This window comes from Blastococcus sp. Marseille-P5729, assembly GCF_900292035.1.
Lineage (GTDB): Bacteria > Actinomycetota > Actinomycetes > Mycobacteriales > Antricoccaceae > Cumulibacter.
Map to the genome: position 1 here is coordinate 1 of NZ_OMPO01000004.1, position 56,943 is coordinate 56,943.

A 56,943-nucleotide genomic window follows, 5' to 3' on the forward strand; every position below is an offset into this window, starting at 1 on the left:
ACCCCCCCCCGAACCACGCCGCCGGGGGCAGCCCCGACGCGCTGAACCCTGGGCCGGCATCCTCCGGCATCGAGCAACGACTTGCCGCCATCGGCGTCCTCAGACGGGCCGGGCCATAGCCGCGGGGCCGGTTCGCGCGGCGGATAGGGTCGAGGGATGACTGACCGACCAATCGCGTTGATCACGGGCGGCTCCCGAGGGATCGGCCTCGCTATCGCGCAGCAGCTCAGCCCCACCCACCACCTACTTATCGGCGCGCGCAGCGAGCAGGCGGCTCGAGCGGCGTGCGAGGGGCTTGAGTCGGCGGAGCCGTTCGTCGCCGATCTCCTGGACGAGCAGCAGCTCGCGGACGCCGCCGCGCAGCTGCCCGATCTCGACGTGCTCGTCCACAATGCCGCCCTGATGGACAAGGGGCCAATCGTAGAGACCACCCGTGCCCAGTGGCGATCGATCTTCGAGGCCAACCTGTTCGCAGTAGCCGACCTGACAGCCCGGGCGCTGCCGGGGCTGCGGCGCAAGAAGGGCATGGTCGTGCTCATCAACTCTGGCTCGGGTTTCTTCACGAACCCCGAGAACGGCCTCTACTGCACGACCAAGTTCGCGCTCCGCGCCTTCGCCGACACCCTCCGGGAAGAGGAACGACCGCACGGCGTGCGCGTCAGCTCGGTGCACCCGGGCAAGGTCGACACCGACATGCAGCAACAGATCGTCGAGCACGACGGAGGTACCTACCGTCCCGAGCTGTATCTGGCTCCTGAATCGGTAGCCAAGGCGGTCCGCGCCGTCGTTGATGCCTCGGACGACGCGACGATCGAGGTTGTCTCGGTCCGCCCGGCTCGGAAGTAGCAGCCGATGACCGGGCACCTCTACGAACTGCAGGCCACCGACGACTCCCACGTTTGGCGGCTGCCGATCACCAAGGACCTCTGCGCCGGCCCGTCATCGATGGAGCCCTTCATGTACGGCGGGATGGGCCTGGCTGCGGGGATCGGCGCGATGGAGCGGGTAGTAGGGCGACCGGTGATCTGGTCGTCGGCGCAATACCCTGTCATTCGCAAACCTCGGACACACCCTCGAGCTGACCGTCGAGGTGCCGTCGTTAGGCCGCACAGTCGCGCATGCCCGGGTGACCGGGCGGGTCGATGACGAGGAGATCATCACGGCGGTGGGCTCGTTCGGTGCACGCGACAGCGCAGAAGGCTTCCAGTGGTCGCATCCGACGCGCATGCCACCTCCGCGCGAGTGCGAGGTCGTAGAGATGTGGCCCGCGCAAGGCCCCGACGCCCTGGTCATTCAGCACATGGAAGCGCGCATGCGGCCGGGGGAGTACGCCGCGCGCAGCAACGGCCAGGTCAGCGACTCCGGCCGGATCAGCCTCTGGTTGCGCACGAAGAACGACCTTCCGGTCGACGCCGGAGTGCTGGCGCTGTTCGCCGACTTTGTCCCTTCGGTGATCGCGCTGTCAATGGGACGGCGCGGCGGCGGTAGCAGCCTCGACAACACCTTGCGCGTCGTCCGGCTGGTGCCGACCCGATGGGTGCTGTGCGTGATCGACGCGCACGGCGTCGATCACGGGATGGGCCACGGCGACATCCACCTCTACGCGGAGACCGGTGAGCTGCTCGGCGTCGGCAGCCAGTCCTGTCTCATGCGGTTCTTCACCCCGCAGTAGGCAGCCAACCGCTCGGTCTCCGGTCAGAACCCGTCTCAGGCAGGGACGTCGGGCTCGACCCGCAGGATGTTGAGCACCTTGCCGAGCATCTCGTAGTGGCCGATGAGCATCAGCAGCTCGATCGCCTCGCCCTGGCTCAGGTGCTCGAGCAGTTGGTCCCACGCCGGGTCGTCGACCTCCCCGGTCTGCACCATCTGCCGCGCGGCAGTCAGCATTGCCCGCTCGCGCGGCGTCCATGTGACTGCGTGACGATCCGCCGCGATGGCGTCGAGATCGGCGTCAGTGACTCCGTAGCGCTTGGCCATCGACGCGTGCTGAACCCACTCGTACCGCACCCCCCCGTGATGTGCGGTCGCGAGGATCACGAGCTCGGTCTCACGCCGCGGCAACCGGCCGCCCGGCATCAACCGGCCGGCGAAGTGCAGCCAGCCGAGGAACAGCCTGCGGTGGCGCCCAAGGGTGAGGAAGATCCGAGGCGGGTTGGTGCCGGCGACCTTTCCGGCGGCCTTGGCGAACAGCCAGGCAGCTAACCCGATGTCGCGCCGGTCGCCAGGCTCGATTCGCGCCGTCATCGCGGCACTCGCGACGGCTGTGCGGTGGTGAACTCGGCCGTCTCGTGGCGCGCGGTCTCCAAGGCGCCGGGTAGGTCGGCGTACGACCGCAGGTCGACGACCCGCTGGGCGATGTCTCGCAGCGGCACGATGGGGCGGATCCAGCGCGGCGCGTAGATCCGGCGGGAACGCCGCGCGATACCTCGCTCCAGCGCGTCCACCCCCGAGCTCAGCGAGCTCACCCTGGTGATCGTCTTGCCGCCGGTCAACGAGCGCGCGGCCTCGGTGGCGAAGCCGCGCGTGGTCATGTCGGTGTCCAGCTCCGCGAAGTAGGCAACGCCCGCCTTCGCGCCGGTCGACTTCAGTTCCGCGCGAAGCGTGTTGCCGAGCGCCTCGACGGCTGCTTTCGAGGCGCTGTACGCCCCGAGCAGCGGAAGGTTCACCGCAGCCGCCAACGAGGACACGGCCAGTGCGTACCCACCGGGATGGCTAATGTGCGGGCCTGCGGCGCGCAGGGTGTAGAAGCAGCCCAGGAAGTTCACGCTCATCGTTTGCTCCATCACGCCGGGTTGCCCACCGATGATCGGCAGCTGCTTGGCGATGCCGGCGTTCGCGACGACCACGTCGAGCCCACCGAGCTCCGCGGCCAGCGCGTCCACCGAAGCGCTGATGGCGTCGGAGTCGCTGACGTCCGCCTCCCGCCATGGCGCATCCGCGCAACTCCTGGACGTGGCGGCCAGCAGCTCCGGCTCGAGCCCGGCCAGCGCCACGATCGCTCCACGTTCATGCAGCCGCCGCGCGAGAGCAGAGCCGATGCCGCGCGCCGCTCCGGTGATGAGCACTCGTCGATTCTGAAGGTCGGTCGCTGATGAGATCGCCATGGCCGAACCCTAGGCGCGGTTACCGACCAGTAGCAACCCATGAGCGGATAGGCGCCCTCCTTGGAGACGGTGTCGGACCGGCGACAGCACACCAAGCCCACGGCGCAGGCGAACCCGGTGTCGGCCCCGACCGGCACCGGGGGCTAGGGTAGAGCCCGCAGAGTTCCTTTAAGAGCCGTCCCGTGAGGCGGAGAAGGAGTACGACGATGGGCCACGCCCCAGAGTCGGCGCAGGATGGTGGTGCGCGCAGCGAGCGCGTCATCCTGTCCGCCGACGACATCTCGCGAGTCATCGACCGCATCTCTCATCAGATCCTCGAGAAGACCGACGGCGCCGTCGACACGGTCCTCGTGGGAATTCCGACCCGAGGCGAGCAGCTGGCCGGCCGCGTCCAGTCCCGTATCGCTGCCTTCAGCGACCATCGGCCGCCGGTCGGCGTCCTGGACATCACGCTGTACCGCGACGACCTGCGCACCCGCGGTGTCCGTCCGCTCGAGCGCACTCAGGAGCCCGAGGGCGGCATCGACGACAAGATCGTCGTCCTCGTCGACGACGTCCTCTACTCCGGGCGCACCATCCGCGCCGCGCTCGATGCGTTGCGTGACTGGGGCCGCCCGCGAGCCATCCAGCTCGCCGTGCTCGTCGATCGCGGCCACCGGGAGCTGCCGATCCGCGCCGACTACGTCGGCAAGAACATCCCCACGTCTCGCGACGAGCAGGTCTTCGTGGCGATCGAGCAGTACGACGGGGTCGACGGCGTGGTCATCTCGCACGATCGGCCCACGCGTGAGCAGGTCATCGCGCACCTGAAGGAGGTGCGTGGCAAGTGAAGCAGCATCTGCTGTCGGCGGCGGACCTGACCCGCGACGAAGCGGTGGCCGTCCTCGATACCGCTGAACAGATCGAGGGCTCATTGCAGGGCCGCGAGATCAAGAAGCTCCCGACGCTGCGCGGCCGCACCGTCGTCAACCTGTTCTTCGAGGACTCCACCCGTACCCGCATCTCGTTCGAGCTCGCCGCGAAGCGGCTGTCGGCGGACGTCATCAACTTCTCCGCCAAGGGCTCGAGCGTCTCCAAGGGCGAGAGTCTGAAGGACACCGCCCTGACCCTGCAGGCGATGGGCGCGGACGCCGTCGTGATCCGCCACAGCGCCAGCGGTGCGCCCTGGCAGCTGTCCTCCTGGGTCGACGGAAGCGTCGTCAACGCCGGGGACGGCACCCACGAGCATCCCACCCAGGCCCTGCTGGACGCCTTCACCATGCGCAAGCGCTCCGGGCGAAGCATGGGTGATGACCTCGAAGGGCTCGCAGTGACCGTCGTCGGCGACGTGCTGCACAGCCGCGTGGCCCGCTCCAACGTCCTGCTGCTGAAGACCCTCGGCGCCGACGTCACGCTCGTGGCCCCGCCGACCCTGCTGCCGGTCGGCATCGAGACCTGGCCGTGCGCGTACTCCTACAACCTCGATGAGAGCCTGCCGGACGCCGACGTGGTGATGATGCTGCGAGTTCAGCGCGAGCGCATGAACGCGTCGTACTTCCCCACGGAGCGGGAGTACTCCCGCCGCTACGGCCTGGACGCCGTGCGCGCCGGATCTCTGTCACCACAGGCAATCGTGATGCATCCCGGCCCGATGAACCGCGGTATGGAGATCGCCGCCGAGGTGGCCGACGGGCCCCGCTCGACGATCGTCGAGCAGGTCGCCAACGGCGTCTCGGTCCGCATGGCCGTCCTTTATCTACTTCTCGGAGGTGCCGCATGAGCACGAAGCTGATCAGGCAGGTCCGCCCCCTCGGTGCTGAGCCCGTCGACGTGCTCATCGAGGACGGCGTCATCACCGCCATCGACAAGACCATCGAGACCGACCAGGCAGAGACGATCGACGGCACCGGCCTGATCGGCCTGCCTGGACTGGTCGACCTGCACACGCACCTGCGTGAGCCGGGCCGCGAGGACGCCGAGACCATCGAGACCGGTTCGCGCGCCGCCGCCCTCGGCGGCTTCACCGCAGTGCATGCGATGGCCAACACCGACCCGGTCGCCGACACCGCCGGCGTCGTCGAGCAGGTCTACAACACCGGCCGGCAGGTCGGCCTGGTCGACGTCGTCCCGGTCGGCGCCGTCACGGTCGGGCTCAAGGGCGAGCGGCTCGCCGAGCTCGGCGCCATGGCCGAGTCCGCCGCACGGGTGCGGGTGTTCAGCGACGACGGCATGTGCGTGGGCGACCCGGGCCTCATGCGACGCGCTCTGGAGTACGTCAAGGCGTTCGACGGGGTCATCGCCCAGCACGCCGAGGACTCGCGGTTGACCTCGGGCGCACAGATGAACGAGTCCCAGCTCTCCGGCAAGCTGGGCCTCACCGGCTGGCCGGCGGTCGCCGAGGAGTCGATCATCGCTCGTGACTGCCTGCTGGCCGAGCACGTAGGCTCGCGCGTACACATCTGCCACCTGTCGACGGCCGGTTCGGTGGAGATCGTCCGCTGGGCCAAGTCGCGGGGGATCGACGTCACGGCCGAGGTGACCCCGCACCACCTCCTGCTCACCGAGGACCTCGTTTCGACCTACGACCCGATATACAAGGTCAATCCGCCGCTGCGGCGGGCCGAGGACGTCGACGCGTTGCGCGCCGCGCTGCGAGACGGCACCATCGACATCGTCGCGACCGACCATGCGCCCCACGCCGTGGAGGACAAGGAATGCGAGTGGGCCTACGCCCGGCCGGGCATGCTCGGCCTGGAGCAGGCGCTGTCGATCACGATCCTCACCCTGAGCGATGAGACCGGAGCGGTGGACTGGCCGAGGATCGCGCAGGTGCTCTCCAGCACCCCGGCGCAGATCGGCAGGCTGGAGGACCACGGTCGCGGGTTCGAGGTCGGCGCTCCGGCCAACTTGTGCCTGGTCGACCCGACCGCGTCCGTGGTCGTCGACGCCCACGCGCTGGCCAGCAAGAGCCACAACTCGCCCTACGAGGGACTCGAGCTGCCGGGACGTGTCGTTGCGACCCTGCTGCGCGGCAAGCTGACGGTGCAGGACGGCAAGGCGGTCGGATGAGCAAGCACAGCAAGGATGTCGAAGCCCTTGTCGTGCTGGAGGACGGACGGAGCTTCGAAGGCGAGTCCTTCGGCGCCCCGGGCATCGCCTACGGCGAGGCCGTCTTCAGCACCGGGATGACGGGCTACCAGGAGACGCTCACCGACCCGTCGTACCGGCGTCAGGTCGTCGTCATGACGGCACCGCACATCGGCAACACCGGATGGAACGAGGAGGACGACGAGTCCCGGCAGATCTGGGTCAGCGGGCTGGTGGTCCGCGACCTGTCGCGGGTCGAGTCCAGCTGGCGCGCAACCGGAACTCTCGACGAGGCGCTCAAGCGCCAGGGAATCGTGGCTGTGCAAGGGATCGACACTCGCGCGCTCACCCGGCACCTGCGCGATCGCGGCGCGATGCGGGTCGGCCTGTTCACCGGCGAGGAGGCCCTCCGACCAGTCGAGGAGCTCGTGCGACTCGTAACCCAGCAGCCACGGATGGCCGGAGCGGACCTCGCCGGCGAGGTCACCGTCGACGAGGCCTACGTCGTTCCGGCCGAGGGGGAGCGCCGGTACACCGTGGCTGCGATCGACCTCGGCATCAAAGGAATGACGCCGGAGCAGATGGCGCGCCGCGGAATGGAGGTTCACGTCCTTCCGGCGTCCGCCTCGATCGAAGACGTGCTCGCCGTACGGCCCGATGGCGTGTTCTTCTCGAACGGTCCCGGTGATCCGGCCGCAGCCGACGAGGCGGTCGCGCTGATGAAGGCTGCCCTGGACCGCCGGCTGCCGGTGTTCGGCATCTGCTTCGGGAACCAGATCCTCGGCCGCGCGCTCGGGTTCGGAACCTACAAGCTGAAGTTCGGCCACCGCGGTATCAACATCCCAGTGCGTGACAAGCAGACCGGCCGCATCGAGATCACCGCCCAGAACCACGGCTTCGCCGTGGACGCGCCGATTGAGGGGACCTCGTCGACGCCGTACGGCGAGGTAGAGGTGAGCCATGTCTGCGTCAACGATGACGTCGTCGAAGGTCTGCGCTGTCTGGACCGGCCGGCCTTCAGCGTCCAGTATCACCCCGAGGCGGCCGCCGGGCCGCATGACGCGAGCTACCTCTTCGACCGGTTCGCCAGGCTCATGAACGACGGCAAGGGGGCGCAGAATGCCTAGGCGACAGGACATCCAGCATGTACTGGTCATCGGCTCCGGTCCGATCGTGATCGGGCAGGCGTGCGAGTTCGACTACTCCGGAACGCAGGCGTGCCGCGTGCTGCGCAGCGAGGGCATCCGGGTGAGCCTGGTGAACTCCAACCCGGCCACGATCATGACCGACCCGCAGTTCGCGGATGCGACGTACGTCGAGCCCCTCACCCCGGACTACGTCGAGAAGGTCATCGCCAAGGAGCGCCCCGACGCGATCCTCGCCACCCTCGGCGGCCAGACGGCCCTGAACCTCGCCGTCTCGCTGCACGAGTCCGGCGTGCTGGCCAAGTACGGCGTCGAGCTGATCGGCGCCGACATCGACGCGATCCAGCGCGGCGAGGACCGTCAGAAGTTCAAGGACATCGTCCGCAAGGTCGGTGGGGACGTACCGCGCTCGGCCGTGTGCCACTCCATGGAGGAGGTCGAGCGGACCGTCGCCGAGCTCGGGTTTCCGGTAGTGATCCGGCCGTCGTTCACGATGGGCGGGTCCGGGTCGGGAATGGCGTACGACGACGCGGACCTGCAGCGGATCGCCCGGGCCGGCCTCACCGCGAGCCCGGTGAGTGAGGTCCTGATCGAGGAGAGCGTGATCGGCTGGAAGGAGTACGAGCTCGAGCTGATGCGCGACCGCAACGACAACGTCGTCGTGGTCTGCTCCATCGAGAACCTTGACGCGATGGGCGTGCACACCGGCGACTCCATCACGGTGGCCCCCGCGATGACCCTCACCGACCGAGAGTTCCAGCACATGCGCGATGTGGGCATCGCGGTGCTGCGCGAAGTCGGCGTCGACACCGGCGGCTGCAACATCCAGTTCGCGATCAACCCGCGGGACGGCCGGATGATCGTGATCGAGATGAACCCGCGGGTCTCTCGGTCCTCCGCGCTGGCCTCCAAGGCCACCGGTTTCCCGATCGCCAAGATCGCCGCTCGGCTCGCGATCGGCTACACCCTCGACGAGATCCCGAACGACATCACCGAGAAGACTCCGGCCTCGTTCGAGCCGACGCTCGACTACGTCGTGGTGAAGGTTCCGCGGTTCGCGTTCGAGAAGTTCCCCGGCGCCGACACGACCCTCACCACAACGATGAAGAGCGTGGGCGAGGCGATGGCGGTAGGGCGGTCCTTCCCCGAGGCGCTGCAGAAGGCGCTGCGCTCCATGGAGACCAAGGCCGCCGGGTTCGGGACCGTACCCGATCCGCAGGACGAGCCGGTCGAGGAGTGCCTGGAGAAGCTCCGCACCCCGCACGACGGCCGCATCTACGTGGCCGAGCGCGCCCTGCGTATGGGCGCCACAGTCGCCCAGGTCGCCGAGGCCTCCGGCTTCGACCCCTGGTTCGTGGACCAGATGGCGTGGCTGGTCGAGCTGCGCGAACAGATCGAGGCAGCTCCTGCGCTCACCGAACGGCTGCTGCGGAAGGCGAAGCGGGCCGGCTTCTCCGACCGTCAGATCGCCTCGCTGCGCCCAGAGCTGGCCGGGGAGGACGGCGTCCGCTCGCTGCGCTGGCGGATGGGCATCCGGCCGGTGTACAAGACCATCGACACCTGCGCGGCCGAGTTCGAGGCGCGTACGCCGTACCACTACTCGTCGTACGACGACGAGACCGAGGTCGCGCCGCGCAGTGCGCCCGCGGTCATCATCCTCGGCAGTGGCCCGAACCGGATCGGGCAAGGGATCGAGTTCGACTACTCGTGCGTGCACGCGGCGATGACCTTGCGCGATGCCGGCTTCGAGACAGTCATGGTCAACTGCAACCCCGAGACGGTCTCGACCGACTACGACACCTCCGATCGGCTGTATTTCGAGCCGCTGACCTTCGAGGACGTCCTTGAGGTCATCGAGGCCGAGCGGGCCTGCGGACCGGTGGAGGGCGTGCTGTGCCAGCTCGGCGGGCAGACCCCGCTGGGGCTTGCGCAGCGTCTCAAGGACGCCGGGGTGCCGGTGCTCGGCACCACGCCCGAGGCGATCCACCTGGCCGAGGAGCGCGGAGCGTTCGGACGGGTCCTGCACACTGCCGGCCTACCGGCGCCCAAGCACGGGCTCGCCACGTCGTACGACGAGGCCAAGGAGATCGCCGACGAGATCGGCTATCCGGTGCTGGTGCGACCCTCGTACGTGCTCGGCGGGCGCGGCATGGAGATCGTGTACGACGACGCGACCCTGAGCTCGTACATCGAACGGGCCACCGAGGTCAGCCCCGAGCACCCGGTACTCGTCGACCGATTCCTCGAGGACGCCGTCGAGATCGACGTCGACGCGCTGTACGACGGGACCGAGCTCTACCTGGGCGGCGTCATGGAGCACATCGAGGAGGCCGGGGTGCACTCCGGCGACTCCGCGTGCGCGCTGCCCCCGATCACCCTCGGCACCAGCGAGATCGAGCGGATCCGCGAGTCGACCCGCAAGATCGCGGAGGGCGTCGGCGTGCGCGGCCTGCTGAACGTCCAGTACGCGCTCAAGGACGACGTCCTGTACGTCCTGGAGGCCAACCCTCGCGCCTCGCGAACCGTGCCGTTCGTCTCGAAGGCGACTGCCGTGTCGATGGCGATGGCGGCGGCGCGGATCGCCGTCGGGCAGACGATCGCGCAGCTGCGCGCCGAAGGCCTGCTGCCGGCGTCCGGTGACGGCGGAACGCTGCCGCTGGACTCCCCGATCGCGGTCAAGGAGGCAGTCATGCAGTTCCACCGCTTCCACACGCCGGAGGGGACGATCGTCGATAACGTGCTCGGCCCGGAGATGAAGTCCACGGGTGAGGTGATGGGCATCGACCTGCTGTTCGGCACGGCGTACGCCAAGTCACAGAGTGCGTCGTACGGTCCGCTGCCGACCACCGGGAAGGTGTTCGTCAGCCTGGCCAACCGGGACAAGCGCTCGGCGGTGTTCCCGGTCAAACGGCTCGCCGACCTGGGCTTCGAGGTGCTCGCAACCAGCGGAACCGCCCAGGTGCTCCGGCGCAACGGCGTGCCTGCCCGGGCCGTGCGCAAGCTCAGCGAGGGCGAGGGCAACTGCGTCGAGATGATCCAGGCCGGGGAGATCGACATGGTGATCAACACCCCGGCCGGGTCCGCGGGCACTGTCGGATCGGCGGTACGCGCTGACGGTTACGACATCCGCGCAGCCTCGATAAACGCCGGGATCCCCTGCGTAACGACGATCCCGGGAGCGGCTGCGGCGGTCCAGGGGATCGAGGCGGCGCTCGCGGGAGAGACCACCGTGCGATCGCTGCAGGAGCTGCAGGAGGGCCTGCGCGAGGATGGGCAGAAAGATGGCTAAGCTCTCCGACCGGCTGTTCCGCGGCGTCCGCCCGGCGCTGTTCCGGGTCGGCGGGGGCGATGCCGAGACGGCGCACAAGTGGACTCTCTCGCGGTTGGAGACACTGGACCGGCTCGGCGTCCTGCGGGCGATGACGCGCCGGATCACCCGGCCGGTCGATGATCCGGTCACGCTCTTGGGCGTGCGGTTCGCCAATCGGGTCGGCCTCGCCGCCGGGATGGCCAAGAACGGAGAGGCGCTCCACGCCTGGCCCGCGGTCGGGTTCGGGTTCGCCGAGATCGGCACGGTCACCTGGCACGCCCAGCCCGGGAACGACACCCCTCGGCTGTTCCGGCTCCCGCGTTCCGAGGCGATCATCAACCGGATGGGCTTCAACAACCGGGGCGCGATCGCACTCGCGGCCCGGCTGCGCGAGTACGGGCCGGACGCCGCGGCGCTGCGCACCGGACTCGGGTACCCGCTGGGCATCAGCCTCGGGAAGTCGAAGGTGACGCCGATCGAGGACGCCGTCCAGGACTACGTGAGCTCGATGCGCGAGCTGCGCGGCTTCGCCTCGTACGTCGCGGTGAACGTCTCGAGCCCCAACACGCCCGGCCTGCGCACCCTGCAGGACAAGGGCTTCCTGCAGGAGCTCGTGACCGCCCTGCGGGCGGAGTCCGACGGAGTGCCGCTGCTGGTGAAGATCGCGCCGGATCTCACCCACGGAGCGATCGATGACGTTCTCGACGTGTGCCGTGATCGCGGCGTTTCGGGCATCATCGCCACCAACACCACCATCGAACGCGCCGGCATTTCGTCAGCCGAGCGGTCCCTCGCCGCCGAGGCCGGCGGGCTCTCCGGCGCGCCGCTGACCGTCATGTCCCGGCAGACCGTGCGCTACATCGCTGACCAGGTCGACGGCGAGCTGCCGATCATCGGCGTCGGCGGGATCGGCAGCGCTGCGGATGCGCTCGCGATGCGCGAGGCCGGCGCCGACCTCGTGCAGATCTACTCCGCGCTGATCTTCCGTGGCCCGGCCGTGGTGCACGAGGCCGCGCGAGCCCTGAAGGAGCATCGCGGATGACCGGGTTCGGTGACCGTCTCGCCGCGGCGATGGAGGCGCGTCTGGGCCTGTGCGTGGGCATCGACCCGCACGCCTCGCTGCTGCAGGCCTGGGGATGTGGCGACGACGTCAGCGGGTTGCGCGAGTTCTCGCTACGGGCCGCGGAGGCTCTTGCGCCGCACGTCGCCGCGATCAAGCCGCAGTCGGCGTTCTTCGAGCGGCACGGCTCCCGCGGTGTCCAGGTTCTCGAGGAGACCGTCGCCGCCTGTCGCGCGGCGGGCACGCTGGTCATCATGGACGCCAAGCGTGGCGACATCGGATCGACCGCCGCGGCGTACGCCGAGGCCTATCTCGAGCCGACCAGCCCGCTCTGCTCGGACGCCCTCACCGTCTCGCCGTACCTCGGCTTCGGCTCGATCGAGCCGTTCGTGACCGCGGCCTACGCGCACGGCAGCGGGCTGTTCGTGCTCGCCCGGACCTCCAACCCGGAAGGGGCCGAGGTGCAGTCGGCGACCATCACCGACGGGCGCACCATCTGCCAGGTGATGATCGACCACGTCGCCGAGCGCAACGCGGTCGAGATCGCCCGCGGCGCGCGGCTCGGCAGCCTTGGGGTCGTCGTGGGCGCGACGGTCGCCCCGGGGACGGTCGAGCTGGCGGAGCTGGGCGGTGCGGTACTGGCTCCCGGGCTCGGCGCGCAAGGCGCGACGGTCGCCGACATACGGCGCGTCCTCGGAGCCGCGCCGCTCGTGCTCGCCACCACCAGCAGGGACGTCCTGAGCGCCGGGCCGCAGCCCGCCGCGCTCATCGAGCGGGCTCGTGAGGTCGCCGCCGCGCTCTGCGGCTAGCTCCCCGAATTGCTGGGCCGCTTTCGGTAATCAGGGCCTCGTCGTCGTAACTCCCGCGCGAGGTTGCCAAAACGGCCCTCATGAGGCGTGGCTGGTCATTTATCATTCGCGCAACCGTGATTCGTTTCGGGGGACCAGAGCCCGCTCTTTCGAATCGGTTCGCGGACACCCACCCTTGCCGAGCCGGCCGCACCCCGTATTCGTAGCGGGGCGCGGTACGGCCAATCGACCATCTTCGGAAGGTAGCCTCGCAATGACCCTGCCCCACCTGACTGCCGAGCAACGTGCAGCAGCACTCGACAAGGCGGCCGACGCCCGCCGCCGTCGGGCCGAGCTCAAAGAGTGCCTCAAACGAGGTGAGCTGACGCTCGCCGACGTGCTGGAGCGGGGCAAGGATGACGAGGTCGTGGGCCGCACGCACATGCTGACCGTGCTGGAGAGCCTGCCCGGCATCGGCAAGGTCAAGGCATCCCGGATCATGGACCGCGTAGGCATCGCCCGCAGCCGTAGGGTCCGCGGGCTGGGCGCCAAGCAGCGGGTAGCGTTGGAGGAGGAGCTGGCAGGCCGCTAGCTCGCGACCGACGACCGCACGGAGGCCCATGAGCCAGTCTTCTCCCGGCCGTCTCGTCGTGCTCAGCGGACCCTCGGGGGTCGGCAAGGGCTCGGTAATGGCCCGGCTGCGCCAGCGCGAGATGCCGGTGTGGGTCTCGGTCTCGTGCACCACTCGGGCGCCGCGGCCGGGCGAGCGGGACGGCGAGCACTACTTCTTCATCGACGAGGCGGAGTTCGTGCGCCGCGTCGAGGCCGGCGAGATGCTCGAGCACGCCCAGTTCGCCGGACGCCGCTACGGGACCCCACGCGCTGCGGTACAGCAGCACCTGGACGCGGGAGAGTCGGTGCTCCTCGAGATCGAGCTCGACGGGGCCCGCCAAGTCAAGGCCAGCATGCCGGAGGCGTTCATGGTCTTCCTCGCGCCGCCGTCCCGCGACGAGCTGGTGCGCCGGCTGACCGGCCGGGGGACCGAGACGCCCGAGCAGATCGCGGCGCGGCTGGCGCAGGCCGAGGTAGAGCTGGCCGCCGAGCGCGAGTTCGACGAGGTCATCGTCACCGCCGACCTCGGCGGGGCCGTCGGCAGGTTGCTAGACTTGATCACGGGCCCACGGCCCGGGGCGGGCGAGCGCGCCCCCCGCGAGCCTGACCTGAACGGGGCCGCACCTGAAAACTCTCCCCAGCGATGAATGGACGAGTACGTGTCCGGAACCTCTCCCGCCCCTGAAGGCATCACCAACCCGCCGATCGATGAGCTGCTCACGCGCGCGTCATCGAAGTACGGGCTGGTGATCTACGCGGCCAAGCGTGCTCGCCAGATCAACGCCTACTACGGCCAGCTCGCCGAGGGCCTGCTCGAGCACGTCGGCCCGCTGGTCGAGACCGGCGTGCAGGAGAAGCCGCTGTCGATCGCGCTGCGGGAGATCAACGAAGGTCTGCTGACCGCCGAGTCCACCGACTCCTGAACCGGCTCGACCCGTGCCGCCGAGCCCTGCTCCCCGCGTCGTCCTCGGCGTCTCCGGGGGCATCGCCGCCTACAAGTCCTGCGAGCTGCTGCGTGCCCTGACCGAGTCCGGTCACCACGTCGATGTCATCCCGACCGAGGCCGCGCTGCGCTTCGTGGGGGCCGCCACCTTCGAGGCGCTCAGCGGGAATCCCGTCACGACCGGGGTGTTCAGCGACATCCCCTCGGTACGGCACGTCCGTCTCGGCCAGCAGGCCGACCTGATCGTGATCGCGCCGGCCACCGCCGACCTGATCGCCCGCATGGCAGCTGGCCGCGCCGACGACCTGCTCACGTCCACGCTGCTGGCCACCCTCGCGCCGGTCGCGATCGCGCCGGCGATGCACACCGAGATGTGGCAGCATCCCGCCACCCAGGCCAACATCGCCACGCTGCGCTCGCGCGGCGTCACCGTGATCGGGCCGGCGTCCGGGCGGCTGACCGGCAAGGACACCGGCCCGGGCCGGATGGCCGAGCCGGCTGAGATCGCCCAGCTGGCCCGGGTGCTGCTTGAACGCCGTGACGCGCTGCCGCACGACCTCGCCGGCACCCGAGTGCTGGTCACCGCCGGGGGCACCCGCGAACCGCTGGATCCCGTGCGCTTCCTCACCAACCGGTCCTCCGGCAAGCAGGGATACGCCCTCGTGCAGGTTGCGGCGGCCCGTGGCGCCGCGGTCACGCTGATCTCCGCGAACGCGGCCTTGCCCACCCCGGCGGGCGTCGACCTCGTGCGCGTCGAGACCGCTCTCGAGCTGCAGGAAGCCACCGTCGCCGCCGCTGCCGACCATGACGTCGTGGTGATGGCCGCCGCCGTCTCGGACTTCCGGCCCACCGAGCGCAGTAGCTCGAAGATCAAGAAGACCGCTGCTGAGCCTGAGCGCATCGCGCTGGCGAAGAACCCTGACATCCTCGCTGGACTGGTCGCCGAGCGAGAGGCCGGGCGGCTCCCGGCCGGGCTGCGGATCGTCGGGTTCGCGGCCGAGACCGGTGACGAGCGGTACACCGTGGAGGAGTACGGAAAGCAGAAGCTGGGCCGCAAGCGTTGCGACTACCTGGTCGTCAACGATGTCGGCGAGGGCGGCGCCTTCGAGTCCGACACCAATGCCGGGCTGATCATCGGTCGCGACGGGCGCACGACCGAGATCCCGCGGGGCAGCAAGCAGCTCGTCGCGGCGCAGATCTTGGACGTGGTCACCGCATCCGCCGGCTCGCCGTCCGCCTAGACTGTCGCTTGACCACCTACCGAGGAGTAGCCACACGATGTCCCGCCGCCTGTTCACCTCTGAGTCCGTCACCGAGGGACACCCCGACAAGATCGCCGACGCGATCAGTGACGCGATTCTCGACGAGCTGCTCACGCAGGACCCGGGCGCGCGGGTCGCGGTGGAGACCCTCATCATGACCGGCCAGGTACACATCGCCGGCGAGGTCCGCACCACCGCGTACGCCGACATCCCGGGCCTGGTGCGCAAGACGATTCTCGACATCGGCTACGACTCCTCCAGCAAGGGATTCGACGGCGCGTCGTGCGGCGTGTCGGTGTCGATCGGGGAGCAGTCCTCCGACATCGCCGCGGGCGTGGACGTCGCCCATGAGTCGCGCGTCGAGGGCAACGAGGACGCGATCTCGGCGCAGGGCGCCGGCGATCAGGGACTGATGTTCGGGTTCGCCTGTGACGAGACGCCGGAGCTGATGCCGCTGCCGATCTCGATGGCGCACCGGCTCTCACGCCGGCTCACCGAGGTGCGCAAGGACGGCACGCTGCCGTATCTGCGGCCCGACGGGAAGACGCAGGTCACCATCGAGTATGTCGACGGCCGGCCCGAGCGGGTGGATACCGTCGTGCTCTCCACGCAGCACGCGGAGGGGATCAGCCTAGAGGGCATGCTGGCCCCCGACATCCGCGAGCACGTCATCGACCACGTCCTGGCCTCGTACGACCTCGACTCGACCGACGTCCGGGTGCTGATCAACCCCACCGGCAACTTCGTGATCGGCGGTCCGATGGGCGATGCCGGGCTGACCGGCCGCAAGATCATCGTCGACACCTACGGCGGGTATGCCCGCCACGGCGGCGGCGCCTTCTCTGGCAAGGACCCGTCGAAGGTCGACCGCTCCGCGACCTATGCCACCCGGTGGGTCGCCAAGAACATCGTCGCGGCCGGGCTCGCCGCCAAGTGCGAGGTCCAGGTGGCATATGCGATCGGCCGCGCTGAGCCGGTGGGCATGTACATCGATACCTTCGGCACCGAGACCACCCCGGTCGAGCGGATCGAGAAGGCGGCGGCCGAGGTATTCGACCTGCGTCCGCTTGCCATCATCCGCGACCTCGACCTGCTGCGGCCGATCTATCGGGCGACCACTGCCTACGGCCACTTCGGCCGCGAGGACGGCGACTTCCCGTGGGAGCGCACCGACCGAGCCGCCGAGCTCGCGCGGATCGCGACCCAGTAGGAGCGCGTCACGCCCGGCCAGCAGACCCTGATGCCACCGGTGCGCCCGGACGACGGGCCGCTGGTGGCATCGGTGTATCCCGACGTGCCGCTGCCGCACCTGGATCGCCGCTTCGACTACGTCGTGCCGGACGAGCTCGCCGACCAGGTTGCCGTCGGGTCCCGCGTGCGGGTGCGTTTTGCCGGCAAGCTGGTCGACGCGTACGTCGTCGGCCTGAGCAGCGATACCGAGCGCGAGGGCCGGCTCTCGCGCGTGCAGCGCGTGGTCGGGCCGCTGCCCGTGCTGACCGACGAGACGTTGCCGCTCATGCGCGCCGTCGCCGACCGCTGGGCCGGCGGCTTCTGCGACGTGGTCCGGCTGGCCGTGCCCCCGCGCAACGCGCGCACCGAGAAGTCCGCCACCCAGCCGGTGCTCGACTACGCCGCGCCGTCCGACACCGGCTGGGGTGCGTACGGTGACGGGTTCCTGAGCGCGCTGCGCGAAGGGCGCCGGGCGCGGGCCGTGTGGACGGCGATGCCCGGCGAGGATTGGCCGCTGCGGCTGGCCGAGGCCGCCGCCACGACGGCGGCTGGGGGACGCGGGGCGGTGATTGTCGTCCCCGACGTGAAGGACGCCGCGCGCGTCGAGGACGCCTTGCGGATTCTGGTCGGAAAGGACGGCTTCGCCCCGCTGAACGCGGGGCTGGGGCCGTCGGCACGCTACCGTCGCTTCCTGCGCTGCCTGCGCGGCGAGGTGCGGATCGCGGTCGGAACCCGGTCTGCGGTCTACGCCCCCGTGCGCGACCTGGGGCTGGTCGCCATCTGGGACGACGGCGACGATCTGTACGACGAGCCGCGTGCGCCGTACGCGCACGCCCGCGACGTCGCGGTGCTGCGCGCCCACCTCAGTGGCGCCAGCGTGCTGATCGGCGGTTTCACGCAGTCGGTCGCCAGCGCCGCGCTGCTCGAACGGGGGTGGGCGGCCGCGCTGCGCCCCGACCGGGACAGCGCGCGGTCCCGGATGCCGCGCATCGTGGCCTCGGGAGACGACATCTTCCTTCGCTCGGACGCCGCCACGCACAGTGCCCGGATGCCGAAGGTCGCGATGGACGCGGCCCGGGCGGCGATCGACGCGGGGAACCCGGTGCTCGTACAGGTCCCGCGGCGCGGCTATCTGCCGGTGCTCGCGTGCGTGCGGTGCGGCACCCCGGCCCGCTGCGCGCAGTGCCGGGGGCCACTCGCGCTCCGCTCGGGCCGCGACCCGTTGGCCGCCTGCCGGTGGTGCGGCACGATCGCGGCCGGCTGGCGGTGCCCCGAGTGCGATGCCGACCGGTTCCGGGCCGCGGTGGTGGGCGCCGGGCGTACCGCGGAGGAGATCGGGCGGATGCTGCCCGGCACCGCGGTGGTGCAGTCCGCCGGAGACCATGTCATCTCCCGCATCGAGCCCGGCAAGCGGGTCGTGATCGCCACGCCCGGCGCCGAGCCGGTCGTCGACGGGGGGTATGGCGCCGTCCTGCTGCTGGATGGCTGGGCGCTGCTCACCCGCTCCGAGCTGCTCGCGGGCGAGGAGGCGCTGCGCCGATGGATGAACGCAGCAGCGCTGGCCCGGGCCGGCGCGGACGGCGGCCGGGTGGTCGGGATGGCGCCCGCCGCCGTGCCGGTCGTGCAGGCGCTGGTGCGCTGGGATGCGCCGTGGTACGCCGAGCGCGAGCTGGCCGACAGACATGAGCTGCGCTTCCCGCCGACGGTTCGGATGGCCGCCCTGGTGGGTGATCCGGCAGCGGTGGATGAGGCAACACGGTCGCCGGAGCTGCCACCGACCACCGACGTCCTGGGCCCGGTGACCGACTACGTCGACGAGACCGCTGAGCGGCTGCTGCTGCGCGTCCCGACCACGGACGGGGACGCTCTCGCGCAGGCCCTGCACGCCTTGCGCAGCCACCGCTCCCTGCACAAGGCGCGCGACCGGCTGCACATCAAGCTCGACCCGCAGCGGCTGCTCTAGCCGCAGCAGTGGCCGGCCACCGACCGGCGGCCGACCGGGGGATCGCCTAGAATGCCCTGGGGTCCGTAACCCCCATTCGCCTGTTCGGCGACCCCGTCCTGCGCACCCCGTGCGAGCCGGTGACCGACTTCGATCGCGAGCTGGCCAGGCTCGTCGACGACCTCACCGACACGATGCTCGCGGCCAACGGCGCCGGACTTGCCGCGCCGCAGATCGGCGTCGGGGCGCGGGTGTTCACCTATCACGTGGACGACCAGGTCGGGCACCTCGTGAACCCCGTCGTGGAGTATGTCTCCGACGAGGAGCAGACCGATGACGAGGGCTGCCTGTCGATCCCGGGCCTGGCCTTCCCGTGCACGCGGCCCCTCCGGGCGCGTGCGGCCGGCTTCGACATGCACGGTGAGCCGCTGGTCATCGAGGGCGAACGACTGCTCGCGAGGGCGGTGCTGCACGAGATCGACCACCTGGACGGCGTCCTGTTCGTCGACCGGCTCGACCCGGCGACGCGCAAGGCGGCGATGCGCGCGATTCGCGAGGCCGAGTGGGCCGGGACGCCACGCCCGGTGATCAAGGTCAGCCCGCACCCCTCGCCGTTCGGGATCTGACGATGCGCATCCTGTTCGCGGGCACGCCGCACGCCGCCGTCCCCTCACTGGAGGCACTGCACGCCTCCGAGCACGAGATTGTCGCGGTGCTGACGCGCCCGGACACGCGATCCGGTCGTGGCCGGAGCATGAGCCGCAGCGAGGTCGGCCAGCGGGCCGACGAGCTGGCCATCCCGCTGCTGCAGCCCCGGTCGCTGCGCGATGCCGAGGCGCGCGAGGCGATCGCCGCGCTCGATCCGGACCTTGCGGTGATCGTGGCCTACGGTGGTCTCGTTCCGGCGCCGGTGCTGCAGCTGCCGCGGCACGGTTGGGTGAACCTGCACTTCTCCCTGCTGCCGCGCTGGCGGGGGGCGGCGCCGGTGCAGCACGCGATCGCCGCCGGCGACGCGCAGATCGGCGCGTGCACCTTCCGGCTTGAAGAGGGCCTGGACACCGGTCCGGTCTATCGACGGATCTCGATGGGCATGCCCGAGCGGGCGACCGCCGGCGATCTGCTTGAGACCCTGGCCGTAGACGGCGCGCACCTGCTGGCGCAGACCGTCGAAGACATCGCTGCCGGCACCGCCCGGCCGGAGGCTCAGCCAGCGGACGGCATCACGCTCGCGCCGAAGATCAGCGTCGATGACGTTCACGTGCGCTTCAGCAGGCCGGCGCCCGTCGTCGACCGGCTGATCCGCTCGGCAACCCCCGCGCCCGGCGCCTGGTGCCTGATCGCCGGGCAGCGCGTCAAGCTCGGTCCCGTCCTGCCACTGCACGAGAGCCTGCCTGCAGGCGAGCTGGTAGTGACCAAGCGCGAGGTCGTCATCGGCTGCGAGCTCGGCGCCGTCCGGCTCGGTCAGGTCCAGCCCCAGGGCAAGAAGGCGATGCCCGCGGCAGACTTCGCCCGCGGTGCCCGGTTGACCAGCGGCATGCTCGTCGACGAGGCGTCGTTGTGAGCGGTGCGCCCCGCAGCGGCGCGCCCCGCAGCGGCGCGTCCCGCGGAGGCGGGCGCCGCGGAGGGCCGCGTGGCCGCAGGCTCGCCGTGGGCGCCGCCCCCCGCAGGGTGGCCTACGAGGTCGTGCGGGCGGTCTCCGGCCGCGACGCCTACGCCAACCTCGTGCTGCCCGACCGGATTCGGCAGGCCGGTCTCGACGCGCGCGACGCGGCGCTCGCGACCGAGCTGACCTACGGCACCCTGCGGGCGGCCGGACTGTTGGACGCCGTGATCGACGTCGTCTCCAGCCGGCCGGTGGACCAGCTGGACGACGACGTCCGCGACGCGGTCCGGCTGGGGGCCTACCAGCTGCTGCGGACCCGGATCGCACCGCACGCCGCCGTCTCGGCGACCGTCGGCGCCACCCATGGCGTGCTGTCGCAGGGCCAGGCCGGGTTCGTCAACGCGCTGCTGCGCAAGATTGGCTATCGCACCGAGGAGGAATGGGTCGGGCGGGTCGCGCCGGATGCCGACACCGATCCGATCGGCAACCTGGCTATGAAGCACGCCCACCCGCGATGGATCGCCGCCGCCTTCAACGATGCCCTCGGCGGGGACCGCGACGAGCTCGCTGCCGCGCTCGCCGCCGACGACGAGCGGCCCGCGGGGCACCTCGCCGCCCGGCCCGGCCGGGTCACCCGCGACGAGCTGGCCGCAGCGAGCGGCGGAACCCTGGGCCGCTACTCGCCGTACGCGGTGCACCTGGACTCCGGCGATCCGGCCGAGATCGCCTACGTGCGGTCCGGCTCGGCCGCGGTGCAGGACGAAGGCAGTCAGCTGGCCGCGCTCGCGCTCATCGAGACACCGATCGAGGGGGCCGACTCGCGCTGGGTCGACCTGTGTGCCGGGCCCGGCGGGAAGGCCGGGCTGCTGGCTGCGGTCGCGGCCGGACGGGGCGCCCGGCTGCTGGCGTGTGAGCCTGCCCCACATCGCGCCGCTCTCGTCGCGAGCACCCTGCGCGGTCTGCCCGCCCAGGCGGTGATCAGCGACGGCCGCCGGGCTCCGCTCGCCGACTCGTCGGTCGACCGAGTTCTCGTCGACGCGCCGTGCTCCGGGCTCGGTGCGCTGCGTCGCCGTCCGGAGTCGCGCTGGCGCCGCCAGCCCTCCGACATCCCGGCGCTCACCATGCTGCAGCGCGAGCTGCTGACCTCGGCGTTGCGCGTGGTCCGCGCCGGAGGCGTGGTCGCGTATGTCACCTGCAGCCCGCACGTCGCCGAGACCCGCGCGGTGGTGCGGGCCGTGGTCGACGAGCGGATGCACGAGCTGGTCGACGTCCGCCCGGTCCTGGGCGAGCTGCCTGACCTCGGCGAGGGCCCATGGGTGCAGTTGTGGCCCCATCGGCACGGCACCGACGCGATGTTCATCAGCCTGATTCGGAAGAGATAGAAGGTAATCGATGCAGTATGACGCGGCGTACACCGGCACCGGGCGGCCGATGATCGCGCCGAGCATCCTGTCGGCCGACTTCGCCCGCCTGGCCGACGAGGCAGCCCGGGTGGCGGGCAGTGACTGGCTGCATGTCGACGTGATGGACGCGCACTTCGTGCCCAACCTGACCCTCGGTCCGCCGGTCGTGAAGAGCCTGCGCGCGGTGACCGAGATCCCACTGGACTGCCACCTGATGATCGAGGACCCGGACCGGTGGGCGCCCGGGTATGCCGAGCTCGGAGCCCACAACGTCACCTTCCATGTCGAGGCCGCCGCCGACCCGGTGCAGACCGCGCGGGCGATCCGGTCGGCGGGCGCCAAGGCCGGTCTCGCGCTCAAGCCCGGCACCGCGCTCGAGGGCTACCTCGACGTGCTGCGTGAGTTCGACACGCTCCTGATCATGACCGTCGAGCCCGGGTTCGGCGGCCAGGCGTTCATCGAGCAGATGCTGCCGAAGATCGCAGCCGCACGGGCCGCCGTGGACTCCGGGCACCTGCGCCTGCTGCTCGAGGTGGACGGCGGGATCAACGCCGACACCATCGAACGGGCCGCCGCGGCCGGCGCCGACTGCTTCGTCGCCGGCAGCGCGGTGTACGGCGCGGACGACCCGGCCGAGGCCGTGCGACGGCTGCGCGAGCAGGCGGCCTCCGTCTCGTGAGCCGCCACGAGGAGGCGATGCGCGAGGCAGCTGCCCTCGCCGAGCTGGCCGCGGGGCTCTCGAGCCCCAACCCGCCGGTGGGCGCGGTCGTTGTCCGCGACGGACAGATCGTCGGGCGCGGGCACACCCAACCCGCCGGCCAGGCGCACGCCGAGGTCATGGCGCTGCGGGACGCCGGAGACCTCGCTCGTGGGTCGACCGTCGTGTGCACCCTGGAGCCGTGCGCGCACACCGGGCGCACCGGGCCGTGTGCAGACGCCCTGATCTCGGCCGGGGTCGCGGAGGTCGCGTACGCCGTCGCCGACCCGACCGACGAAGCCAGCGGCGGCCATCACCGTCTCGTGCAGGCCGGCGTCCGCGTCGACGGGGGAGTGCTGCGCGAGGAGGTCGCGACGGGGGTGCTGCGCGCCTGGTTGCACAGCCGCTCGACGGGGCGTCCGTACGTGATCTGGAAGGTCGGCCAGAGCCTCGACGGCCAGGTGGCCGCGGAGGATGGCAGCAGCCAGTGGATCACCGGCCCGGACTCGCGGGCCGCCGTGCACCGGCTGCGCGAGCAGGTCGATGCGATCGTGGTCGGCGCCGGCACCGTGCGCGCCGACGACCCGCGCCTGACCGCCCGTGACGCCGGCGGCCGGCAGCGCGAACGCCAGCCGCTACGAGTCGTGCTGTCGAGCACCGGCCGGCTGCCGGCCGAATCCCACGTCCTGGACGGTAGCCTCCCCACTCTCGTCGCGCTGGGCCCGGGCACCGACCTCGGGTCTGTCGAACGGATCACCGCAAAAGGCGCGCAGGCCTGGATCTCACCCGGCCACCCCCACGAGGGCATCGACCTCGACGTGCTGTTGCAGCAGCTCCACGAGCGGGGGCTGCTCAGCGTCCTCGTCGAAGGCGGCCCCACAGTGGCGGGGTCGTTCGCCGCTGCCGGGCTGATCGACGAGGTGCAGGCCTACCTCGCGCCCAAGCTCCTGGTGAGCGGGATGTGGCCTGCGTTACGGGGATACGGTGTAAGGAGCATCGGCGATGCGATAGACCTGGAGATCAGCGGCGTCCGGCGCATCGGCACCGACGTCCTCGTCACCGCCGTACGGCGCGCAGGAGGAAAGTAGGAGCGTGTTCACCGGAATCATTGAGGAGATCGGCACGGTCTCGGCGCTGCAGCAGGACGGCGACAACGCCGTCGTGCGAATCGAGGCACCCACCGTGGTCGCGGACGCCACGCACGGCGCCTCCATCGCGGTCGACGGCGTCTGCCTGACCGTCGTGGAGCACGACGCCGACGGCTTCACAGCCGACGTCATGGGCGAGACGCTGAGCCGCTCGACGCTCGGTGAGCTGGCTGCTGGGTCCAAGGTGAACCTTGAGCGCGCGATGCAGGCCGGCGGGCGGCTCGCCGGGCACATCGTGCAGGGCCATGTCGACGCGGTCGGCACACTGATCGAACGCACCGCACACGAGAAGTGGGACGTGCTGCGCTTCTCCATCCCGGTCGAGCTGGCCCGGTACGTCGTCGAGAAGGGATCGATCACGATCAGCGGGACGTCGCTGACCGTCAGCGCGGTTAGCGAACCTGAGGCCTCCGAGCCGTGGCTGGAGGTGTCGCTGATCCCCACGACCCTGCAGCTCACCACCCTCGGGGCGCTTCAGGTGCAGGACCGGGTGAACCTCGAGGTCGACGTCCTGGCAAAGTACGTCGAGCGAGCGCTCGCGGGCTATCAGCGGGCCGAGGACCAGTCTGGGCGTGAGAAGTGAGCGAGTTCGGCAGCATCGAGCAGGCCCTGGATGACCTTCGGCAGGGCAAGGCGATCGTCGTCGTCGACGACGAGGACCGCGAGAACGAGGGCGACCTCATCTTCGCTGCTGAGATGGCTACGCCCGAACTGGTCGGGTTCATGGTCCGCTACACCTCCGGCTACATCTGCGTGCCGCTGACCGATGAGGCGTGCGACCGCCTGGACCTGCCGCCGATGTTCCACACCAACCAGGACAAGCACTCCACGGCCTACACGGTCACCGTCGACGCGAACGAGGGCATCACCACCGGCATCAGCGCCCTCGACCGGGCGCACACGATCCGCGAGCTCGCCCGCCCCGATGCCACCCGGGCAGACTTCCGCCGTCCCGGCCACGTCGTCCCGCTGCGCGCTCGCGAGGGCGGCGTGCTGCGCCGTGCGGGGCACACCGAGGCCGCGGTCGACCTGTGCCGCCTGGCGGGCCTGCAGCCGGCCGGGGTGATCTGCGAGATCGTCTCGCAGAAGGAGGTCGGGGACATGGCCCGGCTCGATGAGCTCACCGTGTTCGCCGGCGAGCACGACCTCACCCTCATCTCGATCGCCGACCTGATCGCCTACCGGCGCCGCAGCGAAAAGCACGTGCGGCGGGTCGCCTCGGCGAAGATCCCCACGCCGTACGGCGAGTTCGACATGGTCGGCTACGACACCGAGTTCGACGAGATCGAGCATGTGGCGCTCGTGTACGGCGACATCGGCGACGGCGAGGACGTCCTCGTGCGGGTGCACTCCGAGTGCCTGACCGGGGACGTGTTCGGTTCGTTGCGCTGCGACTGCGGGCCGCAGCTGCACGCCGCCATGCAAGCGGTCGCCGAGGAGGGCCGCGGCGTCGTCCTATACATCCGGGGTCACGAGGGCCGCGGCATCGGTCTGCTGCACAAGCTGCAGGCCTACCAGCTGCAGGACCAGGGCGCCGACACGGTCGATGCCAACCTGGACCTCGGCCTGCCGGTGGATGGCCGCGACTACGGCACCGGCGCCCAGATCCTGGCCGACCTCGGCATCCGCAGCATGCGGCTGCTGACCAACAACCCGGCCAAGCGGGCCGGGCTCGAGGGCTACAACCTTCGGGTCACCGGCCGGGTGCCGCTGCCGCTGAGCGTCAACCCGCACAACGTGCGCTATCTCACGACCAAGCGCGATCGCATGGGTCATCTCATCGATGGGCTGCCCGAGGGTGCCGAGCCGGGAATCCTGCCGTGAGCGGCGAGGGGCGGCCGACGTCGGTTCGGCTGTCGGGGGCCGGGCTGCGCCTGGCGATCGTCGCCACACGCTGGAATGCCGACCTCGTGGCCACGATGCTTGAGCGAGCGATGGACTGCGCGCACGACAGCGGCATCGACCAGCCGACCATCGTGAGCGTCGCCGGTGCGGTCGAACTGCCCGTGATCGCGCAGCAGTTGGCCCGGACGCACGACGCGGTGGTGGCACTCGGCGCGGTGATCCGCGGCGGCACGCCGCACTTCGAGTATGTCTGCGACTCGGTCACTGCCGGGCTGACCCGCATCGCGCTCGACGAGGGCACTCCGATCGGGAACGGTGTGCTCACCTGCAACACGTTGGAGCAGGCGATCGAGCGCAGCGGAGGCCCGGGCTCGATCGAGGACAAGGGTTACGAGGCGGCGCACGCCGCGATCGACGCGGCGATCACGCTGGCCGCGCTGCGAGGAGAGAAGTGAAGTCATTCGACGAGCTGTATGCCGAGCTACAGCGCAAGGTCGCCGCCGGCGAAGCCGGCTCCGGCACGGTCCAGGCGGTGCGCGACGGCGTGCACTCGGCGGGCAAGAAGGTGGTCGAGGAGGCCGCCGAGTCGTGGATGGCGGCCGAGCACGAGGACGTCGACCGGGCGGCCGAGGAGATCTCCCAGCTGCTGTACCGCGTGCAGGTGCTCATGCTCGCCCGCGGCATCCCCATGGACGACGTCTACAAGTACCTCTAGGAAGAGCCCACATGCTGCGCATCGCCGTACCCAACAAGGGATCGCTGGCCGAGGCGGCCGCCACCATGCTCCGCGAGGCGGGCTATCGCCAGCGCTCCGAGAGCAAGGAACTGGCGATCCTCGACCCGGACAACGACGTCGAGTTCTTCTACCTGCGCCCGCGCGACATCGCGGTGTACGTCGGCGAGGGCACTCTCGATCTCGGCATCACCGGAAAGGACCTGCTGGTCGACTCAGGGACCCGGGCCGCCGAGGTGCTGCCGCTCGGCTTCGGAGCCTCGACGTTCCGTCTGGCCGCGCTACCCGGCACCATCGGGTCGCTGCGCGACCTGGAGGGCAAGCGGGTCGCCACGGCGTACACCGGCGTCATGGAGGGGATCCTGCAGCGGGAGGGGATCGACGCCAAGATCGTCCGGCTGGACGGCGCGGTCGAGACCGCGATCCGGCTCGGAGTCGCCGACGCCGTCGCCGACGTCGTGCAGACCGGAACCACGCTGCGCACGGCCGGGCTGGAGATCGTCGGCGAGGAGCCCCTGATGACCAGCGAGGCGGTGCTGATCGGCCGGGACGGCGTCCAGCAGCAGGGCGCCGTCGCCCAGCTCATCCGCCGCCTGCAGAACGTCCTGGTGGCGCGCCGCTATGTCATGATCGACTACGACATCCGCTCCGAGCAGCTCGAGGCCGCCGTCGCCGTCACCCCTGGGCTGGAGTCCCCGACGGTCTCCCCGCTGCACAACGAGGGCTGGCACGCGGTGCGCGCGATGGTCCCGCAGGGCGACACCAACCGAATCATGGACGAGCTGTGGTCGCTGGGAGCACGCGCGATCCTCGTCACCGACATCGTCGCCTGCCGCATTTGATCGCGCTTTCATGGCAGCATGGAACAGTTGGCCGAGAGCAGACCGGCACAGGAGCAGCTAGCGGAAGGAGGCACGAGGTGACGAACAATGCCTCGTCGCTGAGGATCGTCGGCGGCACCCCGCTGACCGGCGAGGTCTCCGTCCGCGGCGCGAAGAACCTGGTCCCGAAGGCGATGGTCGCGGCGCTGCTCGGCAGCACGCCGAGCACCCTGCGCAATGTGCCCAACGTCGTCGACGTCGACATCGTCTCGGGTCTGCTGAAGCTGCACGGGGTCACCGTGCAGCGCAGCGACGGCCGGCTCGTCATGGACCCCGGCGCGGTCGATCACGCCGAGCCGGCGGAGATCAACGTGCACGCGGGCGCCAGCCGCATCCCCATCCTCATGTGCGGGCCACTGATCCATCGTCTCGGGCGGGCATTCATCCCGGACCTCGGCGGGTGCCGGATCGGCGATCGCCCGATCGACTTCCACCTCGACGCGCTGCGGCAGATGGGTGCCAAGGTCCGCAAGGAGGCCGAAGGCCTCTACATCGATGCCCCCGAGGGCCTCATCGGCACCAAGATCGAGCTGAGCTTCCCGAGCGTGGGCGCGACCGAGCAGGTGCTGCTGAGCGCGGTGCTGGCCGAGGGCACCACCGAGCTGAGCAATGCCGCGACCGAGCCTGAGATCATGGACCTGATCTGCGTCCTGCAGAAGATGGGCGCCCAGATCACGGTCCACGCCGGGCGGGTGGTGCGCATCGAGGGAGTCGAGTCCCTGCAGGGTTATGACCACCTCGCCCTGCCGGACCGCCTGGAGGCGGCGTCCTGGGCGTGCGCCGCCCTCGCGACCGCTGGCGACATCACGGTGCTGGGCGCCGAGCAGGCCTCGATGCTGACCTTCCTGAACGTCTTTCGCCAGGTGGGCGGAAAGTTTCAGGTCGACGACGGCGGCAACGGCGAGCCGAAGTCCATCCGCTTCTGGCACCCTGGCGGCGGCCTCGACGCCATCGCGATCGAGACGGCCGTCGCGCCTGGCTTCCAGACCGACTGGCAACAGCCCCTCGTCGTGGCGCTCACCCAGGCCGAGGGCCTGTCGATCGTGCACGAGACGGTCTATGAGAACCGGCTCGGGTTCACCGAGGCGCTGAACCAGATGGGAGCGCGGATCCAGGTCTACCGCGAGTGCCTGGGCGGATCGACCTGCCGTTTCGGACAGCGCAACTTCCAGCACTCGGCAGTCATCTCCGGGCCCACCCAGCTGCGCGGCGCCGAGCTGGAGATCCCCGACCTACGGGGCGGGTTCTCTTACCTGATCGCAGCGCTGGCCGCGGAGGGGGAGTCGACCCTGCACGGGCTGGAGCTCATCTACCGCGGGTACGAGAACTTCCTTGGCAAACTCACCGCGCTGAACGCCAAGTACGACGAGCTGTAGGCGGTCGGCTCCAGCACCGCAAGTGTTGAAGCGATACCGCCGGATCGTTGGCAACCTCTGACGACGTGCCCCGGGTCACCCCCGCCTAGAGTCTTAGCGACGCACACGTAGCAGGAGAGGGCGGTACATGAGCGACAGCACGGGACGCGCCGGGCACATCCGGATCGGCGTCGACACCGGCGGAACCTTCACCGACATCGTCGCGGTGGACACCAAGGCGGGAACGATCGCCACCACGAAGACCCCGTCGACCCCGTCGAACCCGGCGGACGGATTCCTCACTGGCGTCCACAAGATCCTTGAGCAGATCGGCGCCCAGCCCAGCGAGATCGAGTCGATCTCGCACGGCACCACCGTGGCCACCAACCAGCTCCTCGAGGGCAAGATCGGCGAGCTCGGCTTCATCACCACCGAGGGCTACGAGTTCGTCCTCGAGATCGCCCGCCAGTCGGTGCCCGACGGCTACGGCAACTCCTACTTCTGGGTCAAGCCCGACCGCATCGTGCCCGCCGACAAGGTCAAGACCGTCGGCGGCCGGCTGAACTTCAAGGGCGAGGAGGTCCGCCCCTTCGACGAGGCCAGCGCCCGCGAGGCCGTGCGCTTCTTCAAGGACAAGGGCATCACCACCCTCGGTGTCTGCCTGCTGCACGCCTATGCCAACAGCTCCCATGAGCAGCGGATGCTCGAGATCATCCGCGAGGAGATGCCCGACGCCGTCGTCTCGCTCTCCAGCGAGGTGCTGCGCGAGTACCGCGAGTACGAGCGCACCATGACCACGCTCGTGGACGCCGCGGTCAAGCCGAAGGTCGGCGCGTACGTCGCCGGCATCGCCGAGCGGCTGGCCGAGCTCGACCCCGAGCGGGTCATCCCGTTCTCGATCATGCGTAGCAACGGCGGCGTGCTCTCCGCCGACGAGGTCACCGGCCAGCCGATCACGACGGTGCTCTCCGGCCCCGCCGCCGGTGCCCTGGGCGCGGCCGTCATCGCGCAGAAGGCCGGCTTCGACTCGGTCGTCACCAACGACGGCGGTGGCACCTCCAGCGACGTCACCGTCATCCAGAACGGCCAGCCCACCCTGACTACCGAGGGCTCGGTCGGCGAGTATCCCTCGAAGATCCCGATGATCGACGTCGTGACCGTCGGCGCCGGCGGCGGCTCGATCGCCTGGCTCGGCCCCGAGGGCACGCTCAAGGTCGGCCCCAAATCGGCCGGTGCCGACCCCGGCCCGATCTGCTATGAGAAGGGCGGCACCGAGCCGACCATCACCGACGCCCACCTGACCCTCGGCCGGATCCCGCCCCACCTGCTCGGCGGCGAGATCCCGCTGAACGTGCAGGCCGCGACGGACGGCGTCCAGCAGCTCGCCGACAAGCTCGGTCTCACCCTCGAGCAGTGCGCCACCGGCATCCTGGAGATCTCCGCCTGGAATCAGGCCAACGCGCTGCGCCAGGTCACCGTCAAGCGCGGCCTGGACGTCCGCGACTTCCCGATGGTCACCTTCGGCGGCTCGGGATCGCTGCTGGCCTGCCGGCTCATGGACATCCTGAACCTGCCGGCCGTCCTCGTCCCGCCGACACCCGGCAACGTCTCGGCGTACGGACTGCTCACCGTCGACGTCCGCAACGACTACGTGCAGACACAGGTCGCCAAGCACGAGTCGCTGGACCTTGACCGGCTGCGCGCGACCATCGATGAGCTGCGGGAGAAGGCCAAGGCTGCGCTGGAGCGCGAGGGCTTCCCGCCGGCCGCGCAGCGCTACGAGGTCACCGCGGACCTGCGCTACTTCGGCCAGGCGTTCGAGGTGCGCGTCGAGTGCCCCGAGGGGGAGATCACCCAGGAATGGGCTGACGAGGTCGCCGACCGCTTCCACGCCGCCCACCACGCCCTCTACAGCTACGACTTCAAGGGGAACGACGAGCAGAAGGTCGAGTGGGTCAACCTGCGCGTCACCGGCGTCGGCCCGATCGCCCGGCCCGAGATCAAGCAGATCGAGAGGGGGACCGGCGCCGAGGGTGCCTTGATCGAGACCCGACAGGTCAACTACGAGGACCAGTGGCACGAGACGAAGATCTACGATCGCGCCAAGCTCGGTGCGGGCGACGTGATCGAGGGCCCGGCGGTCGTGCAGGAGTTCGGCTCCACGGTGCCGATCCACCCCAGGTTCGTCGTCGACGTCGACGCCAACGGCAACCTCATCATCAAGCGAAAGGACGCGTGAGCCCGCGATGAGCACTGACACCAAGAAGGTCGACCCGGTCCTGGTCGAGATCGTCGCCGGCACCCTCGCATCCATCGAGGCGGAGGTCGAGACCGCCATCGGTCGCACCTCCCGCTCGCCGATGATCCGCGACGCGCACGACTACCGCGCCGGCATCTACGACGTGAAGATGCGCAAGCTCACCGGGCGCTCCTACTCCGCGCTGGTGCAGCCCGTCGTCCGCGACTACCCGATCGAGACGATGAAGCCCGGGGACGTCTTCTTCCACAACGACGTCTACCGCTCCGAGGGCGGCATCGGGCACCTGCCCGACCTCTGCGTCACCGTCCCGGTCTTCCAGGGTGAGGAGGTCGTCGGGTTCGTGCAGGCCTTCGGCCACCACGACGACATCGGCGGCGCCTGCCCCGGCTCGATGCCCTCGAACGCCCAGTCGGTGTACGAGGAGGGCCTGATGGTCCCGCCGATCAAGCTGTGGGACCAGGGGGTGCCCAACGAGTCGGCGCTGAAGATCATGACCCGCAACTCGCGTATGCCGGACTCGCTCGCTGCCGACCTGGACGCCGAGTGCTCCGCCTGCCTGATGGGCGCCAAGCGCGTCAGCGAGCTGTTCGAGCGGTACGGCCGCGACCAGGTGGAGGCCGCCTTCGATGCGATCCTGGATGCCAACACCGAAGTGTTCCGCAAGGAGATCCTCTCCAAGATCCCGGACGGCGAGTACGTGTGGGAGGACTACGCCGAGCAGGACGGCGTCGATGAGCCGCGGTTGTACGCGCAGCGGATCACGCTGACCAAGACCTCGGCCGGCGACGGCGTGACCGACGGGCACATCACCCTGGACTTCACCGGGACCAGCCCGCAGGCCAAGGGCCCGATCAACCACTGCGGCAACTACAGCGACGGCAACTTCCTGGCCAAGTGGCTAGCTCCGATCCTGCGCAATCTCGCCGACACCCCCGAGCGGATGGCCGAGCTCGACGTCAACGAGGGCATCATCCCGCTGATCACGATGAAGTTCCCCGAGCCCGGCACGCTGCTCACGCCGATCTTCCCGGCGCCGACGAACGCCCGCACGTTCGTCATCCTGCGCCTGCTGGGCGTCTTCGCGGGCGTGCTGGCGAAGGCGGTCGACGGGCGGATGCCGGCCGACCAGGAGACGATCCGGTACACCGGCGTGTACGGCGAGGACCTCGAGGGCAACAGCTACCTGATGCGCGAGGTGCTCGGGGGTGGCTCCGGCGGCCGCTACTACGCCGACGGCGAGGACACCATCCATGTCGTGCCGGACTCGCGCAACCTGCCGACCGAGTTCACCGAGTCGCGCTTCCCGTTCCTCGTCGAGCGGCTGGGCCTGGCGGTCGACTCCGGCGGCCCGGGCCGCTATCGCGGCGGCCTCGGCTACGAGAAGCACTTCCGGATGCTGAAGGACTGCAACTTCATGTCCATCGCCGACCGGTCCATCCTCTCCTGCTGGGGTGTCAAGGGCGGCAAGGCCGGACGTCCGTTCGAGATCGTCATCGACCCCGACGGCCCGAACGAGCGCGCCGTCGACGCCCTCTCGGACGCCGAGCCCGTGAAGGCGGGGGAGATCATCCGGATCCGCACCACCGGCGGCGGCGGCTGGGGCGACCCGCTCGACCGGCCGTACGACGAGGTCCTGCGCGACCTGCAGTGGGGCAAGGTCTCGGTCCAGGGCGCGCTCGATGACTACGGCGTCGTGGCCACCAAGGACGGCGACGACGTCTCGATCGACGAGCAGGCCTCGGACGCCGAGCGCGCCACGCGCCGCGAGTCTGCGGCCGACGACGCGCCATTCTTCGACCGCGGTCCCGGCTACGCGCGGCTGTCCGGCGGCAGGGAGTTCGCGGACGTCGATCACCTGTAACGACACAGACTCGCGAGGGGCGGGTGGGCTAGGGCCCGCCCGCCCCTCGCGCCATCACGCGGTCGGGGAGGATGGAAGGCATGAAGATCGCGATCACCGGAGCCGGCGGCAAGACCGGGCGAGCCGTAGCGCTTGCCGTACGCGACCTCGGGCACGAGGTGGTTCCCGTCGTCCGGCGTCCGCACGGGCTGCAGGACGAGCGCATCGCGACGCTGGACGATCCGGCGGCGATGAGTGACGCCCTCGCCGATGCGGACGCCGCCTATCTGATCGCGCCCAATGTGCACCCGGGCGAGCTCGGTCTGCTGCGCCCCACGATCGATCTCTGCGAGCAGTCCGGCATCCGGGTCGTCTACCACTCCGTGCTGCATCCCTTTGTGCCGTCCATGCCCCACCACCTGGCGAAGGCCGAGGTGGAGGACGTGCTGCGGCGCAGCACGCTGACGTGGACGATCCTGCAGCCGGCGTCCTACATGGACAACCTGCTGGGCCCTGTGGGCGCGTCCCGCGAAGGCGTGTGGCATCAGCCTTACGACGTCGGCACGCCGTTCACCCCGGTCGCCCTGGAGGACGTCGGCGCGGCCGCCGCGATCACCCTCACCGACCCCGTGCATGCCTTCGCAACCTACGAGCTCGCGGGCCCTGAACGGCTCAGCTCGCAGCAGATGGCGCAGGAGCTGCAGCGCGAGCTGGACCGCCCGATCGAGGTGCGTGCCGACCGCGATGCGTGGGAGCAGGGGGTCGGTGAGCATCTCGATCCGGAGGCGCGACGCCGACTGGGGTTGATGTTCGACTACTACGACGTCCACGGGTTCGCCGGCAACCCGCACGTGCTGTCCTGGCTGCTCGGCCGGCAGCCGGTCACCTTCACCGAGTGGATCCGCCGGCACCGCGAGACCCTCGCCGGGAGCTGAGCACGCCCTGGCCGGACAGCGAGCCGGAGCACGAGCGGCTAGTCGGACCAGCGGAAGACCTTGCGGGCCAGGCCCGCGAACAGTGCCGTCCAGACCGCGAGCACGCCCAGCGCCTGCCAGTCGAAGGCGCCGGTCTCGAAGGCGGCGCGGAATCCCTCGCCGAGCGCGCCGGACGGCGTGAACGAGACGATCGTCGACCACGGCTCGCCGAACGTCGACGACGGCAGGACGGTCCCGAGGCCCAGCATGATCACCCACACGAGGTTCGCCAGAGCCAGCACCGCCTCGGCACGTAGCGTCCCAGCGAACAGCATCGCGAACGATACGAAGCAGGCCGTCCCGACGATCCAGAAGACGAAGAACGGCAGGATGCCAAGCGCGTCCGGCCGCCAACCCATGCCCAGCGCGATCGCGGCCAGGACGACGAACTGAATCACCTCGACCACGAGCACCGCGAGGATCCGGCCGGCGAGCAGCCCACCCCGGCCCAGGGGAGTCGCTCCGAGCAGCCGGAGCACGCCGTACCGCCGGTCGAACGCGGTGGAGATCGCCTGCCCGGTGAACGCGGTGGACAGCACCGCCAGCGCGAGGATGCCGGGTGCGACGGCGTCGATGCGCCGGCCGTCGAGCTCGGGGAAGGGAACCAGCGTCGCGCCCACGAGCGCCATGGCCGGAAGGATGAGCGAGACCATCAGTTGCTCGCCGTTGCGCAGCAGGGTGCCGGCGTCGAAGCGGGCCTGCGCGATAACTCGGGTGGAGGTGGCGGCAGGAGCGCTCATCGGGCGCTCTCCCGTCGGGTCAGGCCGAAGTAAACGTCCTCCAGCGAACGGTCGCCGCACAGCTCGTGAAGCGCGCCCGCCGCAGCGACCCGGCCCTCGTTGATGATGACGATGCGGTCGGCGAGGCGCTCGGCCTCCTCGAACGAGTGCGTCGTGACGATGACGGCCACGCCGCGATCGCGCGTGTCACGGATCAGGTCCCACACATCGAGGCGCGCGTGCGGGTCGAGCCCTGCGGCGGGCTCGTCGAGGAAGAGCACCTCGGGGTTGCCGACCAGGGCGCAGGCGAGAGCCACCCGCTGCCGCTGCCCGCCAGACAGCTGGCGTACCGGGGTGCTGGCGAACCGGTCGATGCCGAGCTCGCGGACGAGCCGGTCGACCGGAATCGGGTCGGCATAGAAGGTGGCCAGGTGATGCAGCAGCCGCACCGGCTTGGCGGCGTTCGGCAGGCCGCCGTCCTGCAGCATGACACCGACCCGGGCCCGATGCTCCGGCCCGGCGGTCCACGGGTCGCTGCCGAGCACCTCGGCGCGTCCGCTGGTCGGCTGGATCAGCCCTTCCAGGCACTCCATCGTGGTGGTCTTGCCCGCGCCGTTGGGGCCTAGCACCGCGGTGATCTGCCCGGCGGGAGCCGACCAGCTCATCCGATCGACGGCGCGCACCGGCCCGTATTCCTTCGACAGGTCCTCGACCACAACCGCTGGGCTCATGATCGCCCAGTCTATTCGCGGCCCGAAGCGCCTCCGCCGCGAACCCGCCCTGTCGCTCAGATGCCGACGTTTGCCGGTCTTCGTCGTCAACCATTGCCATGAACCGGCAGTGACCTACTCCATAGACTCTCTCGCATGACCGCACCAGACGCGACTCACCGGCCCTCCAGAGTCCTCGTCGCACTCGGGGGCAACGCCATGAGCGCGCCGGACGGCAGCGCGACCGAGCAGGACCAGACCGAGGCGCTGGGCCAGGCCGCCGAGCACATCTCGGACCTGGTCGCCGAGGGCGTCGAGGTCGTCATCACCCACGGCAACGGACCGCAGGTGGGCAACCTGCTGGCCAAGAACGAGTACTCCGTCGCGATCGCCTCCCCGGTGTCGCTGGCGTGGTGCGGGGCGCAGACCCAGGCGACCATCGGCCTGACGCTGATGAACGCCCTCGATGGCGCTCTTCAGGCACGGCGCGTCGCACGCCCCGTGACAGCCCTGGTCACGCGGACGCTGGTGGATGCCGACGACCCCGCCTTCGGCGAGCCGGTCAAGCCGATCGGCAAGTACCGGCCCGGTGACGAGGCGCAGCAGTTCATCGACCTCGGCCAGCACTGGAAGGACTTCGGCGAGAAGGGGTGGCGCCGCGTCGTCGCCTCACCGCAGCCGCTGGAGGTGCTCGAAGCGCAGACCGCTCGCTTCCTGGTGGACTCGGGCAGCATCGTCGTCTGCTCCGGCGGTGGAGGGATCCCCGTCGTCCGGCAGGACGGGCGGCTGCGCGGAGTCGAGGCGGTCATCGACAAGGACCTCGCCGCCGCGGTCCTCGGACCGGCGCTCGGCGCCGACACCCTGATCATCGCCACCGACGTCGAGGCCGCGATCATCCGTTACGGGCAACCGGACGCCGAGCCGGTGGGCCACGTGAGCCTGCGGCGCATTCGCGAGCTCGAGAGCGAGGGGCACTTCGCGGCCGGGTCGATGGGACCGAAGGTGTCAGCCGCCCGCACGTTCGTCGAGAATGGCGGTGCCGCGGCGATCATCACGAAACTGGAGCTGCTCGCCGAGGCCGCCCGCCGCCCTGTGGGCGCGGTCGGAACGGTGATCACCGCGGACGGTCCGCAGGAGTAACAACGCACCCATCAGAAGAGAATGAGGAGAGAAATGCCAGACGCAATCGAGGTACGCAAGGTACCGCTGCACAACGTCTCTGACGCCTCCGAGCTCGCAAAGCTCATCGACGAGGGTGTGATGGAGGCCGACCGGGTCATCGCCGTCATCGGCAAGACCGAGGGCAACGGTGGCGTGAACGACTACACCCGCATCATCGCCGACCGGGCCTTCCGCGAGGTGATCCAGGCCAAGGGCACTCGCAGCGCCGAGGACGTGAAGCAGATCCCGATCGTGTGGTCCGGCGGCACCGACGGTGTCATCTCCCCGCACGCCACGATCTTCGCGACCGTGCCCGCCGACAAGGCGGTTCAGACCGACGAGCCGCGGCTGTCGGTCGGCTTCGCGATGAGCGAGAAGCTGCTGCCGGAGGAGATCGGCTACGTCTCGATGGTCAAGAAGGTCGCCGACGGCGTGAAGGTCGCCATGGAGCGCGCCGGGATCACCGACCCGAAGGACGTGCATTACGTCCAGACCAAGACGCCGCTGCTGACCATCCATACCATTCGCGACGCCAAGTCACGCGGCAAGAAGGTGTGGACCGAGAACACCCACGAGTCGATGGACCTCTCGAACGGTGTCACCGCGCTCGGCATCGCCGTCGCTCTGGGCGAGATCGAGATGCCCAAGGACGAGGACGTCATGCACAACCGCGAGCTGTACAGCTCGGTCGCATCGTGCTCCTCGGGTGTGGAGCTCGACCAGGCGCAGATCGTGGTCGTCGGCAACGCCAAGGGCGTGGGCGGTCGCTACCGGATCGGTCACTCGGTCATGAAGGACGCCCTCGACCAGGACGGCATCTGGGAGGCGATCAAGGACGCCGGTCTCGAGCTCCCCGAACGCCCGCACTGGAGCGACCTCAACGGTCGCCTGGTCAACGTCTTCCTCAAGTGCGAGGCATCGCAGAGCGGCGAGGTGCACGGACGGCGCAACGCCATGCTCGACGACTCCGACGTGCACTGGCACCGCCAGATCAAGTCCTGCGTCGGCGGCGTGACGGCGGCGGTCACCGGTGATCCGGCCGTGTTCGTCTCCGTGTCCGCCGCCCATCAGGGCCCGGAGGGCGGTGGGCCGGTCGCGGCGATCATCGACCGCGGCGACGACCCGACCGGGTACCAGGTCCCGTAACCGCCTTGCGGTGGGTGGCGACCCTCGGGGACGCCACCCACCGCAGCCGTTTCCGGGGCGTAACACCAGAACACCGTCGTGTGCCAATCGTGTTGCCGTTGGGCGCGCCTTACGACAGAAAGCGGAATTCCTTGTGACATTTGGCTAATCAGTGACGCGGGGTCGAGGTCATAGTGTTACGGCCCACACACTTACGTGGGGCGCGCTATCGACGCGCACCGAGCTATGGAGGAAAGACATGGCGCTAGGAATCGGGTGGACCCAGAAGGGGGATGGTAAGAACATCCCCCTCGGTGAGGTCGTCAAGCCCCACGAGCGGCTCTCCTGGGGCCGCACCGTGGGCATGGGCATGCAGCACGTCTTCGCCATGTTCGGGGCGACGTTCGTCTTCCCGCTGCTGATGGGCATCAACCCACAGTTCGGCCTGATGATGTCCGGTGTCGCGACGATCATCTTCCTGCTGGTCGTCCAGGGCCGGATCCCGTCCTACCTGGGTACGTCGGCGGCGTTTATGGGCGCCGCGGCCGCGATCGGGGCCCAGAACCAGTCTGCCGGCGGCAGCCCTGCCGACTACATCGGCAAGATGACCGGTGCGATCCTGATCGCCGGCCTGCTGCTGGCGGCCGTGGGCGTCATCGTGCACTTCGTCGGCGGAGCCGTCGTCTCGCGGGTGCTGCCGCCCGCTGTCACCGGCGCGGTCGTCATGCTGATCGGCTTCAACCTCGCGCCGGTGGTCTCGGGCGTCTACTGGCCACAGGACCAGTGGATCGCCATCCTCACGATGGTGATCACGACCGTGCTGGCCATCGCCTCGCGCGGGTTCATCTCGCGCATCGCGATCCTGCTCGGACTGATCGCAGGCACGGTGCTGTCCTGGCTGTTCGACCTCATGAGCGTGAGCTATGACCGGGTCGACGGCGCCGGTGCGCCGGTCGAGGAAGGCACCGACCGGTTGAGCTTCGCCGCGGTGAAGGCCGCCGACTGGATCGGTCTTCCGGGCGACATCACCCAGGGCGACGGCTCGGTGCTGCACGGCCCGCACCTGCCGATGTTCTCGATGGCCGCGATCCTCGTCGTCATCCCGGGCGTCATCGCGCTCATCGCCGAGAACGCCGGCCACGTCAAGGCGGTCGCCGAGATGACCGGCGAGGATCTGGACAGGTCCATGGGCAAGGCCTTCCTCGGAGACGGCCTCGGCACGGCGGTGTCCGGCTTCGCCGGTGGCCCGCCGACCACCACCTACGCCGAGAACATCGGCGTGATGGCGGCCACTCGCGTCTACTCGACCGCCGCCTACTGGGTGGCCGCGATCTTCGCGATCCTGCTCGGGTTCTCCCCAAAGATCGGCGCGCTGATCGCGGCGATCCCCGGTGGCGTGCTCGGCGGCATCACCGTCGTCCTGTACGGCATGATCGGCCTGCTCGGCGCGAAGATCTGGGTCGAGAACCGGGTCGATTTCAGCAACCCGATCAACCTGGTGCCAATGGCCGCCGGACTGATCATCGCGATCGGCGACGTCCAGCTGAAGTTCACCGACGACTTCATCATCACCGGCATCGCGCTCGGCACGATCGTCGTGATCGTGCTGTACCACCTGGCCCGGGCGATCGCGCCGCGGGAGCTCAAGGAGGATCTGGCGAGCGGTAACCAGACCGTCACGGCCGACACGACCGGCATCGCGATCGGCAACGTCGAGCGGCCGGACGGCACCCAGTACGACCCGTGGGAGAGCCGTTCGCAGGGTCCCGGCGCCTTCCGCCAGCCCGACCTGCCGGGTGACGGCCGCTAGCTCCTGAGTGAACGAGGGGCCGGCACCGCCGAGAACGGTGCCGGCCCCACGCTCGTTGACAATGGAAGAACCTCGTAATTAGGGAGTAGGGATGAAACCCGCACCGTTCGTCTGGAACGGACCGACGTCGAAGGCCGAGGCCATCGCTGCGCTCGCCGAGCACGGCACGGAGGCCAAGGTGCTCGCCGGGGGACAGTCGCTCATCCCGATGCTCGCCATGCGACTCGCCGAGCCCAGGGTGCTGGTGGACATCAACGCCGCCGCCGAGCTGTCGTACATCTCGGTAGGTGACGACGGCATTCGCGTCGGCGCGTTGACCCGGCACGCGGAGCTGGAGCGTCACGCGGAAACGGCGCGGATCGCTCCGATCATCGGCCAGGGGCTGCGCAACGTCGCGCACGCCACCATCCGCAATCGTGGCACCACCGTCGGGTCGATCGCGCACGCCGACCCGTCCGGCGAGATGACCTCCGTCCTGGCGCTCACCGACGGTCACGTCGTCGCGGCCTCCGCCGGTGGCGAGCGGACGATCCCCTGGAACGAGTTCTTCGCCGGCGCCCTAGAATCCTGTCTCGAACCCGACGAGCTCGCCGTCGAGGCCTACTTCTCGGCAATGAAAGAGAACGAGGGTTCGGCGTACCTGGAGATGTCGCGCCGGCACGGTGACTACGCGATGTGCGGAGTCGGAGCGATCGTCGCGCTCGAGGACGGCAGGATCGCCGCTGCACGGCTGTCGTTCATCTCGGTCACCGAGACTCCGATCGTCGTCGACGTGACCGAGGCCGCGGGCTCCGGGGCGGACGCCGTCGCCGAGGCCGCGCGCGAGGCGATCGACCCGGTCGGCGACATCCACGCCAGCGCGGAGTTCCGCACCCACCTCGCGGGCGTGCTCGCGCAACGGGCGGTCGAGCAGGCGGTAGAGCACGCGAAGCAGCGACGCACCGACGGCGAAGGAGAGACGACGTGACCACCAGCGCCGAGCACACCAACCAGGCGGGTGAGACGCTGTATCCCGTCACCATGACCATCAACGGCCAGCACGCCACGGACACCGTGACCGCACGACGGACCTTGTCGGACTTCCTGCGCCACGACCGCGGGCTCACCGGCACTCACGTGGGATGCGAGCACGGCGTCTGCGGCGCCTGCACCGTACTGCTGGACGGCACACCTGTCCGGGCCTGCCTGGTTTTCGCCGTCTCGTGCAACGGCCACGAGGTCACCACAGTCGAGGGACTCGGGCAGCTAGACGAGACCGGTGACCCCGACTCGCTCTCCCCGGTGCAGCGCGCCTTCCGCGACACACACGCCCTCCAATGCGGTTTCTGCACCCCGGGTTTCCTGACCACGATCACCGCGGGCCTGCGAGAGAATCCCGACCCGACACCGGACGAGGCGATCGAGATGATCAGCGGCAACCTGTGCCGGTGCACCGGCTACCAGAACATCGTGAAGGCTGTGCTGCGCGCCGCCGAGATCGCGCGCGAGCAGTCCAGCACTCCCGTTGCACGGGAAGGGGAGAAGTAATGGCTCAGCGCTACTTCGGCTCCGCCGTCAAGCGCAGCGAGGACCTGCGGCTGACCACCGGCAACGGCCGCTACACCGACGACATCGGCGCCCGTGAGGCGGTCAAGCCGTACGAGGCAGCGTACGTGCGCTCGCCTCACGCGCACGCGCGGATCACCGACATCGACATCGACGACGCACTGGACGTCGAGGGCGTCGTGGCGATCTACACCTGGGAGGACCTCGAAGGCCCGGCTGGCGAACCGCTGCCGGTGCTGATCCCACACCCGTCGCTGCACGCGCCGCGCACCGGCTACGCGCTGGCCAAGGACGAGGTGAACTTCGTAGGCGAAGCCATCGTCATGGTCGTCGCACTCGACCGCTACATCGCCGAGGACGCGGCAAACCGGATCCGCGTCGACTACGAGTTCCTGCCCCCGGTCGTCGGCGTGACCCGCTCCCGCGAGGCCGCAGCGACCGTCCACGAGGACATCGATGACAACGTGGCCGCCCACCTCGTGCAGGAGAACGGCGACGTCGACGCCGGCTTCGCGAAGGCCAAGCACACCCTCGAGCTGGACCTGACGATCGAGCGATCGGCGTCCATCCCGATGGAGGGCAAGGCGGTCCACGCCAAGTGGGACGACGACGACAAGAGCCTGCGCGTCTACTCGTCCACGCAGACCTCGACGTCCGTGCGCGCCGCCATCGCCGCCAAGCTGCAGCTGCCGCTGACGAAGGTAGAGGTCATCGCACCCGACGTCGGTGGCGGGTTCGGCGTCAAGATCGTGCATCCGTGGCCCGAGGAGATCACGGTGCCGATGGCGGCGATGAAGCTTAGCCACCCGGTGAAGTGGACCGAGGATCGCCGCGAGCACTTCATCGCCTCGTCGCACGAGCGCGAGCAGCAGCACAAGATCAAGGTCGGGTTCGACGACGACGGCCGGATCAACGCGCTGGACGTCGTGTTCTGGCACGACAATGGCGCCTACACGCCGTACGGTGTCATCTGCCCGATCGTCACCTCGACCCAGCTGCTCGGCCCGTACAAGCCGGAGAACTACCGCGTCGAGTTCTACTCGGTCTACACCAACACCTGCATCGTCACGCCGTACCGCGGCGCCGGGCGTCCGCAGGGCGTGTTCGCGATGGAGCGGACGATGGACCGGATCGCCGACTACCTCGGCAAGGACCGCACCGAGGTACGCCAGGCCAACTTCATCCAGCCGGACGAGTTCCCGTTCGATCAGGGCCTGATGTTCCAGGACGGGCGGCCACTGATCTACGACTCGGGCGAGTATCCGAAGCAGCTCGAGTCGTTGAAGAAGCAGATCGGCTGGGACGGCATCGACGCACTCCGTGAGGACGCGCGCTCTCGCGGCAGGCTGCTCGGCGCCGGGATCGCCTGCTACGTCGAGGGAACCGGCCCCGGCCCGTACGAAGGCGCGCACGTCAACGTCCTCAACGACGGCACCGTCGAGGTCGCGATCGGCCTCACCACGCAGGGCCAGGGCCACGAGACCGCATTCGCTCAGATCGCGGCCGACACGCTCGGCGTCCCGTTCGAGAAGGTGCGCGTCACCGCCGGCGATACGCGCCGCTTCGGTTATGCAGTAGGGACTTTCGCATCACGTGCTGCGGTCATGAGTGGGTCGGCGGTGCACCTGGCGGCCGTCCAGGCGCGCGACAAGGCGCTGCGCGTCGTGTCCGACCTGCTCGAGGTCTCGGCCGAGGACCTGGAGATCGTCGACGGCAACGTGCAGGTGAAGGGCGATCCGTCGTCCGGCATCACCCTCGCGCACGCCGCCGTCCTGTCGAACCCGCTGCGGTACGCATTCGACGAGGCAGCGAAGGAGGCGACCCAGTTCGCCAAGCCTGGTGATCCCGACAAGCCGCCGATCGCCGACGACAGCGAGCCCGGCATCGAGGGGACCGACTACTACTCTCCGCCGCGCTCGACCTTCGCCAGCGGTATGCACGCCGCGTTGGTCGAGATCGACCCGCTCACGTGCGACATCCAGATCGTGAAGTACGCCGTGAACCATGACTGTGGCGAGCTGATCAACCCGATGATCGTCGAGGGGCAGGTGCAGGGTGGCCTCGCCCAGGGCATCGGCGGCGCGCTCTACGAGATCATGGAGTACGACGAGTCCGGGCAGCTGCTGAACGCCTCGTTCATGGACTTCCTGCTCCCGTACGTCACCGAGATCCCGATGGAGTCGCGCGGCGAGCTGACGCTCGAGCACCAGGTGACGCCGTCGCCGCTCAACCCGCTCGGCATCAAGGGCGCCGGCGAGGCCGGAGTGATCCCGGTGGCCGCGCTCATCGCCTCCGCAGTCGAGGATGCCGTCGGCTTCCGGATCACCGAGATGCCGCTCAACCCATCGAAGCTGTTCGATCTCATGCGCGCCCACGACGCGGGCGAGATCGAGGACACCAAGGCCGGTGCCCAGCGCCTGGCCGCGACGAAAGGTCAGTTATGAAGGTCTCCGGTTCTGCCGTCCTGAACGCCACCCCCGACAAGGTCTGGGAAGCGATCAACGACCCGAAGGTGCTCGCCGAGGTGATCCCGGGCTGCGAGAAGCTTGAGGAGGTCGGCCCGGCGCACTACCGCGGCGTGGTCTCGATGGGCATCGCCTCGATCAAGGGCACCTATCAGGGGGAGATCAAGCTCGAGGACCTGCGCGAGCCCTCGTCGCTGACCCTGAAGGCCGAGGGTGCCGGCGCCGCCGGGACGATCGGCACGACGGTCGACGTGCAGCTCGCGGACAAGGGCGACGGCACCACCGAGATCAGCTACGACGCCGACGCGATCGTCGGCGGGATGGTCGGGGGCGTCGGCCAGCGGGTGCTCACCTCCGTGGCGAAGAAGACCGCGGGCGCCTTCTTCAAGCAGATCGATGCCGTGCTGACGGGCGAGAAGAAGGTTGGCGCGAAGGAGGCCGCACCCGAGGTAGCCGCCGTGCCGGCCGGCACGGCCGTGGCCGGTGCTCGGTCCGCAGGTGGATCGGACGCTGCCACCGCGCCGACTCCCGCTGCCGGTGGGCCGCTCGCCGTGCTCGCACCGGCGTCCGGTGGCGGCTCGTTCGTGCTCGGCGCCGTCTTCGGCGCCCTGTCGATGCTGATCGGCGTCCTCGTGGGCGCCCGCATTGCCAAGCGGTAACCGGTCTAGGACGAGTCGCGAAACTCGCTCGCGGACGAACACTCTCATCGACGAGCGGATGAATCGACCGGTGCGCCACGCTGGGCCGCTTTCGTAACAGAACCTAGTCGAACGGGTTGAGCCAACGCACCCCTCGGAACCGGGCGAAGTCGCTGTCGGCTGACACGACCTGCGCGCCGTGCTGGAGAGCCAGGGAAGCGAGCTGCGCATCGGGGACGAGGTTGCCGCTGATGTCGGCGTCGACGACCAGCGCGCGCATGATCGACCAGGTCGCCTTGGTGACGTCGGGCAGCCACGCGGCCGGCGCTGCGAGCCAGTCATCGACGCAGGCGACAGCGAACGCGGGAGCCAGCGGCGTGGTCATGATCCGGGGGTGAGTGGAGATCCGGAGGAACGCTGAGATGCTCTGCCAGGGTAGGCCGACCCGGGCGGCCCCGTTGAGGTGTTGCTCGAGGAATCCGCTGGCGCGGTCGTGGTGCCGGCTCGTCTCGTCGACGGCGTAGAGCAGTACGTTGGCGTCGAGAATCATGTGTTCTCGAGTAGGTCGAGCACCTCGCCGATGTTCGTGAGGTCGACCTTCGCGTTCAGCCGCGCGGTGCGCTGGGTGAAGGGCCGCGGTTCTGAAACCCGCGTGAGTCCGCGACGAGCGAGTGCCACGATTGCCTCACTCGTGCCCATGCCTTCCTCGCGGCGAAGTCGCGCTACCTCGGCTTCAAGATCCGGGGGAAGGTTCACTGTCGTGCGCATACGCCAAGGATAATGCATCAGTGATGCGCAGGCGGAGCATCGCTGATGCGTCAGAGAGTCGCGCCGAGGAGGAGACCGGCCCACGCGAGAGCGACCGCGCCGAGCAGGGTCCCGAAGGCGTTCAGTGCGGCGTGAGCCCGCGGCCCGCCACGCGCGAGGCGCACGGTCTCGACCGCATGCGTACTGAAGGTGGTGAACCCGCCGAGGAATCCCACTCCGAGGACGGCGTACGCCGTGGCCAGGTCGCGGTCGATTGCCGCCCCCGCCAGCATCCCGAGCAGCAGCGAACCCGTCAGGTTGATCGCCGCCGTAGCGACCGGGAAGTGCGTGCGCCACCGCGCACGGATGAGCGCGTCCACGATGAACCGCCCGGCTGCTCCCGCTCCGCCGGCCACGCTGAGCAGCGTCAACGTCAGTGGGCTCATCCCGGCCCCCGGATCCTTTGCGCGGTGGCGATCCCGGCCCAGGCGAGAATTGTCCCGGCGGTGAGGGTAAGTGCGACATAGCAAAGAGCAGTGCCGGCCGCGCCCGCCCTCAGCAGGTCGACCGACTCGACCGCGAGGCTGCTGTACGTCGTGAACCCCCCAAGCAGCCCGGTGCCCACGGTCAGCCGCAGCCTGCGCCGTGCGCCGGAGTCGTCGCCGGCCAACAGCAGCAGCTCGAGCAGCAGGCCGAGGGCGAACGCGCCGATCAGGTTGACCGCGAGCGTGCCCCACGGCAGGCCCGAGCCGGCCGGCAGCGCCAGTTCGACAAGCGCCCGCAGCCCGCACCCGCCGGCCCCGCCGGCCCACACCCCGCCGACCTGCCGCGCCGTCGGCAGCGCGCCCCGGATCGCCGACGGCGCATCCGGGTCGGAGGTTGTCCAAGTAGAGACACCGCCGATCCTCCCACCGCAGCACGCGGGGGCGGGCGAGGCGGATGTGCCCGGGATCGGTGTGCCGGGCCGGTATCGTTGAGGGCTGCCGACGTACACACCCGCGGGAGCTGATCTGTGCACCTGAAGAGCCTGACCATCAAGGGCTTCAAGTCCTTCGCGTCGGCGACCACGCTGCGGCTCGAACCGGGTGTCACCTGCGTCGTCGGGCCGAACGGGTCGGGCAAGTCGAATGTCGTCGACGCGATCGCGTGGGTGCTCGGCGAGCAGGGCGCGAAGGCGCTGCGCGGTGGCAAGATGGAGGACGTCATCTTCGCCGGCACCGCCGGCCGCGCGCCTCTCGGCCGAGCCGAGGTGACGCTCACAATCGACAACTCCGACAACGCCCTGCCGATCGATTACACCGAGGTGTCGGTCACCCGCCGGATGTACCGCAGCGGCGAGAGCGAGTACGAGATCAACGGCGACCGGTGCCGGCTGATCGACATCCACGAGCTGATGAGCGACTCGGGCATCGGCCGCGAGATGCACGTGATAGTCGGCCAGGGCCAGCTCGACAGCGTCCTGCAGGCTCGCCCGGAGGACCGCCGTGGCTTCATCGAGGAGGCGGCCGGCGTCCTGAAACACCGCAAGCGCAAGGAGAAGGCGCTGCGCAAGCTCGACGCGATGATGGCTAACCTCACCCGGGTCAGCGACCTCACCGACGAGCTGCGCCGCCAGCTCAAGCCGCTCGGCCGCCAGGCGGACGTCGCCCGCCGCGCGCAGGCGATCCAGGCGGACGTGCGCGACTCACGGCTGAGGTTGCTCGCCGACGACATCGCCACGCTCAGCTCCACCCTGGAGCGCGAGGTAGCCGACGAGACCGCGCTGCGCCGGCGCCGCGCCGAGGTCGAGGCCGAGCTCGCCGAGCGCAGTGCCCGGGAGACCGAGCTCGACGAGGCGCTCGCCACCGACGCACCACTGCTAGCGGCGGCCCAGGACGCCCACTTCCAGCTCTCCGGCATCGCCGAGCGGCTGCGCGGAACCATCCAGCTCGCGGCCGAACGCCATCGCGGGCTCTCTACACCGCTGGAGGATCCGGCCAGCGCCCGGGACCCCGACGAGCTGGAGCGGCAGGCAGCGACCTTCGCCGACGAGCTTGAGAGAATGAAGCAGGCACTCGACGGCGACCGCCAGGTGCTCGAGGACATCGGTGAGCAGAAGCGCACCGCCGAGGCCGAGCTGAAGGCCGCGGAGGACCAGCACGTGGCCGCCGTCCGGGCGATCGCGGACCGCCGAGAGGGCTTGGCCCGGCTCGTCGGTCAGGTCAACACGCTGCGCGCCCGGGCCGGCGGCGCGGACGACGAGATCCAGCGGTTAGGCGCGGCGTTGCGCGATGCCACTGCCCGCGCCGCGGACGCCGAGGAGAAGCTCACCACGGTGCAGGAGTCGATCGGCGATCTCGACGAGGGCGAGCATGGCCTCGACGAGCGGCACGAGGCCGCCGAGAGCGCGCACGCAGCGGCAGGAGCGCGGCTGCGAGAGCTGCGCGACGCGTTGCGAGAGGCCGAGCAGGAGGCCAAGAGCTGGGAGGTCCGGCGCGACGCCCTGGCGGTCGGGCTGGGGCGCAAGGACGCCACCGCGAGCCTGGTGGACGCCGGCGACCGGCTGCCCGGGCTGCTCGGGTCGTTGTCCACGATGCTCACGGTGAAGCCCGGGTCGGAGGCGCCCGTCGCGGCCGCTCTGGGGGCGCTCGCCGAAGCGGCCGTCGTACGGCGCGCGCAGGACGCCGCCGATGCGCTGCGGATGCTCAAAGACGATGACGCCGGCCAGGCCGCGATGCTGATCAGCGGCCAGGGTGGCGACGACGATCGCGCTTCGTGGCCAGCGCTGCCCGACGACGCCCGTTGGGCGGTGGACGACGTCGAGGTGGGCTCGGAGCTGGCCGGCGTCGTCCGCGAGGTGCTGCGCAAGGTCGCCATCGTCGGCTCGCTCGACGCGGCGGCGGAGCTGGCCGAACGGCACCCCGACGTGCAGGCGGTGACCATCGACGGCGACGTCGTGGGTCGTGGTGTGGCCCGCGGAGGTTCGGCGTCCGCCCCGTCCACGATCGAGGTCAAGGCCGCGGTCGACGAGGCGGAATCCCGACGCCGGGAGGCCGCCGCGGAGGCCGACCGGTTGCGTGCGCAGGTCGAGCAGGCAGCGGCGAGCGAGCAGCAGGCCGCGCAGCAGGTCGCCGAGGCGCTGGCCGCGTTGCACGAGTCCGACGCGCAGATGAACGCCGTCGCCGAGGAGCTCGCCCAGCTCGGCTCCGCGGCGCGCAACGCTTCGGCCGAGGCCGACCGGCTCACCCGGCAGCAGCAGGAGGCCGAGGAGAAGGCGAAGCAGGCCCGGGCCTCGCTGGCCGAGATGGAGGAGCGGCTGCGGCTCGCCGAGGAGGCGCCCGCGGAGGAGGAGCCCTCGACCGACGAGCGAGACCGGCTGATCGTCGTCGTCGGGAACTTGCGGCAGCAGGAGATCGACGTCCGGCTCGGCGTGCGGACCGCCGAGGAACGAGTACAGGCGCTGACCGGCAGAGTGGCCTCACTGCGCCGGAATGCCGAGAACGAGCGCGCCGCCCGGCAACGGCTGGCGCGTCAGCGCGAGCAGCGGGCGCGCGGCGCCCAGGTCGCCAAAGACGTCGAGACGACCGCCGCCAAGGTGCTCGACCACCTCGCCGTCTCCGTGACGCGCGCCGAGCGCGAACGCGACCAGATCGCCGCCGGACGGGTCGAGCGCGAGGGCGAGCTGAGAGCCGTGCGGGTGCGGCTCAAGGAGCTCGCCGCGGACCTCGACCGGCTCACGGACAAGGTGCACCGGGACGAGGTGGCGCGCGCCGAGCAGCGGCTGCGCATCGACCAGCTCACCGAGCGTGCCTCCGAGGAGTTCGGGGTCAGCGTCGAGGCGCTGCTGGCCGAGTACGGGCCCGACCAGAAGGTGCCGCCGACCGCCGCGATGGTCGCCGAGGCCGAGCAGAAGGGCGAGCCCGCACCCGAGCCGACGGCCTACGACCGCGACGTCCAGGAGAAGCGCGCCCGGAAGGCGGAGAAGGACCTCGCGCTGCTGGGGAAGGTCAACCCGCTGGCGCTGGAGGAGTTCGCGGCGCTGGAGGAGCGGCATCAGTTCCTCTCCGACCAGCTCGAGGATCTCAAGGCCACCCGGCGCGATCTGCTGACCGTCGTCGCGGACGTCGACGCCCGCATCCTCGAGGTGTTCTCGTCGGCCTACGAGGACGTCGCGCGCGAGTTCGCGATCGTCTTCAGCACACTGTTCCCGGGCGGTGAGGGACGACTGGTGCTCACCCACCCCGATGACATGCTCACCACCGGCATCGAGGTCGAGGCGCGCCCGCCCGGCAAGAAGATCAGGCGGCTGTCGCTGCTGTCCGGCGGCGAGCGATCACTGACTGCCGTCGCGCTTCTGGTGGCGATCTTCCGCGCGCGACCGAGCCCGTTCTATGTCATGGACGAGGTCGAAGCCGCCCTGGACGACGTCAACCTCGGACGGCTGATCACCCTGTTCGAGCAGCTGCGTGACACCAGCCAGCTGATCATCATCACCCACCAGAAGCGCACCATGGAGATTGCCGATGCGCTGTACGGCGTAACGATGCGCGGTGATGGCATCACTCAGGTGATCAGCCAGCGAATCCGCGAGCAGGCTTCCTAGCCGACCCGTCCGGGTAAGAACCCTCACGGCCGGTCCCGTACCGGCCCGCGTTTTCTCTGGGAGGATGAACGCTATGGAATGGCTCTGGATCGCGCTGTCTCTGCTCGTCATCATCGTCATCTCGTCGTACGCCTTCATCGTCAGCAAGGGCAAGAAGGTGATGCGGCTGGAGGACAAGCCGAAGTCGGCTCCGCGCATCGACCGCCCCGATCGCTCCGCCACGGGCGGCGCGACCGCGACGCTGGACCGGCCGGCCACCAAGGCCCCGCCCGCTACGCCGACCGAGCCGACCGAGCCGATCGAGCCCGCCGACGCGGCGCCCCCGGGTGCCCCGGGCTCGCTGACGCCGACGGACGCCGAGGCCGAGGCCGAGCTGCCGGAGGGCGTCGTCGTCCCGGACAGCCCCGCGGGCCTGGACACCGCCCCGCCGGTCGAGGCGCCGCCGGTCGAGCCCGAGCCGGAGCCTGCTCCGGTGCTCGATGCCCCGCCATCGACCAAGAGCCGGATGGGCCGGTTGCGCGACCGGCTCGCGCGCTCCAACAGCGCCTTCGGCCGCGGCCTGCTCGCCGTCATCTCCAAGGACGAGATGGAGGAGGAGGACTGGGAGGATCTGGAGGACTCGCTCCTGCAGGCGGACGTCGGCGTCGCTGCCTCCACGCACATCGTTGAGCAGCTGCGCACCAAGTCGATGGCGGTCGGCGCTGGCGACTCCGACTCGGTGAAGCGGCTGCTGGCCGACGAGCTCGTCGACGCCCTCGGCGAGGACATGGACCGCACCCTCGCGGCGACCCGTGCGGACGGCAGCCCGGCGGTCGTGATGGTCGTCGGCGTCAACGGCACCGGCAAGACGACGACCTGCGGCAAGCTGGCGCGCGTGCTGGTCGGCGACGGGCACACCGTGCTGATGGGCGCGGCCGACACCTTCCGTGCCGCAGCTGCCGACCAGCTCGCGACCTGGGGTGAGCGCGTCGGCGTCGACGTCGTCCGGGGCCCCGAGAAGGCCGACCCCGCGTCGGTGGCCTTCGACGCGGTCAAGGAGGGCAAGGCGCGGCGGATCGACACGGTGCTCATCGACACCGCGGGGCGGCTGCACACCAAGCAGGGCCTCATGGACGAGCTCGGCAAGGTCAAGCGCGTGGTCGAGAAGCACGGCCCGGTCGATGAGACCCTCCTTGTGCTGGATGCCACCACCGGCCAGAACGGCCTCGTGCAGGCGCGCGTGTTCACCGACGTCGTCGACGTCACCGGGGTCGTGCTGACCAAGCTCGACGGCTCGGCCAAGGGCGGCATCGTGATCGCCGTGCAGAAGGAGCTGGGGGTTCCGGTGAAGTACGTCGGGATAGGCGAGGGCAAGGACGACCTCATCCCGTTCGTGCCGCGCGAGTTCGTTGACGGCCTGCTGCAGACCGCCGGCTAGTTCGGCACGCTGAACCCATACGGCAGCTCCAGGCGGTGCCGGCTCAGCAGCCGATCGTCGCCGAGGATCATCGTCGTCGCTCCGTCGGCGACGATCACGCCGCCGTCGAGGATCACCGACCGCTCGCACAGCTGCAGCGCATACGGCAGGTCGTGGGTGACCATCAGAATCGTCACCGGCAGAGACTGCAGGATCTCGGCGAGCTCGCGGCGTCCGGCCGGGTCGAGGTTGCTGGACGGCTCGTCCAGCACCAGGATCTCCGGGTCCATCGCGAGCACGGTGGCGACCGCCACCCGGCGTCGCTGCCCGAACGACAGGTGATGCGGTGGCCGGTCGGCGAACTCGCTCATCCCGACCGCGGCCAGCGCACGGTCGACCGCAGCGTCCAGATCGGCCCCGCGCAGCCCCAGGTTGGCCGGGCCGAACGCGACGTCCTGACGCACGGTCGGCATGAACAGCTGGTCGTCGGGGTCCTGGAAGACGATGCCGACGCGCCGACGGACCTCCTGCAGGTGCGCCTGGTCCACCGCCAGCCCCCCGACGCTCACCCGCCCCGCGCCACCGGCCAAGATCCCGTTCAGATGCAGCACGAGTGTGGTCTTGCCGGCGCCGTTCGGCCCCAGGAGCGCAACTCGCTCGCCGCGCTCGACGCGCAGGTCGACGCCGTAGAGCGCCTGGTGACCGTCGGGATAGGCGAAGGCCAGCCGCTCCACCAGCAGGGACGGCGCACTCATCGGATCATCCATGCGGCGGTGGTGGCCGCGACGACCACGGCGACGCCGGCGACGAGGGCCAGCGGGGCAGCGGTCAGGGCCCGGCTGCCGAGCGCCGGCATCTCGCCGGTGTACCCCCGTGACAGCATCGCGAGGTGCACCCGCTCCCCGCGCTCGTAGGAGCGCACGAACAGCGCCCCGGCGGAGCTCGCGACCGCCCGCGCGTGACCCAGCCCACCGCCGGCGTAGCAGCGTGACTCGCGAGCGATCCGCATCCTGCGCAGGTCGTCGGTGATCACGCTGAGATAGCGCAGCATGAAGGAGGCGATCTGGACCAGCAGCGACGGGAGGCGGAGCCGGCGCAGCCCGGCGATCATCTCGGCGGGCTCGGTCGTCGAGGCCAGCACGATGCCCGCGAGCACGCCGAGGGTCGCCTTGCAAAGCATCGCCCCGGCCGCGATCAGGCCCGGCTCGCTGACCGCGATCCCGAGCACCTCGATGCGCGGGCCCCGCGCGAAGAACGGCAACGCGAGCGCGAACAGCACGAACGGGATCTCGATGAGCATCCGGCGAGCCACCGACAGCGCACGAAGCCGCGCGGTGGCGGCGGCGGCGAGAAGGATCCCGAGCGCCACGGCGTACGGCCACCACACGCCCGCCGGGACGGCGACGACCGAGATCACGAGGATCAGCGAGGCGAGCACCTTGTGGTGCGCGTGGGCCTGATGCAGCCAGGAGCCGCCGGGTACGTAGCCGGCGTGGGCGTGTCCGGCGCTCACCTCAGCGGCTTGCGCTCGAGACGTCGCGCTCCGGCGATGCCTCGGGCTGGCTGCCGCTTCGCGGCCGCAGCAGCAGGAACAGCCCCGTGGAGACGCCGGCGACCACGAGCACGCCGATGACGCCGGAGAGCCCCGTCGAAAGCCATTCGTCCTCGACCCCGGTGGTCTGGTAGTCCGCCAGTGGGCCGTCCTGCAGGTCATGCTCGGACGCGCTCTGCGCGATCCCCTTGTCCTCGGCGACCCGTTCCAGTCCATCGGGGGAGGAGGAGGCGAAAAAACTCAGCAGCCCTGCCACGACGAGCGCGGCTACGAGCAGGCCGATGACGACGGCGCGCGCGGACGGGCGCCTCACGAGCGAGCTCCCGTCGGGCTGGCCGGGGCCACCGAGTCACGCAGCTCCAGCGGGCGACGCTGGTCCCGGGTGAGGAACACCAGGTCCGGCCGGGCCGCGAGCACCGCCCCCACGACGAGCGTCGTGATGAGCGCCTCGCCAAGGCCGACCAGCAGATGGACGCCGAGCATCGCGCCGGTGAACCCACCGAGCGGGACGGCTACGGTGCCCCCGACCGCGAACAGCCCGACGAACACCAGTGCGGCGGCCGGCACCGATATCAGCGCACCGGCGAACACTGCCGCGAGTGTGCCGCCGCGGCCTCGCGGAAGGACGCGCAGCAGGCCACGCATGACGACGTACGACACCGCGACCGTGCAGACGGAGATCAGGACAACATTGGTGCCCAGTGCCGTGAGCCCGCCGTCGGCGAAGACCAGCGCCTGAACGATGAGGACGACCGCGACGCACAATGTGCCGGTCCACGGGCCGACGAGGGCGGCTGCCAGCGCGCCGCCCATCAGATGGCCGCTGGTGCCACCGGCAACCGGGAAGTTGATCATCTGTGCGGCGAACACGAAGGCGGCGACGATGCCGGCCAGCGGCGCTGTACGGTCGTCGAGCTCGCGGCGGGCGCCGCGGAGGCAGAGTGCGACCGCGCCCGCGGCGACCACCCCGGTTGCGATCGAGGTCGGTGCGTTAAGAAATCCGTCAGGCACATGCACGGCGCGGCCTCCTGGTCACGGGATGGAACCCCACCAGCCTATTGCATATCGCTTGCAACAAGTACTCGACTGCCGCGCGCCGACCCGGTCACAGGGCGACCCCGCAGCGTGAGGGCCGTGGAAGAATACAGGTCGTGATGCACGCAGAGTCCGCCACCGGCAGTGGAGGGTGGCCGTCGGCTCGGACCGCGATCTCGACGGTGGCCCGGCTGGCCATGGCCGCGGTCTTCGTCGTGGCCGGGCTGAGCAAGATCACCGACATCGAGCTGGCGAAGCTGTCGGTCGAGTCCTACCAGATCTTCCCGCGCGAGATCGCGCACGTCATCGGCATCACGCTGCCGGTCCTGGAGATCGCGCTGGGCGCCCTGCTGCTGCTGGGACTGGGTACCCGCATCGTCGCGCTGCTCATGTCGCTGCTGCTCATCGCGTTCATCGCCGGGATCGCCTCGCTGTGGATCAGAGACATCAACGTGGCGTGCGGCTGCTTCGGTGGATCGATCCTCGCGACCGAGCGGCCCAACTTCGCCTTCGAGATCGGTCGCGACCTGCTCATGCTCGCGGCTACCGCGTGGCTGACCGTCTGGCCACGCACCCACCTGGCACTCGACGACGTCCTCGGGTCTCGCACCTCGGCCGCGGACGGGGAGCGTGAGCAGCCAGAGCATGACGAGACCGGCCGCGAATACGATGAACAGCTGTCCGGAAGCTCACCGCGTTAACCCGTACGAACGAAAGAGGCAGATGTCCAACTCGCAGAAGAAGCGCAACGTCAACGCCGGCGGCTCCACAAGCAAGTCGCCGGGGCGCTCCAACAGCACTGGTCCCAAGGTGAGCGGCAAGAAGCCGGCGAATGCCAAGAGCCGTGACAAGGCGATCGCCGACGCCCGGAAGGCCACCTCCGGCGGCAACAGCCAGATGACGATCTGGATCGTGGCCGGCGTACTCGTCGTGGCGCTCATCGTGGCCGGCATCATCGCCGTCACCTCCAGCAACGACGAGAAGGAGAAGGCCCGCGCGGCCGTCGACCCGGGTGCCGGAACGGTGAGCGAGGGTGCGATCACCTGGGGCGAGGAGTCCGCGCCGGTCACTGTCGAGTACTACGTCGACCTGCTGTGCCCGGCGTGCCGCGTGTACGAGACGCGTGCCGCCGAGACGATCGAGAAGTACATCAACGACGGCACCGCCAAGCTCGTCGTGCACCCGGTCGCGATCCTGAACCAGCAGTCGCAGCCCGCAGGCTACTCGACCCGCGCGGCCGCCGCGCTGCTGTGCGCCGGCGACAAGGAGGGCGGCTACCTCTACATGAAGCAGCTCTACGAGAACCAGCCGCCCGAGGGCGGCCCCGGGCTAAGTGACCAGGAGCTGATCTCCCTGGCCGAGGACGAGGGCCTGGGCGAGGACTGGAAGCAGTGCTTCGAGGGCGGGGAGCACGCCGACACGCCGACCGCCAACACCAAGGCCTTCGAGGAGAAGGGTTACGCGGGCACGCCGACCGTCCTGGTCGACGGCAAGGAGCTTTCGCTCGGCGGCGTCGAAGAGCTCAAGCAGGAGATTGAGGCGGCCAAGTAGCCCGAGCGAACACCCGGAACCGGCGGTTGACGTCGTCGCTCCGGATATCGAGGTCCGGGCCTACCAGCGCCGGCGGCATCGCGGGGGAGTCCGACGCCACGGGCGAGGGGGCTGATGTCGTCTACTCTAGAGAGTCGGCGTACCGCCCGCGTTCTAGGTGCGCGTGAACCCACCCCAGGAGCTTTCGTGTTCGACACACTGTCCGACCGCCTTGAGAAGGTCTTCACCGGCCTGCGCAGCAAGGGCCGACTCACCGAGGCCGACATCAACGCCACCTCTCGCGAGATCCGCATCGCGCTGCTGGAGGCCGATGTCGCGCTCCCGGTCGTCAAGGCGTTCGTCTCGGCGATCAAGGAGCGCGCGCTCGGTGCCGAGGTCTCCAAGGCGCTCAACCCGGCGCAGCAGTTCATCAAGATCGTCAACGACGAGCTCATCGGGGTGCTGGGCGGGGAGACCCGGCGACTGCAGTTCGCCAAGAACCCGCCGACGGTCATCATGCTCGCCGGCCTGCAGGGCGCGGGCAAGACCACGCTGGCGGGCAAGCTGTCGAGGTGGCTGAAGGGTCAGGGCCACTCGCCGATGCTGGTCGCGGCCGACCTGCAGCGTCCGAACGCAGTCACCCAGCTGCAGGTGGTGGGCCGTCAGGCCGGGGTCGACGTGTACGCGCCCGAACCCGGCAACGGCGTCGGCGACCCGGTGCAGGTCGCCCGCGAGTCGATCGAGCAGGCCAAGCGCCAGATGCACGACATCGTCATCGTCGACACGGCCGGCCGTCTGGGCGTGGACGCCGAGATGATGCAGCAGGCGATCGACATCCGCGACGCCGTCCGGCCCGACGAGGTGCTGTTCGTCATCGATGCGATGATCGGCCAGGACGCGATCACCACCGCCGAGGCCTTCCGCGACGGCGTGGGGTTCACCGGTGTCGTCCTGTCGAAGCTCGATGGCGACGCCCGTGGCGGCGCCGCGCTCTCGGTGCGCTTCGTGACCGGCCAGCCGATCATGTTCGCCTCGACCGGTGAGAAGCTCGAGGACTTCGACGTCTTCCACCCCGAGCGGATGGCAAGCCGCATCCTCGGCATGGGCGACATGCTCACTCTGATCGAGCAGGCGCAGCAGACCTTCGACGAAGAAGAAGCCGAGCGGATGGCCGAGAAGGTCGCCTCCGGCAACAAGTTCACCCTCGACGACTTCCTCGAGCAGATGGTCGCGATCCGCCGGATGGGGCCGCTGCAGAACCTGCTGGGGATGCTTCCCGGCGCCGGCCAGATCAAGGACCAGCTGAACAACCTCGACGAGAAGGACCTGGACCGCACCGCTGCGATCATCCGCGGCATGACGCCCGCCGAGCGCCAGGACCCCAAGATCATCAACGGCTCGCGTCGGCTGCGCATCGCCAACGGCTCCGGCGTGACCGTCTCGGAGGTCAACAACCTGGTCACCCGGTTCTTCGAGGCGCGCAAGATGATGACCCAGATGTCCGGCGCGATGGGGCTGGGTGGCGGCAGTGGCATCAGCCGCAAGTCACGCAACGCCAAGAACAAGAAGAGCGGCAAGAAGGGCAAGAAGGGCGGCTCGCGGCCCAACCGGCCCATGGGGATGCCGCCCGGTCTGGGCGGGATGCCGGGAATGCCCGGGGGCATGCCGGGGCTCCCGCCCGGCGTCGGGGGACCCGGCGGGCCGAAGATTCCCGGTCTGCCCGATCTCTCGAAGCTGAACCTGCCGAAGGAGTAAGGATCGATGGGTGCGCTGCGCTTCACCGGCGTCGTCCTTCCGGGCGACGAGGAGCGTGACCTGTACGTCATCGACGGCCGGGTCAGCTACGAGGCCGTGGCCTCTGCCGAGACCGTGACACGCGGCGGCTACATCGTCCCGGGCCTCGTCGATGCGCACTGCCACCTGTGGAACAGCCCCGAGGGCTTCGTATCGGCCGACGAGCATGATCGCCTCCGGCAGAACGCTCGGGACACCCGCGACGGGGGAGCCACGGTGATCCGCGACTGCGGGTCGCCGTACGAGATCGGCTGGATGAACCGGGAGGAGGACCTCCCCGAGGTCATCCGGGCAGGCAAGCACATCGCGCAGGACAAGCGCTACATCAGCGGCGTCTACACGCACACCGAACCGCAGGATCTCCCGGCGCAGATGGCGATCGAAGCGCAGCGCGGCGACGGCTGGGTGAAGATCGTCGGCGACTGGATCGATCGAGGCGAGGGCGATCTGGCCCCGCTGTGGGGCCTGGACGAGCTGCGCGCCGGCATGGAGGCCGCCCACGCTGCCGGAGCCCGGGTCACCGCGCACACCTTCAGCGAGCAGGCGCTGCCCGACCTGATCGCCTCCGGGATCGACTGCATCGAGCACGGCACCGGCATCACTGACGACGTCATCACCGCCATGCTCGAGCATGGAACCGCCTTGGTGCCGACCGTGGTGAACATTCACAACTTTCCCGACATCGCCGCCGCTGCGACGAAGTATCCGGCGTACAAGCAGCACATGCTCGACCTGCACGAGCAGCACCCGCAGCGACTGCGCGCGGCGTACGAGGCCGGCGTGCCGATGTTCGCCGGTACCGACGCCGGCGGTGCGATCAAGCACGGGTCGATCTGCGAGGAGGTCATCGCTCTCGCCGGGATCGGCCTGTCGCCGTACGACGCGCTCGGCGCGGCCTCGTGGGCGGCGCGCGAGTGGCTCGGCCGCCCCGGA

54 protein-coding genes (1 of these 54 only partly in view) are annotated in these 56,943 nt (G+C 70.0%); 42 read left to right on the forward strand and 12 right to left on the reverse strand.

The window, feature by feature from the left end; genetic code table 11:
- Positions 1 to 156 precede the first annotated feature (156 nt).
- Positions 157 to 846 (forward strand): SDR family oxidoreductase, encoded by a 690-nt coding sequence (locus DAA40_RS15220; RefSeq protein WP_106850618.1) that lies wholly within the window; start codon positions 157 to 159, stop codon positions 844 to 846.
- A 280-nt stretch (positions 847 to 1,126) separates the two neighbouring features.
- Positions 1,127 to 1,672, forward strand: coding sequence for an acyl-CoA thioesterase (locus DAA40_RS15230; RefSeq protein WP_370430656.1), 546 nt, complete (start codon positions 1,127 to 1,129; stop codon positions 1,670 to 1,672).
- Positions 1,673 to 1,707: 35 nt separating this feature from the next.
- Here the strand turns inward: DAA40_RS15230 and DAA40_RS15235 are convergent, their stop codons facing one another.
- The gene (locus DAA40_RS15235; RefSeq protein ID WP_106850621.1) at positions 1,708 to 2,244 is read right to left on the reverse strand and encodes a carboxymuconolactone decarboxylase family protein; all 537 of its coding nucleotides are present in this window, start codon (positions 2,242 to 2,244) and stop codon (positions 1,708 to 1,710) included.
- Positions 2,241 to 3,104, reverse strand: a complete 864-nt coding sequence (locus DAA40_RS15240) for an SDR family NAD(P)-dependent oxidoreductase (RefSeq protein ID WP_106850622.1) — start codon at positions 3,102 to 3,104, stop codon at positions 2,241 to 2,243. The genes DAA40_RS15235 and DAA40_RS15240 overlap by 4 nt, the downstream gene beginning before the upstream one ends.
- 206 nt (positions 3,105 to 3,310) lie before the next feature.
- Here DAA40_RS15240 and pyrR point away from each other — a divergent pair, with 206 nt between their 5' ends.
- The 27 genes from pyrR to DAA40_RS15375 all read left to right on the forward strand — a co-directional run bounded on the left by pyrR (position 3,311) and on the right by DAA40_RS15375 (position 33,162).
- On the forward strand, positions 3,311 to 3,934 hold the full coding sequence (gene pyrR, locus DAA40_RS15245; RefSeq protein WP_106850623.1) for a bifunctional pyr operon transcriptional regulator/uracil phosphoribosyltransferase PyrR: 624 nt from the start codon (positions 3,311 to 3,313) through the stop codon (positions 3,932 to 3,934).
- A complete protein-coding gene (locus tag DAA40_RS15250) occupies positions 3,931 to 4,863 on the forward strand; it encodes an aspartate carbamoyltransferase catalytic subunit (protein WP_106850624.1) in 933 nt (310 codons plus the stop codon). The genes pyrR and DAA40_RS15250 overlap by 4 nt, the downstream gene beginning before the upstream one ends.
- Positions 4,860 to 6,152: a dihydroorotase gene (locus DAA40_RS15255; RefSeq protein ID WP_106850625.1), complete on the forward strand. Its 1,293-nt coding sequence runs from the start codon at positions 4,860 to 4,862 to the stop codon at positions 6,150 to 6,152. The genes DAA40_RS15250 and DAA40_RS15255 overlap by 4 nt, the downstream gene beginning before the upstream one ends.
- The gene (gene carA, locus DAA40_RS15260; protein ID WP_106850626.1) at positions 6,149 to 7,297 is read left to right on the forward strand and encodes a glutamine-hydrolyzing carbamoyl-phosphate synthase small subunit; all 1,149 of its coding nucleotides are present in this window, start codon (positions 6,149 to 6,151) and stop codon (positions 7,295 to 7,297) included. Before DAA40_RS15255 ends, carA begins: the two co-directional genes overlap by 4 nt.
- The gene (carB, locus tag DAA40_RS15265; RefSeq protein WP_106850627.1) at positions 7,290 to 10,604 is read left to right on the forward strand and encodes a carbamoyl-phosphate synthase large subunit; all 3,315 of its coding nucleotides are present in this window, start codon (positions 7,290 to 7,292) and stop codon (positions 10,602 to 10,604) included. The genes carA and carB overlap by 8 nt, the downstream gene beginning before the upstream one ends.
- Positions 10,597 to 11,667, forward strand: coding sequence for a quinone-dependent dihydroorotate dehydrogenase (locus DAA40_RS15270; protein ID WP_106850628.1), 1,071 nt, complete (start codon positions 10,597 to 10,599; stop codon positions 11,665 to 11,667). Before carB ends, DAA40_RS15270 begins: the two co-directional genes overlap by 8 nt.
- Positions 11,664 to 12,494: an orotidine-5'-phosphate decarboxylase gene (pyrF, locus tag DAA40_RS15275; RefSeq protein ID WP_106850629.1), complete on the forward strand. Its 831-nt coding sequence runs from the start codon at positions 11,664 to 11,666 to the stop codon at positions 12,492 to 12,494. The genes DAA40_RS15270 and pyrF overlap by 4 nt, the downstream gene beginning before the upstream one ends.
- Before the next feature lie 253 nt (positions 12,495 to 12,747).
- Positions 12,748 to 13,065, forward strand: coding sequence for an integration host factor, actinobacterial type (mihF, locus tag DAA40_RS15280; protein WP_106850630.1), 318 nt, complete (start codon positions 12,748 to 12,750; stop codon positions 13,063 to 13,065).
- A 28-nt stretch (positions 13,066 to 13,093) separates the two neighbouring features.
- On the forward strand, positions 13,094 to 13,732 hold the full coding sequence (gmk, locus tag DAA40_RS15285; protein ID WP_106850631.1) for a guanylate kinase: 639 nt from the start codon (positions 13,094 to 13,096) through the stop codon (positions 13,730 to 13,732).
- A complete protein-coding gene (gene rpoZ, locus DAA40_RS15290) occupies positions 13,733 to 14,008 on the forward strand; it encodes a DNA-directed RNA polymerase subunit omega (RefSeq protein WP_106850632.1) in 276 nt (91 codons plus the stop codon). It abuts the gene before it with no gap.
- Between the two features lie 13 nt (positions 14,009 to 14,021).
- Entirely contained in the window at positions 14,022 to 15,269 is a 1,248-nt protein-coding gene (gene coaBC, locus DAA40_RS15295; protein ID WP_106850633.1) for a bifunctional phosphopantothenoylcysteine decarboxylase/phosphopantothenate--cysteine ligase CoaBC, read from the forward strand.
- A gap of 37 nt (positions 15,270 to 15,306) precedes the next feature.
- The gene (gene metK / locus DAA40_RS15300; protein WP_106850634.1) at positions 15,307 to 16,500 is read left to right on the forward strand and encodes a methionine adenosyltransferase; all 1,194 of its coding nucleotides are present in this window, start codon (positions 15,307 to 15,309) and stop codon (positions 16,498 to 16,500) included.
- A 30-nt stretch (positions 16,501 to 16,530) separates the two neighbouring features.
- Positions 16,531 to 18,483 (forward strand): primosomal protein N', encoded by a 1,953-nt coding sequence (locus tag DAA40_RS15305; RefSeq protein WP_106850635.1) that lies wholly within the window; start codon positions 16,531 to 16,533, stop codon positions 18,481 to 18,483.
- A gap of 74 nt (positions 18,484 to 18,557) precedes the next feature.
- Complete coding sequence (gene def / locus DAA40_RS15310) at positions 18,558 to 19,088, forward strand: peptide deformylase (protein ID WP_370430657.1); 531 nt, start codon at positions 18,558 to 18,560, stop codon at positions 19,086 to 19,088.
- A 2-nt stretch (positions 19,089 to 19,090) separates the two neighbouring features.
- On the forward strand, positions 19,091 to 20,023 hold the full coding sequence (gene fmt / locus DAA40_RS15315) for a methionyl-tRNA formyltransferase (RefSeq protein WP_106850637.1): 933 nt from the start codon (positions 19,091 to 19,093) through the stop codon (positions 20,021 to 20,023).
- Positions 20,020 to 21,447 (forward strand): RsmB/NOP family class I SAM-dependent RNA methyltransferase, encoded by a 1,428-nt coding sequence (locus DAA40_RS15320; protein WP_106850638.1) that lies wholly within the window; start codon positions 20,020 to 20,022, stop codon positions 21,445 to 21,447. Before fmt ends, DAA40_RS15320 begins: the two co-directional genes overlap by 4 nt.
- Before the next feature lie 10 nt (positions 21,448 to 21,457).
- The gene (rpe, locus tag DAA40_RS15325) at positions 21,458 to 22,147 is read left to right on the forward strand and encodes a ribulose-phosphate 3-epimerase (RefSeq protein ID WP_106850639.1); all 690 of its coding nucleotides are present in this window, start codon (positions 21,458 to 21,460) and stop codon (positions 22,145 to 22,147) included.
- Complete coding sequence (gene ribD / locus DAA40_RS15330; protein WP_234356422.1) at positions 22,144 to 23,253, forward strand: bifunctional diaminohydroxyphosphoribosylaminopyrimidine deaminase/5-amino-6-(5-phosphoribosylamino)uracil reductase RibD; 1,110 nt, start codon at positions 22,144 to 22,146, stop codon at positions 23,251 to 23,253. The genes rpe and ribD overlap by 4 nt, the downstream gene beginning before the upstream one ends.
- 4 nt (positions 23,254 to 23,257) lie before the next feature.
- Entirely contained in the window at positions 23,258 to 23,896 is a 639-nt protein-coding gene (locus DAA40_RS15335) for a riboflavin synthase (protein ID WP_106850641.1), read from the forward strand.
- Positions 23,893 to 25,137, forward strand: coding sequence for a bifunctional 3,4-dihydroxy-2-butanone-4-phosphate synthase/GTP cyclohydrolase II (locus DAA40_RS15340; RefSeq protein WP_106850642.1), 1,245 nt, complete (start codon positions 23,893 to 23,895; stop codon positions 25,135 to 25,137). The genes DAA40_RS15335 and DAA40_RS15340 overlap by 4 nt, the downstream gene beginning before the upstream one ends.
- On the forward strand, positions 25,134 to 25,613 hold the full coding sequence (gene ribH / locus DAA40_RS15345; protein WP_106850643.1) for a 6,7-dimethyl-8-ribityllumazine synthase: 480 nt from the start codon (positions 25,134 to 25,136) through the stop codon (positions 25,611 to 25,613). The genes DAA40_RS15340 and ribH overlap by 4 nt, the downstream gene beginning before the upstream one ends.
- Positions 25,610 to 25,873 carry a phosphoribosyl-ATP diphosphatase gene (locus DAA40_RS15350; protein ID WP_106850644.1) on the forward strand — a complete coding sequence of 88 codons (264 nt, stop codon included), beginning with the start codon at positions 25,610 to 25,612 and terminating at the stop codon, positions 25,871 to 25,873. The genes ribH and DAA40_RS15350 overlap by 4 nt, the downstream gene beginning before the upstream one ends.
- Before the next feature lie 11 nt (positions 25,874 to 25,884).
- A complete protein-coding gene (hisG, locus tag DAA40_RS15355) occupies positions 25,885 to 26,733 on the forward strand; it encodes an ATP phosphoribosyltransferase (protein ID WP_106850645.1) in 849 nt (282 codons plus the stop codon).
- 77 nt (positions 26,734 to 26,810) lie between these two features.
- The gene (gene murA, locus DAA40_RS15360) at positions 26,811 to 28,148 is read left to right on the forward strand and encodes a UDP-N-acetylglucosamine 1-carboxyvinyltransferase (RefSeq protein ID WP_106850646.1); all 1,338 of its coding nucleotides are present in this window, start codon (positions 26,811 to 26,813) and stop codon (positions 28,146 to 28,148) included.
- Positions 28,149 to 28,275: 127 nt separating this feature from the next.
- On the forward strand, positions 28,276 to 30,366 hold the full coding sequence (locus DAA40_RS15365; RefSeq protein WP_106850647.1) for a hydantoinase/oxoprolinase family protein: 2,091 nt from the start codon (positions 28,276 to 28,278) through the stop codon (positions 30,364 to 30,366).
- Between the two features lie 7 nt (positions 30,367 to 30,373).
- Entirely contained in the window at positions 30,374 to 32,248 is a 1,875-nt protein-coding gene (locus DAA40_RS15370) for a hydantoinase B/oxoprolinase family protein (RefSeq protein WP_106850648.1), read from the forward strand.
- Between the two features lie 80 nt (positions 32,249 to 32,328).
- Positions 32,329 to 33,162 (forward strand): SDR family oxidoreductase, encoded by an 834-nt coding sequence (locus DAA40_RS15375; RefSeq protein WP_158716474.1) that lies wholly within the window; start codon positions 32,329 to 32,331, stop codon positions 33,160 to 33,162.
- 38 nt (positions 33,163 to 33,200) lie between these two features.
- Here the strand turns inward: DAA40_RS15375 and DAA40_RS15380 are convergent, their stop codons facing one another.
- Positions 33,201 to 33,941, reverse strand: coding sequence for an ABC transporter permease (locus DAA40_RS15380; protein ID WP_106850650.1), 741 nt, complete (start codon positions 33,939 to 33,941; stop codon positions 33,201 to 33,203).
- Positions 33,938 to 34,651 (reverse strand): ABC transporter ATP-binding protein, encoded by a 714-nt coding sequence (locus tag DAA40_RS15385; protein ID WP_106850651.1) that lies wholly within the window; start codon positions 34,649 to 34,651, stop codon positions 33,938 to 33,940. Before DAA40_RS15385 ends, DAA40_RS15380 begins: the two co-directional genes overlap by 4 nt.
- Before the next feature lie 135 nt (positions 34,652 to 34,786).
- On the opposite strand from DAA40_RS15385, the gene DAA40_RS15390 reads away from it, so the two are divergent.
- The 7 genes from DAA40_RS15390 (at position 34,787) to DAA40_RS15420 (ending at position 43,395) form a co-directional block, all read left to right on the forward strand.
- Positions 34,787 to 35,770 carry a carbamate kinase gene (locus DAA40_RS15390; protein WP_106850652.1) on the forward strand — a complete coding sequence of 328 codons (984 nt, stop codon included), beginning with the start codon at positions 34,787 to 34,789 and terminating at the stop codon, positions 35,768 to 35,770.
- A gap of 33 nt (positions 35,771 to 35,803) precedes the next feature.
- The gene (locus DAA40_RS15395; protein WP_106850653.1) at positions 35,804 to 36,937 is read left to right on the forward strand and encodes a ring-opening amidohydrolase; all 1,134 of its coding nucleotides are present in this window, start codon (positions 35,804 to 35,806) and stop codon (positions 36,935 to 36,937) included.
- Positions 36,938 to 37,175: 238 nt separating this feature from the next.
- On the forward strand, positions 37,176 to 38,726 hold the full coding sequence (locus tag DAA40_RS15400; protein ID WP_106850654.1) for a uracil-xanthine permease family protein: 1,551 nt from the start codon (positions 37,176 to 37,178) through the stop codon (positions 38,724 to 38,726).
- Between the two features lie 91 nt (positions 38,727 to 38,817).
- The gene (locus DAA40_RS15405; RefSeq protein WP_106850655.1) at positions 38,818 to 39,693 is read left to right on the forward strand and encodes a xanthine dehydrogenase family protein subunit M; all 876 of its coding nucleotides are present in this window, start codon (positions 38,818 to 38,820) and stop codon (positions 39,691 to 39,693) included.
- Positions 39,690 to 40,253 carry a (2Fe-2S)-binding protein gene (locus tag DAA40_RS15410; RefSeq protein ID WP_234356423.1) on the forward strand — a complete coding sequence of 188 codons (564 nt, stop codon included), beginning with the start codon at positions 39,690 to 39,692 and terminating at the stop codon, positions 40,251 to 40,253. Before DAA40_RS15405 ends, DAA40_RS15410 begins: the two co-directional genes overlap by 4 nt.
- Entirely contained in the window at positions 40,253 to 42,715 is a 2,463-nt protein-coding gene (cutA, locus tag DAA40_RS15415) for an aerobic carbon-monoxide dehydrogenase large subunit (protein WP_106850656.1), read from the forward strand. The genes DAA40_RS15410 and cutA overlap by 1 nt, the downstream gene beginning before the upstream one ends.
- On the forward strand, positions 42,712 to 43,395 hold the full coding sequence (locus DAA40_RS15420; RefSeq protein ID WP_106850657.1) for a carbon monoxide dehydrogenase subunit G: 684 nt from the start codon (positions 42,712 to 42,714) through the stop codon (positions 43,393 to 43,395). The genes cutA and DAA40_RS15420 overlap by 4 nt, the downstream gene beginning before the upstream one ends.
- Positions 43,396 to 43,498: 103 nt before the next feature.
- Here DAA40_RS15420 and DAA40_RS15425 read toward each other — a convergent pair whose 3' ends face one another.
- From DAA40_RS15425 to DAA40_RS15440, 4 genes are read right to left on the reverse strand one after another with little or no spacing between them, the layout of a single operon-like run.
- Positions 43,499 to 43,924, reverse strand: coding sequence for a TA system VapC family ribonuclease toxin (locus tag DAA40_RS15425; RefSeq protein ID WP_106850658.1), 426 nt, complete (start codon positions 43,922 to 43,924; stop codon positions 43,499 to 43,501).
- A complete protein-coding gene (locus tag DAA40_RS15430) occupies positions 43,921 to 44,142 on the reverse strand; it encodes a ribbon-helix-helix protein, CopG family (RefSeq protein WP_106850659.1) in 222 nt (73 codons plus the stop codon). Before DAA40_RS15430 ends, DAA40_RS15425 begins: the two co-directional genes overlap by 4 nt.
- A gap of 50 nt (positions 44,143 to 44,192) precedes the next feature.
- Entirely contained in the window at positions 44,193 to 44,567 is a 375-nt protein-coding gene (locus tag DAA40_RS15435) for a CrcB family protein (RefSeq protein ID WP_106850660.1), read from the reverse strand.
- Positions 44,564 to 45,139 carry a CrcB family protein gene (locus tag DAA40_RS15440; RefSeq protein ID WP_234356424.1) on the reverse strand — a complete coding sequence of 192 codons (576 nt, stop codon included), beginning with the start codon at positions 45,137 to 45,139 and terminating at the stop codon, positions 44,564 to 44,566. Before DAA40_RS15440 ends, DAA40_RS15435 begins: the two co-directional genes overlap by 4 nt.
- Between DAA40_RS15440 and smc the strand changes: the two genes are divergently transcribed.
- Positions 45,134 to 48,703 (forward strand): chromosome segregation protein SMC, encoded by a 3,570-nt coding sequence (smc, locus tag DAA40_RS15445; protein WP_106850661.1) that lies wholly within the window; start codon positions 45,134 to 45,136, stop codon positions 48,701 to 48,703. The genes DAA40_RS15440 and smc overlap by 6 nt on opposite strands.
- 73 nt (positions 48,704 to 48,776) lie before the next feature.
- Positions 48,777 to 50,120: a signal recognition particle-docking protein FtsY gene (gene ftsY, locus DAA40_RS15450; protein ID WP_106850662.1), complete on the forward strand. Its 1,344-nt coding sequence runs from the start codon at positions 48,777 to 48,779 to the stop codon at positions 50,118 to 50,120.
- Here the strand turns inward: ftsY and DAA40_RS15455 are convergent.
- The 4 genes from DAA40_RS15455 to DAA40_RS15465 are packed head-to-tail and all read right to left on the reverse strand — an operon-like array spanning position 50,117 to position 52,668.
- Positions 50,117 to 50,854: an energy-coupling factor ABC transporter ATP-binding protein gene (locus tag DAA40_RS15455; protein WP_199849841.1), complete on the reverse strand. Its 738-nt coding sequence runs from the start codon at positions 50,852 to 50,854 to the stop codon at positions 50,117 to 50,119. The genes ftsY and DAA40_RS15455 overlap by 4 nt on opposite strands.
- Entirely contained in the window at positions 50,851 to 51,612 is a 762-nt protein-coding gene (gene cbiQ, locus DAA40_RS15460) for a cobalt ECF transporter T component CbiQ (RefSeq protein WP_106850664.1), read from the reverse strand. Before cbiQ ends, DAA40_RS15455 begins: the two co-directional genes overlap by 4 nt.
- Position 51,613: 1 nt before the next feature.
- Positions 51,614 to 51,964 (reverse strand): PDGLE domain-containing protein, encoded by a 351-nt coding sequence (locus DAA40_RS16540; RefSeq protein WP_199849842.1) that lies wholly within the window; start codon positions 51,962 to 51,964, stop codon positions 51,614 to 51,616.
- Entirely contained in the window at positions 51,961 to 52,668 is a 708-nt protein-coding gene (locus DAA40_RS15465) for an energy-coupling factor ABC transporter permease (protein ID WP_199849843.1), read from the reverse strand. The genes DAA40_RS16540 and DAA40_RS15465 overlap by 4 nt, the downstream gene beginning before the upstream one ends.
- A 137-nt stretch (positions 52,669 to 52,805) precedes the next feature.
- On the opposite strand from DAA40_RS15465, the gene DAA40_RS15470 reads away from it, so the two are divergent.
- From DAA40_RS15470 to DAA40_RS15485, 4 genes are all read left to right on the forward strand, one after another.
- Positions 52,806 to 53,387, forward strand: coding sequence for a MauE/DoxX family redox-associated membrane protein (locus tag DAA40_RS15470; protein ID WP_234356429.1), 582 nt, complete (start codon positions 52,806 to 52,808; stop codon positions 53,385 to 53,387).
- 22 nt (positions 53,388 to 53,409) lie between these two features.
- On the forward strand, positions 53,410 to 54,237 hold the full coding sequence (locus DAA40_RS15475) for a thioredoxin domain-containing protein (protein ID WP_158716475.1): 828 nt from the start codon (positions 53,410 to 53,412) through the stop codon (positions 54,235 to 54,237).
- 186 nt (positions 54,238 to 54,423) lie between these two features.
- Entirely contained in the window at positions 54,424 to 55,971 is a 1,548-nt protein-coding gene (ffh, locus tag DAA40_RS15480) for a signal recognition particle protein (protein WP_106850667.1), read from the forward strand.
- 6 nt (positions 55,972 to 55,977) lie between these two features.
- On the forward strand, positions 55,978 to 56,943 hold the 5' portion of the coding sequence (locus DAA40_RS15485; protein WP_106850668.1) for an amidohydrolase family protein. It continues 111 nt past the right edge of the window; 966 of the gene's 1,077 nt are visible here — the first part of the coding sequence; its start codon is at positions 55,978 to 55,980; its stop codon lies off the right edge, out of view.

Excerpts from the sequence above, each read along its gene's own strand:
- DAA40_RS15220 (WP_106850618.1), top strand. The coding sequence starts at position 157 with ATGACTGACCGACCAATCGCGTTGATCACGGGCGGCTCCCGAGGGATC.
- DAA40_RS15235 (WP_106850621.1), bottom strand. The coding sequence starts at position 2,244 with ATGACGGCGCGAATCGAGCCTGGCGACCGGCGCGACATCGGGTTAGCT.
- DAA40_RS15240 (WP_106850622.1), bottom strand. The coding sequence starts at position 3,104 with ATGGCGATCTCATCAGCGACCGACCTTCAGAATCGACGAGTGCTCATC.
- pyrR (WP_106850623.1), top strand. The coding sequence starts at position 3,311 with ATGGGCCACGCCCCAGAGTCGGCGCAGGATGGTGGTGCGCGCAGCGAG.
- DAA40_RS15255 (WP_106850625.1), top strand. The coding sequence starts at position 4,860 with ATGAGCACGAAGCTGATCAGGCAGGTCCGCCCCCTCGGTGCTGAGCCC.
- carA (WP_106850626.1), top strand. The coding sequence starts at position 6,149 with ATGAGCAAGCACAGCAAGGATGTCGAAGCCCTTGTCGTGCTGGAGGAC.
- carB (WP_106850627.1), top strand. The coding sequence starts at position 7,290 with ATGCCTAGGCGACAGGACATCCAGCATGTACTGGTCATCGGCTCCGGT.
- DAA40_RS15270 (WP_106850628.1), top strand. The coding sequence starts at position 10,597 with ATGGCTAAGCTCTCCGACCGGCTGTTCCGCGGCGTCCGCCCGGCGCTG.
- pyrF (WP_106850629.1), top strand. The coding sequence starts at position 11,664 with ATGACCGGGTTCGGTGACCGTCTCGCCGCGGCGATGGAGGCGCGTCTG.
- mihF (WP_106850630.1), top strand. The coding sequence starts at position 12,748 with ATGACCCTGCCCCACCTGACTGCCGAGCAACGTGCAGCAGCACTCGAC.
- gmk (WP_106850631.1), top strand. The coding sequence starts at position 13,094 with ATGAGCCAGTCTTCTCCCGGCCGTCTCGTCGTGCTCAGCGGACCCTCG.
- rpoZ (WP_106850632.1), top strand. The coding sequence starts at position 13,733 with ATGGACGAGTACGTGTCCGGAACCTCTCCCGCCCCTGAAGGCATCACC.
- metK (WP_106850634.1), top strand. The coding sequence starts at position 15,307 with ATGTCCCGCCGCCTGTTCACCTCTGAGTCCGTCACCGAGGGACACCCC.
- DAA40_RS15305 (WP_106850635.1), top strand. The coding sequence starts at position 16,531 with ATGCCACCGGTGCGCCCGGACGACGGGCCGCTGGTGGCATCGGTGTAT.
- fmt (WP_106850637.1), top strand. The coding sequence starts at position 19,091 with ATGCGCATCCTGTTCGCGGGCACGCCGCACGCCGCCGTCCCCTCACTG.
- rpe (WP_106850639.1), top strand. The coding sequence starts at position 21,458 with ATGCAGTATGACGCGGCGTACACCGGCACCGGGCGGCCGATGATCGCG.
- hisG (WP_106850645.1), top strand. The coding sequence starts at position 25,885 with ATGCTGCGCATCGCCGTACCCAACAAGGGATCGCTGGCCGAGGCGGCC.
- DAA40_RS15365 (WP_106850647.1), top strand. The coding sequence starts at position 28,276 with ATGAGCGACAGCACGGGACGCGCCGGGCACATCCGGATCGGCGTCGAC.
- DAA40_RS15370 (WP_106850648.1), top strand. The coding sequence starts at position 30,374 with ATGAGCACTGACACCAAGAAGGTCGACCCGGTCCTGGTCGAGATCGTC.
- DAA40_RS15375 (WP_158716474.1), top strand. The coding sequence starts at position 32,329 with ATGAAGATCGCGATCACCGGAGCCGGCGGCAAGACCGGGCGAGCCGTA.
- DAA40_RS15380 (WP_106850650.1), bottom strand. The coding sequence starts at position 33,941 with ATGAGCGCTCCTGCCGCCACCTCCACCCGAGTTATCGCGCAGGCCCGC.
- DAA40_RS15385 (WP_106850651.1), bottom strand. The coding sequence starts at position 34,651 with ATGAGCCCAGCGGTTGTGGTCGAGGACCTGTCGAAGGAATACGGGCCG.
- DAA40_RS15390 (WP_106850652.1), top strand. The coding sequence starts at position 34,787 with ATGACCGCACCAGACGCGACTCACCGGCCCTCCAGAGTCCTCGTCGCA.
- DAA40_RS15395 (WP_106850653.1), top strand. The coding sequence starts at position 35,804 with ATGCCAGACGCAATCGAGGTACGCAAGGTACCGCTGCACAACGTCTCT.
- DAA40_RS15400 (WP_106850654.1), top strand. The coding sequence starts at position 37,176 with ATGGCGCTAGGAATCGGGTGGACCCAGAAGGGGGATGGTAAGAACATC.
- DAA40_RS15405 (WP_106850655.1), top strand. The coding sequence starts at position 38,818 with ATGAAACCCGCACCGTTCGTCTGGAACGGACCGACGTCGAAGGCCGAG.
- cutA (WP_106850656.1), top strand. The coding sequence starts at position 40,253 with ATGGCTCAGCGCTACTTCGGCTCCGCCGTCAAGCGCAGCGAGGACCTG.
- DAA40_RS15420 (WP_106850657.1), top strand. The coding sequence starts at position 42,712 with ATGAAGGTCTCCGGTTCTGCCGTCCTGAACGCCACCCCCGACAAGGTC.
- DAA40_RS15425 (WP_106850658.1), bottom strand. The coding sequence starts at position 43,924 with ATGATTCTCGACGCCAACGTACTGCTCTACGCCGTCGACGAGACGAGC.
- DAA40_RS15430 (WP_106850659.1), bottom strand. The coding sequence starts at position 44,142 with ATGCGCACGACAGTGAACCTTCCCCCGGATCTTGAAGCCGAGGTAGCG.
- DAA40_RS15435 (WP_106850660.1), bottom strand. The coding sequence starts at position 44,567 with ATGAGCCCACTGACGTTGACGCTGCTCAGCGTGGCCGGCGGAGCGGGA.
- ftsY (WP_106850662.1), top strand. The coding sequence starts at position 48,777 with ATGGAATGGCTCTGGATCGCGCTGTCTCTGCTCGTCATCATCGTCATC.
- DAA40_RS15455 (WP_199849841.1), bottom strand. The coding sequence starts at position 50,854 with ATGAGTGCGCCGTCCCTGCTGGTGGAGCGGCTGGCCTTCGCCTATCCC.
- DAA40_RS15470 (WP_234356429.1), top strand. The coding sequence starts at position 52,806 with ATGCACGCAGAGTCCGCCACCGGCAGTGGAGGGTGGCCGTCGGCTCGG.
- DAA40_RS15475 (WP_158716475.1), top strand. The coding sequence starts at position 53,410 with ATGTCCAACTCGCAGAAGAAGCGCAACGTCAACGCCGGCGGCTCCACA.